General features: G+C 70.9%; 48 protein-coding genes (1 of these 48 only partly in view). 19 read left to right on the top strand and 29 right to left on the bottom strand.

Annotated elements, in window-relative coordinates; all coding sequences use genetic code 11:
* A protein-coding gene (locus ACLJQF_RS44215; RefSeq protein WP_410616310.1) for an SEFIR domain-containing protein crosses the window boundary here: on the top strand, nt 1-1,005 show its 3' portion. The gene continues 780 nt to the left of window position 1, outside the view; the window shows 1,005 of its 1,785 coding nt (coding positions 781-1,785); its start codon lies beyond the left edge, outside the window; it ends in the stop codon at nt 1,003-1,005.
* 1 nt (nt 1,006) lies between these two features.
* Here ACLJQF_RS44215 and paaE read toward each other — a convergent pair whose 3' ends face one another.
* From paaE to paaZ, 6 genes are all read right to left on the bottom strand, one after another.
* Nucleotides 1,007-2,059 (bottom strand): 1,2-phenylacetyl-CoA epoxidase subunit PaaE, encoded by a 1,053-nt coding sequence (paaE, locus tag ACLJQF_RS44210; RefSeq protein ID WP_410616309.1) that lies wholly within the window; start codon nt 2,057-2,059, stop codon nt 1,007-1,009.
* A gap of 1 nt (nt 2,060) precedes the next feature.
* Nucleotides 2,061-2,549 (bottom strand): 1,2-phenylacetyl-CoA epoxidase subunit PaaD, encoded by a 489-nt coding sequence (gene paaD, locus ACLJQF_RS44205; RefSeq protein ID WP_410616308.1) that lies wholly within the window; start codon nt 2,547-2,549, stop codon nt 2,061-2,063.
* Entirely contained in the window at nt 2,543-3,400 is an 858-nt protein-coding gene (gene paaC / locus ACLJQF_RS44200; RefSeq protein ID WP_410616307.1) for a 1,2-phenylacetyl-CoA epoxidase subunit PaaC, read from the bottom strand. The genes paaD and paaC overlap by 7 nt, the downstream gene beginning before the upstream one ends.
* Nucleotides 3,397-3,681 carry a 1,2-phenylacetyl-CoA epoxidase subunit PaaB gene (gene paaB / locus ACLJQF_RS44195; RefSeq protein ID WP_410616336.1) on the bottom strand — a complete coding sequence of 95 codons (285 nt, stop codon included), beginning with the start codon at nt 3,679-3,681 and terminating at the stop codon, nt 3,397-3,399. The genes paaC and paaB overlap by 4 nt, the downstream gene beginning before the upstream one ends.
* A 68-nt stretch (nt 3,682-3,749) precedes the next feature.
* Entirely contained in the window at nt 3,750-4,694 is a 945-nt protein-coding gene (paaA, locus tag ACLJQF_RS44190) for a 1,2-phenylacetyl-CoA epoxidase subunit PaaA (RefSeq protein WP_410616306.1), read from the bottom strand.
* Entirely contained in the window at nt 4,691-6,721 is a 2,031-nt protein-coding gene (paaZ, locus tag ACLJQF_RS44185) for a phenylacetic acid degradation bifunctional protein PaaZ (RefSeq protein ID WP_410616305.1), read from the bottom strand. The genes paaA and paaZ overlap by 4 nt, the downstream gene beginning before the upstream one ends.
* 170 nt (nt 6,722-6,891) lie before the next feature.
* On the opposite strand from paaZ, the gene paaI reads away from it, so the two are divergent.
* Genes paaI through ACLJQF_RS44170 form a run of 3 tightly spaced genes read left to right on the top strand, consistent with a single transcriptional unit; the run spans nt 6,892 to nt 9,172 of the window.
* Nucleotides 6,892-7,308 (top strand): hydroxyphenylacetyl-CoA thioesterase PaaI, encoded by a 417-nt coding sequence (gene paaI / locus ACLJQF_RS44180; protein ID WP_410616304.1) that lies wholly within the window; start codon nt 6,892-6,894, stop codon nt 7,306-7,308.
* Nucleotides 7,305-8,582, top strand: a complete 1,278-nt coding sequence (paaK, locus tag ACLJQF_RS44175; RefSeq protein WP_410616303.1) for a phenylacetate--CoA ligase PaaK — start codon at nt 7,305-7,307, stop codon at nt 8,580-8,582. The genes paaI and paaK overlap by 4 nt, the downstream gene beginning before the upstream one ends.
* Complete coding sequence (locus ACLJQF_RS44170) at nt 8,579-9,172, top strand: TetR/AcrR family transcriptional regulator (RefSeq protein ID WP_410616302.1); 594 nt, start codon at nt 8,579-8,581, stop codon at nt 9,170-9,172. Before paaK ends, ACLJQF_RS44170 begins: the two co-directional genes overlap by 4 nt.
* Nucleotides 9,173-9,409: 237 nt before the next feature.
* On the opposite strand, the gene ACLJQF_RS44165 is transcribed toward ACLJQF_RS44170, so the two are convergent.
* Complete coding sequence (locus ACLJQF_RS44165; protein ID WP_410616301.1) at nt 9,410-9,721, bottom strand: hypothetical protein; 312 nt, start codon at nt 9,719-9,721, stop codon at nt 9,410-9,412.
* A gap of 195 nt (nt 9,722-9,916) precedes the next feature.
* On the opposite strand from ACLJQF_RS44165, the gene ACLJQF_RS44160 reads away from it, so the two are divergent.
* Entirely contained in the window at nt 9,917-10,588 is a 672-nt protein-coding gene (locus ACLJQF_RS44160) for a TetR/AcrR family transcriptional regulator (RefSeq protein WP_410616300.1), read from the top strand.
* Here the strand turns inward: ACLJQF_RS44160 and ACLJQF_RS44155 are convergent.
* Nucleotides 10,509-11,564: an AraC family transcriptional regulator gene (locus ACLJQF_RS44155; RefSeq protein ID WP_410616299.1), complete on the bottom strand. Its 1,056-nt coding sequence runs from the start codon at nt 11,562-11,564 to the stop codon at nt 10,509-10,511. The genes ACLJQF_RS44160 and ACLJQF_RS44155 overlap by 80 nt on opposite strands.
* 80 nt (nt 11,565-11,644) lie before the next feature.
* On the opposite strand from ACLJQF_RS44155, the gene ACLJQF_RS44150 reads away from it, so the two are divergent.
* The 3 genes from ACLJQF_RS44150 to ACLJQF_RS44140 all read left to right on the top strand — a co-directional run bounded on the left by ACLJQF_RS44150 (nt 11,645) and on the right by ACLJQF_RS44140 (nt 15,936).
* Entirely contained in the window at nt 11,645-12,739 is a 1,095-nt protein-coding gene (locus ACLJQF_RS44150) for a winged helix DNA-binding domain-containing protein (protein WP_410616298.1), read from the top strand.
* Nucleotides 12,740-12,814: 75 nt separating this feature from the next.
* Nucleotides 12,815-14,278, top strand: a complete 1,464-nt coding sequence (locus tag ACLJQF_RS44145; RefSeq protein ID WP_410616297.1) for a flavin-containing monooxygenase — start codon at nt 12,815-12,817, stop codon at nt 14,276-14,278.
* Nucleotides 14,278-15,936 carry a GMC oxidoreductase gene (locus ACLJQF_RS44140; RefSeq protein WP_410616296.1) on the top strand — a complete coding sequence of 553 codons (1,659 nt, stop codon included), beginning with the start codon at nt 14,278-14,280 and terminating at the stop codon, nt 15,934-15,936. Before ACLJQF_RS44145 ends, ACLJQF_RS44140 begins: the two co-directional genes overlap by 1 nt.
* A 47-nt stretch (nt 15,937-15,983) precedes the next feature.
* Here the strand turns inward: ACLJQF_RS44140 and ACLJQF_RS44135 are convergent, their stop codons facing one another.
* Nucleotides 15,984-17,456, bottom strand: coding sequence for a chitinase (locus ACLJQF_RS44135; protein ID WP_410616295.1), 1,473 nt, complete (start codon nt 17,454-17,456; stop codon nt 15,984-15,986).
* Between the two features lie 156 nt (nt 17,457-17,612).
* On the opposite strand from ACLJQF_RS44135, the gene ACLJQF_RS44130 reads away from it, so the two are divergent.
* Complete coding sequence (locus tag ACLJQF_RS44130) at nt 17,613-20,009, top strand: Tex family protein (RefSeq protein WP_410616294.1); 2,397 nt, start codon at nt 17,613-17,615, stop codon at nt 20,007-20,009.
* Nucleotides 20,010-20,080: 71 nt separating this feature from the next.
* On the opposite strand, the gene ACLJQF_RS44125 is transcribed toward ACLJQF_RS44130, so the two are convergent.
* From ACLJQF_RS44125 to ACLJQF_RS44110, 4 genes are read right to left on the bottom strand one after another with little or no spacing between them, the layout of a single operon-like run.
* A complete protein-coding gene (locus ACLJQF_RS44125; protein WP_410616293.1) occupies nt 20,081-20,494 on the bottom strand; it encodes a hypothetical protein in 414 nt (137 codons plus the stop codon).
* Nucleotides 20,495-20,498: 4 nt separating this feature from the next.
* Nucleotides 20,499-21,269, bottom strand: a complete 771-nt coding sequence (locus tag ACLJQF_RS44120; protein ID WP_410616292.1) for a 2-keto-4-pentenoate hydratase — start codon at nt 21,267-21,269, stop codon at nt 20,499-20,501.
* Entirely contained in the window at nt 21,266-21,712 is a 447-nt protein-coding gene (locus tag ACLJQF_RS44115) for a nitroreductase family deazaflavin-dependent oxidoreductase (protein WP_410616291.1), read from the bottom strand. The genes ACLJQF_RS44120 and ACLJQF_RS44115 overlap by 4 nt, the downstream gene beginning before the upstream one ends.
* Nucleotides 21,712-23,418: an acyl-CoA dehydrogenase gene (locus ACLJQF_RS44110; RefSeq protein ID WP_410616290.1), complete on the bottom strand. Its 1,707-nt coding sequence runs from the start codon at nt 23,416-23,418 to the stop codon at nt 21,712-21,714. Before ACLJQF_RS44110 ends, ACLJQF_RS44115 begins: the two co-directional genes overlap by 1 nt.
* 236 nt (nt 23,419-23,654) lie before the next feature.
* Between ACLJQF_RS44110 and ACLJQF_RS44105 the strand changes: the two genes are divergently transcribed.
* A complete protein-coding gene (locus tag ACLJQF_RS44105; protein WP_410616289.1) occupies nt 23,655-25,160 on the top strand; it encodes a DEAD/DEAH box helicase in 1,506 nt (501 codons plus the stop codon).
* Between the two features lie 167 nt (nt 25,161-25,327).
* Here ACLJQF_RS44105 and ACLJQF_RS44100 read toward each other — a convergent pair whose 3' ends face one another.
* From ACLJQF_RS44100 to ACLJQF_RS44090, 3 genes are read right to left on the bottom strand one after another with little or no spacing between them, the layout of a single operon-like run.
* Nucleotides 25,328-26,212 carry an ABC transporter permease gene (locus ACLJQF_RS44100; protein WP_410616288.1) on the bottom strand — a complete coding sequence of 295 codons (885 nt, stop codon included), beginning with the start codon at nt 26,210-26,212 and terminating at the stop codon, nt 25,328-25,330.
* Entirely contained in the window at nt 26,199-26,990 is a 792-nt protein-coding gene (locus ACLJQF_RS44095) for an ABC transporter ATP-binding protein (protein WP_410616287.1), read from the bottom strand. Before ACLJQF_RS44095 ends, ACLJQF_RS44100 begins: the two co-directional genes overlap by 14 nt.
* Before the next feature lie 13 nt (nt 26,991-27,003).
* Nucleotides 27,004-28,056 (bottom strand): ABC transporter substrate-binding protein, encoded by a 1,053-nt coding sequence (locus ACLJQF_RS44090; RefSeq protein ID WP_410616286.1) that lies wholly within the window; start codon nt 28,054-28,056, stop codon nt 27,004-27,006.
* Nucleotides 28,057-28,264: 208 nt separating this feature from the next.
* On the opposite strand from ACLJQF_RS44090, the gene ACLJQF_RS44085 reads away from it, so the two are divergent.
* Nucleotides 28,265-28,645, top strand: a complete 381-nt coding sequence (locus ACLJQF_RS44085; protein WP_410616285.1) for a hypothetical protein — start codon at nt 28,265-28,267, stop codon at nt 28,643-28,645.
* A 134-nt stretch (nt 28,646-28,779) separates the two neighbouring features.
* Here the strand turns inward: ACLJQF_RS44085 and ACLJQF_RS44080 are convergent, their stop codons facing one another.
* From ACLJQF_RS44080 to ACLJQF_RS44070, 3 genes are read right to left on the bottom strand one after another with little or no spacing between them, the layout of a single operon-like run.
* Nucleotides 28,780-29,787, bottom strand: a complete 1,008-nt coding sequence (locus ACLJQF_RS44080; protein WP_410616284.1) for an S-adenosylmethionine:tRNA ribosyltransferase-isomerase — start codon at nt 29,785-29,787, stop codon at nt 28,780-28,782.
* Nucleotides 29,784-30,455 (bottom strand): SDR family NAD(P)-dependent oxidoreductase, encoded by a 672-nt coding sequence (locus ACLJQF_RS44075; RefSeq protein ID WP_410616283.1) that lies wholly within the window; start codon nt 30,453-30,455, stop codon nt 29,784-29,786. Before ACLJQF_RS44075 ends, ACLJQF_RS44080 begins: the two co-directional genes overlap by 4 nt.
* A 44-nt stretch (nt 30,456-30,499) precedes the next feature.
* Entirely contained in the window at nt 30,500-31,873 is a 1,374-nt protein-coding gene (locus ACLJQF_RS44070; RefSeq protein ID WP_410616282.1) for a purine-cytosine permease family protein, read from the bottom strand.
* A gap of 134 nt (nt 31,874-32,007) precedes the next feature.
* On the opposite strand from ACLJQF_RS44070, the gene ACLJQF_RS44065 reads away from it, so the two are divergent.
* Entirely contained in the window at nt 32,008-33,552 is a 1,545-nt protein-coding gene (locus ACLJQF_RS44065) for a sensor histidine kinase (protein ID WP_410616281.1), read from the top strand.
* Between the two features lie 51 nt (nt 33,553-33,603).
* On the opposite strand, the gene ACLJQF_RS44060 is transcribed toward ACLJQF_RS44065, so the two are convergent.
* Entirely contained in the window at nt 33,604-35,538 is a 1,935-nt protein-coding gene (locus ACLJQF_RS44060; protein WP_410616280.1) for a protease pro-enzyme activation domain-containing protein, read from the bottom strand.
* Between the two features lie 303 nt (nt 35,539-35,841).
* Complete coding sequence (locus ACLJQF_RS44055) at nt 35,842-36,978, bottom strand: ROK family protein (RefSeq protein ID WP_410616279.1); 1,137 nt, start codon at nt 36,976-36,978, stop codon at nt 35,842-35,844.
* 59 nt (nt 36,979-37,037) lie between these two features.
* Between ACLJQF_RS44055 and ACLJQF_RS44050 the strand changes: the two genes are divergently transcribed.
* Entirely contained in the window at nt 37,038-38,273 is a 1,236-nt protein-coding gene (locus ACLJQF_RS44050) for an MGH1-like glycoside hydrolase domain-containing protein (protein ID WP_410616278.1), read from the top strand.
* A 49-nt stretch (nt 38,274-38,322) separates the two neighbouring features.
* Here the strand turns inward: ACLJQF_RS44050 and ACLJQF_RS44045 are convergent, their stop codons facing one another.
* Nucleotides 38,323-40,095: an alpha-L-fucosidase gene (locus ACLJQF_RS44045; protein WP_410616277.1), complete on the bottom strand. Its 1,773-nt coding sequence runs from the start codon at nt 40,093-40,095 to the stop codon at nt 38,323-38,325.
* Between the two features lie 348 nt (nt 40,096-40,443).
* On the opposite strand from ACLJQF_RS44045, the gene ACLJQF_RS44040 reads away from it, so the two are divergent.
* Nucleotides 40,444-41,631: a glycoside hydrolase family 105 protein gene (locus tag ACLJQF_RS44040; RefSeq protein ID WP_410616276.1), complete on the top strand. Its 1,188-nt coding sequence runs from the start codon at nt 40,444-40,446 to the stop codon at nt 41,629-41,631.
* Nucleotides 41,632-41,877: 246 nt separating this feature from the next.
* On the opposite strand, the gene ACLJQF_RS44035 is transcribed toward ACLJQF_RS44040, so the two are convergent.
* From ACLJQF_RS44035 to ACLJQF_RS44020, 4 genes are all read right to left on the bottom strand, one after another.
* Complete coding sequence (locus tag ACLJQF_RS44035; protein WP_410616275.1) at nt 41,878-43,362, bottom strand: glycoside hydrolase family 28 protein; 1,485 nt, start codon at nt 43,360-43,362, stop codon at nt 41,878-41,880.
* 238 nt (nt 43,363-43,600) lie between these two features.
* On the bottom strand, nt 43,601-44,227 hold the full coding sequence (locus ACLJQF_RS44030) for a TetR family transcriptional regulator (protein ID WP_410616274.1): 627 nt from the start codon (nt 44,225-44,227) through the stop codon (nt 43,601-43,603).
* 16 nt (nt 44,228-44,243) lie between these two features.
* On the bottom strand, nt 44,244-45,815 hold the full coding sequence (locus ACLJQF_RS44025; protein WP_410616273.1) for an alkaline phosphatase D family protein: 1,572 nt from the start codon (nt 45,813-45,815) through the stop codon (nt 44,244-44,246).
* A 30-nt stretch (nt 45,816-45,845) separates the two neighbouring features.
* Nucleotides 45,846-46,502 carry an SH3 domain-containing protein gene (locus ACLJQF_RS44020; protein WP_410616272.1) on the bottom strand — a complete coding sequence of 219 codons (657 nt, stop codon included), beginning with the start codon at nt 46,500-46,502 and terminating at the stop codon, nt 45,846-45,848.
* Between the two features lie 114 nt (nt 46,503-46,616).
* On the opposite strand from ACLJQF_RS44020, the gene ACLJQF_RS44015 reads away from it, so the two are divergent.
* The 3 genes from ACLJQF_RS44015 to ACLJQF_RS44005 all read left to right on the top strand — a co-directional run bounded on the left by ACLJQF_RS44015 (nt 46,617) and on the right by ACLJQF_RS44005 (nt 52,320).
* On the top strand, nt 46,617-49,550 hold the full coding sequence (locus tag ACLJQF_RS44015) for an AfsR/SARP family transcriptional regulator (RefSeq protein ID WP_410616271.1): 2,934 nt from the start codon (nt 46,617-46,619) through the stop codon (nt 49,548-49,550).
* Nucleotides 49,551-49,637: 87 nt separating this feature from the next.
* Nucleotides 49,638-50,861 (top strand): hypothetical protein, encoded by a 1,224-nt coding sequence (locus ACLJQF_RS44010; RefSeq protein ID WP_410616270.1) that lies wholly within the window; start codon nt 49,638-49,640, stop codon nt 50,859-50,861.
* A gap of 211 nt (nt 50,862-51,072) precedes the next feature.
* The gene (locus ACLJQF_RS44005; RefSeq protein ID WP_410616269.1) at nt 51,073-52,320 is read left to right on the top strand and encodes a glucuronyl hydrolase; all 1,248 of its coding nucleotides are present in this window, start codon (nt 51,073-51,075) and stop codon (nt 52,318-52,320) included.
* 39 nt (nt 52,321-52,359) lie between these two features.
* Here ACLJQF_RS44005 and ACLJQF_RS44000 read toward each other — a convergent pair whose 3' ends face one another.
* Nucleotides 52,360-52,800 (bottom strand): DUF4396 domain-containing protein, encoded by a 441-nt coding sequence (locus ACLJQF_RS44000; RefSeq protein ID WP_410616268.1) that lies wholly within the window; start codon nt 52,798-52,800, stop codon nt 52,360-52,362.
* 325 nt (nt 52,801-53,125) lie between these two features.
* Between ACLJQF_RS44000 and ACLJQF_RS43995 the strand changes: the two genes are divergently transcribed.
* Nucleotides 53,126-54,142, top strand: coding sequence for an autoinducer 2 ABC transporter substrate-binding protein (locus ACLJQF_RS43995; RefSeq protein ID WP_410616267.1), 1,017 nt, complete (start codon nt 53,126-53,128; stop codon nt 54,140-54,142).
* A gap of 6 nt (nt 54,143-54,148) precedes the next feature.
* Here the strand turns inward: ACLJQF_RS43995 and ACLJQF_RS43990 are convergent, their stop codons facing one another.
* Complete coding sequence (locus ACLJQF_RS43990) at nt 54,149-55,507, bottom strand: DUF6923 family protein (protein WP_410616266.1); 1,359 nt, start codon at nt 55,505-55,507, stop codon at nt 54,149-54,151.
* Complete coding sequence (locus tag ACLJQF_RS43985; RefSeq protein ID WP_410616265.1) at nt 55,504-56,271, bottom strand: hypothetical protein; 768 nt, start codon at nt 56,269-56,271, stop codon at nt 55,504-55,506. Before ACLJQF_RS43985 ends, ACLJQF_RS43990 begins: the two co-directional genes overlap by 4 nt.
* Before the next feature lie 473 nt (nt 56,272-56,744).
* Here ACLJQF_RS43985 and ACLJQF_RS43980 point away from each other — a divergent pair.
* A partial coding sequence (locus ACLJQF_RS43980; protein ID WP_410616264.1) for a cyclic nucleotide-binding domain-containing protein occupies nt 56,745-57,243 on the top strand: 499 nt, incomplete at its 3' end.

Raw genomic sequence — 57,243 nt, 5'->3', positions numbered from 1 at the left:
AACGGCGCCGTGATCTGCGCCGTCGCCGGCAAGCCGGCGTCGGTGGTCGCCGGGCCCGTGTGGGACGACCTTTCGGCCCTGCCGGGCTTCCCGGACGGACTCGGGTTTCCCACCTCGGGCCGGCCCGATGCCGCCGCCCGCGTGGTCGGCCTCGACGGTGGTGCCTGGCAGGGGGGCGTCCTGCACCGCGACCCCGCGACGCGGTCGGCGTGGTGGCAACCCGAACCCCGGCTGGGCAAGAACACCCAGGAAACCGTCCGGCTCCCGGTGGCCGGGCCGGCGGATCTGACCGTGCGCGCCGTCGCCACCCTGCCCTGGCAGCTCGGCGACGACCTCGAGCTCACCCGGCAGACCCACGACCTCATCGAAGCGGCGCTCCCCGAGGCCCCGATCAGCACGCTTCTCCCGTCCTTGTCCCTGCTGCGGCGGGCCCGGACCGCGCCGGCCCGGTGGGAGCGGGCGACCCAGACCGGACGAGCCACCCGGTACCTCTACCCGATGTGCAGCCCGGCCGACGGGAGCACGGCCGTCCGCGCGGTCGTGCGCATCATGCTTCCCGGCAGCCGGACATCGGCGGTCACGGTTTCCGTCGAGTTCCAGGCGAACTTCGCGGCGTGGGCATCGGCGCGGCCGGACCGGAGCACCTCCGGGCTCCGGGTCACGGCGAACGAGATCGTCGAACTGTGGACGGCGGCGTGGCACACCGCGACCGGCGTGGTGCCTGGTGCGCTCGTCCCCGATCCCGAGCGCGCCGCGCTGCTGGCGCCCCCGACCGTAGGACTGCAGATCAGCACGGACGGCAACCTGCCGGCCGTGGCCGACCTCTCGGCGTTCGGGACGCCGGCGGGGCAGCCGGGTCCGCGGGGTTCGGTGACCGTGGTGGCCCCGATCGGGCTCGGCCGCACCGAACGGCGCGACTGGGCCGCCCGCGCGTTGACCCGCCTGGCCCGCGAATGGGGTTTCGCGGACGCCGGCGAGGGCGACGCCGACGAGGGGATCCGGTAGCTCAGGCGTCGAAGTCGACCGTCAGCGTCTCCGAGACCGGGTACGACTGGCACGTCAGCACGAAGCCCGCCTCGACCTCCGCCTCCTCCAGCGCGAAGTTGCGCCGCAGGTCCACCTTCCCCTCCGTCACGCGGGCTCGGCACGTCCCGCACACCCCGCCCTTGCAGGCGAACGGCAGGTCCGGCCGGAACTTCTGCGCGCCGTCGAGCACCGACGACGAACGCGGCAGGGTCATCGGCGTCGAACGGCCGTCCAGAACCACCGAAACTTCCGAGGACTCCCCCGCCACCGCCGGGTCGAGGTGCTCCACCGGTGCGGGCGGGGTGTCCACGTAGAACAGCTCCTGGTGGATCCGCTCCCGCGGCACGGCCAGCGACGCCAGCAGTTCCTGCGCTCCTGACACCATCTCGAACGGGCCGCACAGCCACCAGTGGTCCACCGAATCCACGGGCACCAGTGACGAGAACAGCGTGCGCAGCTTCGGGACGTCCAGGCGGCCGGTGAACAGCTCCGCCTCGCGGGGCTCGCGCGACAGCACGTGGATCAGCTCCAGCCGCGACGGCGCGCTGTCCTTGAGGTCCGCCAGCTCGTCCGCGAACATCACCGTGTCCGTGCGGCGGTTTCCGTACAGCACTGTCACCGTCGCCGTCGACGACTGCAGCAGTGAGGACACGATCGACAGCACCGGCGTGATGCCCGAGCCCGCCGCGATCAGGACGTGGTGGCCGCCCGCCGAGAGGTCCGGGGTGAACGAACCCGTGGGCGGGGCCACCTCGATGGTGTCGCCGGGGCGGACTTCGTTCACCAGCCACGACGAGAAGAACCCGTCCGGCACCAGCCGCACGCCGACCCGGGGCGGGGCTCCCGCCGGGGCGCAGATCGAGTACGACCGGCGCTCGTCGCGGCCGTCGATCGCGCGCCGCAACGTCAGCGACTGGCCCGCTTTGAACGCGTACTCGGACGCCAGCGACGAGGGCACGTCGAACGTCACCGCGACCGCGTCGTCACAGAGCCGCTCGACTCCGGCGACCGTCAACTCGTGGAACCGCGCCACTTCAGATCTCCTTGACGTGCTCGAACGGCTCCAGGCACGCGCGGCAGCGCCGCAGCGCCTTGCACGCCGTCGCGCCGAACCGGGACTGCTCTTCGGTGTCCGCGGAGCCACAGCGCGGGCAGAGGACCCGCGACGCCGGCGCCGACAGCGTCAGCGGGATCGGGCCCGATCGCCGCGGTGCCGCGCCCGGGGGCGCGATCCCGGCCGCGGCCAGTTTTTGGCGCCCCGACGGGGAAATCCAGTCCGACGTCCAGGCCGGCGACAGCTGCGTCCGGATCTCGACATCCGGGTAGCCCGCCGACACCAGGGCGTGCTCCAGGTCGTCGCGCATGGTGTCCATCGCCGGGCAGCCCGTGTACGTCGGCGTGATCGCGACGACCACGCGTCCCTCGGACTCGGACACCGAACGCAGCACGCCGAGGTCCGCCAGCGTCAGCATCGGCAGCTCGGGGTCGGTGACCGTGGCGGCCACTGCCGCGGCGGTCACCATCGAGCGTCCGGCATCGCCCGGGCCACGCTCTGCAGCTCCGCCAGCAGGTACCCGAACGACTCGGTGTGGACGCCGTCGCGGCCCGTCCGGCCCGACACGCCGGCGCGCTCGCCCGAAGCCGGTCGCGCCAGGGTCGCCGCCGCAAGAGCCTGGTCCAGCACCGCATCGAACTCGGGGCGCAGCGAAGCCGCGTCCACGAATTCCGTGGGGTGGGTGCGGAACAGCTCCCCCACGTACGGCCAGACCTCGTCCAAGCCCTCCTGCATCCGCGAGTGCGACAGCGGAGTCCCGTCGCCGAGGCGGACCAGCCACTGCGCCGCGTAGTCGCGGTGGTAGGTCAGCTCCTTGACGCCCTTGTCCGCGATCGCCGCCAGCACCGGGTCCACCGACGTTCCCAGCCGCTGGAACAGCGCCAGCCGCCACGTCGAGAACACGAACAGGCGCGCGATCAGGTGCCCGAAGTGCCCGCCGCCGAGCTCCGCGAGCCGGACGTTGCGGAACTCGTTCTCCGGGCGCAGGAACGCGAACGAGTCCTCCGTGCGCGACGAGCCGTCGGCCTTGCCGGCGCGGGCGAGCAGCAGCCGCGCCTGTCCCAGCAGGTCGAGGGCGATGTTGGCGATCGCGACCTCGTCCTCCAGCTCGGGTGCGTTGGTGCACCACTCCTGGAGCCGGTGGGAGAAGATCAGCGCGTCGTCGCCCAGCATCAGGCAGTACGCGGCCAGCTGCCCGGCGTCCACCCCGGACGGCACCGACGTGTCCATTCCGGACAGCGGGTCTTCGAAGCCGGTGCCGAACGCCCAGCGGGCGTCGTTCTCCTCGGTGATGGCCTCGTACACGTTGTCGAAACTCATATGTGCGGCACCTCCTCGGGAATGTCGTAGAACGTCGGGTGCCGGTAGACCTTGTCGCCGCTGGGCGCGAAGAACGGGTCCTTCTCGTCCGGCGACGACGCCGTGATGTCCGTCGCGCGCACGACCCAGATCGACACGCCTTCGTTGCGGCGCGTGTAGAGGTCGCGGGCGTGGTGGAGCGCCATCTGGTCGTCGGCCGCGTGCAGCGACCCGACGTGCACGTGGTTCAGCCCGCGCTTGCCGCGGACGAACACCTCGTACAGCGGCCAGTCGTGCTTGATCGGGCCCGGCGCGGCGGGGACGCCGTCCAGGGGAACGGCGCCGTGGCCGCCTTCGGCCGTCAGGTCGCTCACTTGCGCTCCTCGTTCTTCTTCGCGGCGTGGGCGACGGCGGCTTCCCGCACCCACGCGCCGTCTTCGTGGGCGCGACGCCGGTGTGCGATCCGCGAAGCATTGCAGGGCCCGTTGCCCTTCAGCACGTTCTTGAACTCGTCCCAGTCCACGGCGCCGAAGTCGTAGTGCCCGCGCTCGGCGTTCCACTTCAGATCGGGATCCGGGAACGTGACGCCGAGGGCTTCGGCCTGCGGCACCGACATGTCCACGAACCGCTGCCGCAGCTCGTCGTTGGTGTGGCGCTTGACCTTCCACGCCATCGACTGCGCGGTGTTCGGCGAGTCGGCGTCCGGCGGCCCGAACATCATCAGCGACGGCCACCACCAGCGGTTGACGGCCTCCTGGACCATCTCCCCCTGCTGCGAAGTCCCCTTCATCATCGTCATCAGCAGCTCGTAGCCCTGCCGCTGGTGGAACGACTCCTCCTTGCAGATCCGGATCATCGCCCGCGCGTACGGCCCGTAGGACGACCGGCACAGCGGCACCTGGTTACAGATCGCCGCGCCGTCGACCAGCCAGCCGATCACGCCGACGTCGGCGAAGGTCAGCGTCGGGTAGTTGAAGATCGACGAGTACTTCTGCCGTCCGGTGATCAGCTTGTCGGTCAGGTCCGCCCGGTCCGCGCCCAGCGTCGCCGCCGCGGAGTACAGGTAGAGCCCGTGGCCGGCTTCGTCCTGGACCTTGGCCAGCAGGATCGCCTTGCGCCGCAGCGACGGCGCCCGGGTGATCCAGTTGCCTTCGGGCTGCATGCCGATGATCTCCGAGTGCGCGTGCTGCGCGATCTGCCGGATCATCGTCTTGCGGTAGCCGTCGGGCACCCAGTCGCGGGGCTCGATCCGCTGGTCGCGCTCGATGGTGTGCTCGAACTGCTCTTCGAGCGCGGATTCTGCTACCGCGGTCACGGCTGCTCCTTCGAAACCAGCGTCAGGACGTCGTACTTGGCCACGGACTCACCCTCGGCGTTGGTGACGTCGGCGTCCCAGCGGACCTCGCCGTACTCCTGGTCGATCCGCGGGGTGAGCTGCTTCGCGGTCAGCGTCACCGTGAGCGAGTCGCCGACCTTGACCGGGGTGAGGAAGCGCAGGTTCTCCAGGCCGTAGTTGGCCAGCACCGGGCCCGGCTCGGGCGAGACGAACAACCCTGCCGCGAACGAGACGACCAGGTAGCCGTGCGCGACGATCCCGCCGAACAGCGGGTTCGCCGCCGCCGCTTCGGGGTCGGTGTGGGCGTAGAACGTGTCGCCGGTGAACTCGGCGAAGTGGTCGATGTCCGCCTGCGTCACCGTGCGCGGCCCGGCGACGACGGAGTCGCCGATCTTCAGCTCGGCCAGGGACTTCCGGAAGGGGTGCACGTCGCTTTCGGTGCGCGGCGCGCCGGTGACCCAGCGGCCGGTGACGGCCGACAGCACCGCGGGCGAACCCTGCACGGCGGTGCGCTGCATGTGGTGCAGGACCCCGCGGATCCCGCCCATCTCCTCGCCGCCGCCCGCGCGGCCCGGGCCGCCGTGGACCAGCTGCGGCATCGGCGAGCCGTGCCCGGTGGACTCCTTCGCGTCCTCGGCGTCCAGCACCAGCAGCCGTCCGTGGAACGGCGCCGCGCCCAGGACGACCTCGCGCACGAACTCCTTGTCCGCCGAGACGACGGACCCGGCCAGGCTGCCGCCACCCCGCGCCGCGAAGTCGACGACCTGCTCGGTGGACGTGTAGGGCATCAGCGTCGAGACCGGGCCGAACGCCTCGACCTCGTGCGGCTCGGAGCGTTCGGGGTCGGCCTTGAGCAGCACCGGCGAGATGAAGGCGCCGCGCTCGGCATCGGCGTCGACCACCTCGACGTTTTCGGGGTCGCCGAAGACGACGCTCCCGGCGTCCAGCAGCGCCTTCAGCGACCGCCGGACCTCCTCGCGCTGCTCCAGGCTGGCCAGCGCGCCCATCCGGACGCCCTCGGACGCCGGGTTGCCGACGGTCACCTTCGCGAGCCGCTCGGACGCGGCCGCGGCGACGTCGTCCAGCAGCTCGGCCGGGACGAACGCGCGGCGGATGGCGGTGCACTTCTGGCCCGCCTTGACCGTCATCTCGGTGACGAGCTGCTTGACGAACAGGTCGAACTCGGTGGTCCCGCGCACCGCGTCCGGGCCGAGGATCGAGCAGTTCAGCGAGTCGGCCTCGGCGTTGAAGCGCACGGAGTTCCGCACGACCGCCGGGTGCGCCCGCAGCTTCTGGGCCGTCGACGCCGAGCCGGTGAACGACACCAGGTCCTGCGCGGTGACGTGGTCGAGGAGGTCGCCGGCGCTGCCGGCGACGAACTGCAGCGAGCCCTCGGGCAGGATCCCGGACTCGATGATCAGCTCGACCACCCGCGCGGTCAGGTACGCCGTCGAACTCGCCGGCTTGACCAGGCTCGGGACGCCGGCCAGGAACGCGGGCGCGAACTTCTCCAGCGGACCCCACACCGGGAAGTTGAACGCGTTGATCTGGACGGCGACGCCCCGCAGCGGCGTCGCGATGTGCTGGGCGACGAACGTGCCCCCGCGGCTCAGCGGCTCCACCGCGCCTTCGACGTAGACGGTGTCGTTCGGCAGCTCGCGCTTGCCCTTGGAGGCGTAGCTGAACAGCACGCCGATGCCGCCGTCGATGTCGAACTTCGAGTCACCGAGGGTGGCGCCGGTCTTCGCGGAGAGTGCGTACAGCTCGTCGCGGTGCTCACGCAGGTGGGAGGCCAGGGCCTTGAGCAGGGCCGCACGCTGGTGGAACGTCAGCTCCCGCAGCGCCGGGCCGCCGACCGTGCGGCCGTAGGAGAGGGCGGCCGCGAAGTCGACGCCCGCCGACGAGATCCGGGCGACCTCTTCGCCGGTGGCCGCGTCGTGCAGCGGGACCCCCTCGCCGGTCGCCGTGTGCCACCCGCCCGAGACGTAGCTGCGCAGCAATGCCATCAGGTCCGACCCTCTCGCCGAATTACCTACCGTACGTTCAGTTAATCGCATGGTAGCCGTCGAGCCCGAAGATCGGAAGGCCCGGGCGCTTGACACCGGCCCGGACCACTGCCTTTACTGAGCGGCACCGCGAGGTGACCGTCCATTCGGTCAGTGGGGACGGAGGGTGCATGACCAACGCCGCGCACACCATGTTCGCCGCCGACGAAGCCTCCCGCGCGCTGGGCATCGAGCTCGTCGAAGCGGGCGACGGCCAGGCCGTCGCGACCATGACGATCACCCGCGCGATGGTCAACGGCCACGACATCGCCCACGGCGGGTACGTCTTCCTCCTGGCCGACACGGCCTTCGCCTGCGCCTGCAACACCCACGGCCCGGCGACGGTCGCCGCGGGCGCCGAAATCTCGTTCGTCGCGGCCGGCCGGCTCGGCGACCACCTCGTCGCGACGGCCGGCGAGCGCACCCGCTACGGCCGCAACGGCATCTACGACGTCACGGTGCACCGGGAGACCCCCGCCGGCCCCGAGGTCGTCGCCGAATTCCGCGGCCGCAGCCGCGTCCTCTCCGCGAAACGGGGCGAAGCATGATCGAGACGGACATCGGCACGGACGAGCTGGCCGCCCTCCAGCTGGAACGTCTGCAGTGGACACTCCGGCACGCCTACGCCAACGTGCCCGCCTACACGCGGAAGTTCGACGCGGCCGGCGTCCACCCGGACGACTGCAAGGAACTGGCCGACCTGGCGAAGTTCCCGTTCACCACCAAGCAGGACCTGCGCGAGAACTACCCGTTCGGGATGTTCGCCGTGCCGCAGGAGGAGGTGCGGCGCATCCACGCCTCCAGCGGCACCACCGGCAAGGCCACCGTCGTCGGCTACACCGAGCAGGACATCGACACCTGGGCGACGGTGATGGCCCGGTCGATCCACGCCGCGGGCGGGCGGCCGGGGCACAAGGTGCACGTCGCCTACGGCTACGGGCTGTTCACCGGCGGGCTCGGCGCGCACTACGGCGCCGAGAAGCTGGGCTGCACGGTGATCCCGGCGTCGGGCGGGATGACCGCGCGGCAGGTGCAGCTGATCACCGACTTCCGGCCCGAGATCATCATGGTGACGCCGTCGTACATGCTGACGCTGCTCGACGAGTTCGAGCGGCAGGGCGTCGACCCGCGGGCGAGTTCCCTGAAGGTGGGCATCTTCGGCGCCGAGCCGTGGACCGAGCAGATGCGCGCCGAGATCGAGGAGCGGTTCGCGCTCGACGCCGTCGACATCTACGGGCTGTCGGAGGTGATGGGCCCGGGCGTCGCGCAGGAGTGCGTCGAGACGAAGGACGGCCTGCACATCTGGGAGGACCACTTTTACCCCGAGGTGATCGACCCGTACTCCGAGGATGTGCTGGGCAGCGGCGAGACGGGTGAGCTGGTGTTCACCTCGCTGACCAAGCAGGCGCTGCCGATCATCCGCTACCGCACCCGCGACCTGACCGAGCTGAACCCGGGGACCGCGCGCCCGGCGTTCCGGCGGATGGCCAAGGTGACCGGGCGCACCGACGACCTGATCATCCTGCGCGGGGTCAACGTCTTCCCGACGCAGATCGAGGAGATCGTGCTGCGGACCGACGCGCTGAGCCCGCACTTCCAGCTCGTCCGGTCCACGCGCGGCCGGCTCGACCACCTCACCGTGCGGGTCGAGGCGCGGCACGACGCCTCTCCGGACGACCGGTCGCGGGCGGCTGACGTACTGGTCAGCGGGGTGAAGGACGGCGTCGGCGTGACGGTGTCGGTGGACGTCGTCGACCCGGACACCCTGGAGCGGTCCATGGGCAAGATGCGGCGAGTCGTCGACCAGCGGGACAAGCCGTGACGACCCCGCGCCGCGGGCGGCCCGGCTACGACCTCGAATCACTGCTGCAGGTGGCGGTGAAGCTGTTCAACGAGCGCGGCTACGACGGCACGAGCATGGAGGACCTCTCCCGCAAGCTCGGCATCACGAAGTCGGCGATCTACCACCACGTCCCCAGCAAGGAGGAACTGCTGCGGCTGTCGGTGGACCGGGCCCTGGACGGGCTGTTCGAGGTGGCGTCGGAGACGGCGCAGCTCGACGGGCGCGCGATCGACCGGCTGGAGCACCTGGTCCGCGGCAGCGTGCTGGTGCTGGCGGACCGGCTGCCGTTCGTGACGCTGCTGCTGCGCGTGCGCGGCAACACGAAGGTGGAGCGGGCGGCGCTGGCCCGCCGCCGCGAGTTCGACCGGCTGGTGACGGACCTGGTGAAGCAGGCCGAAGCGGAGGGCGACGTCCGCCCGGACGTCGACCCGGCGGTGACCGCGCGGCTGGTGTTCGGCATGGTGAACTCGCTGATCGAGTGGTACCGGCCGCGCCGGGGCTCGGCGGCGGCGGAGCTGGCGGACGCGGTGTGCAAGGTGGCCTTCGAGGGGCTGCGCACGTCGTCGTGAGTGGTAAGTCGGGTTAGAACCCTCATTACCACTCACGACAAGCCGCGGCAGGGGTCAGTCCTCGGCGGTCTGCGGCGGCCAACTCACCAACGGGAACGGCCAACTCACCCGCGGGAACGACCAACTCACCCACACCCCGGCGAGTTGGCCGTTCCGGTGCACGAGTTGGCCGTTCCGGGCGGTGAGTTGGCCGTTCCTGCCCCGACTGACTTACCACTCAAGACAGCCGCGGCAGGGTCAGTCCTCGGCGGTCTGCGGCGGCCGGCCCGCCTGCCACAGCAGTGCCTCCCGCAGCTGGCCGATCAACCGCTCGTCGTCCGCTTCGGACGGGTCGATCCCCAGCGGGATCCAGCGCTCGGACACCTTCGCGCCCCGGTCGTAACTGGAAATCACGATGCCCGAGTACGACAGGGACGCTTCGTCCGCACAGTCGCCGTCCGGCAGCGGTTCGTCCGCTTCGAAGCCTTCGTCGAAGCTGACGTGGCGATGCTGCAGGCGGACGCTCACCCAGCGCCCGGCCGGCCGGATCGGCGCGCCTTCTTCGTTCATCTACTCTTACCCCCGGTCCGGGCCCCCATGCCGTCTCGTCGCATCCGGGCGCCGAGTAGTTACCGGCGAGTTGTTCCGGTTGCGTAACGACAACGGTTGGCGCGAAACACCGCCGGGCCGCCACCGGAATCACTCTTTTGACGATGGGTCAACTACTTTGTTGACAGGGTGCCGATCCCCCGCGAGGCTGAGCGGATGACCAGTGGGACCCGGCCCCGGCGCCGCCGGCTCGAACCGGCCGAACGGCGTGCGGAGATCCTCGCCGCCGCCCGGCACCTGTTCGGCGCGGGCAGCTACGCCTCGGTGTCCACTTCGGACATCGCCGAGGCCGCCGGGGTGGCGCGTCCGCTGATCAACCACTACTTCGGCGGGAAGCGCGAGCTGTACCTGGAAGTGGTGCGGCAGATGATGATCGTGCCCGCGCCGGTCACCGAAGCGCTGCCGGACACCACGATGGAGCAGCGGCTGTCGATCGGCGTCGAACGGTGGATCGAGGTCGTGGACCGCAACCGCGACGCCTGGCTGACCGTGATCGGGCCGGAGGCGGCCGGGCGCGACCCGGAGATCGAGCGGATCATGCTGGAGGCCGACGAGATCGCCGCCGACCGGGTGCTGGAGGCCGCGCTGATGACCGGCGTGACCGAAGGCCGCGAAGAGCTGCGCGCGATGATCCGGTCGTTCGGCGGGATGCTGCGCGCGGCGTCGCGGGAGTGGCTGATCCGCGGCACGCTGGACCGCGCGGCCCTGCGCACCTTCCTCACCGATTCGATCCTCAACCTGCTGAAGATCACCTACCCGGCGGTCCTCGCCGAGCGGCGCGGAAGCGACGCGCGAACGCCGCCGGTGTCATCCCGGTCCAGCGCTTGAACGCGTGGATGAAGCTCGACGCCTCGGCGTACCCGAGCCGGTAGGCGACGTCCTCGACCGACAGCACGCCGGTGTCCAGGAGCTCTTCGGCGAGCGCCTGGCGGACCTCGTCCACCAGCGCCCGGTAGCTCGTGCCGGCTTCGGTCAGGCGGCGGCGCAGGGTGCGCGTGCTGAGCGTCAGCTGCCGGGCGATCTCGTCCATCCCGGCGTCGACGCCGCCGAGCCGGACCAGGCGTTCCCGCACCAGCTGGGCAATGCCCGAACGCTGCCGCCGTCGCGCGACGAGCGTCTCGCACTGCGCGGCGCACAGGGCGACGGTCTGGTCGTTGGCCTGCGGCAGCGGCCGGCTCAGCAGCGCCGGGTCGAGCGTCGCGCGGCAGGCGTCGGCGCCGAAGCGCGGGAGTACGCCGAACGCGGCCCGGTACTCCTCCGGCGTGGCCGTTTCGTGCCGGAAGGTCAGCTCGTCCAGCGCGATCTCGGGCAGGAGGTCGCGCATGACGGCGAAGATCGCGGCCAGGTCGCGCAGGACGAGGAAGCGGGCGACATCGGCTGGCACCCGGCTGTCGTCGAGCTCCAGGGTCAGCCGGTCGGCGCCGAGCACGACGTGCGGGATGCAGAACGCGAAGCTCAGGTCGAAGTAGCGCAGGGCGAACAGCATCGCGTCGCGCAACGTCGGGCTGCTGATGCAGGCGAAGCCGAAGATACCGAAGGTGGTCACGCGGTAGCGGCGCCCCAGCTCCAGCGCCGCCGCGTCCGAGCCGTCCAGGCCGGCCAGCGCCCGGACGACGGCCAACTCCTGGCGCGCGTCGATCTGGACGGCCGGGTCGGCGAGCAGTTCCGGCGTCAGCGTGGTCGCGGCGAGCAGCCGGCCCGCGGCGAGGCCACGCTCGGCGGCGAACCGCGTCATCAGCTCGATGCTCGCGGTGCCGCGGGGGAAGTCCCAGTCCCCGACGGCGGGCGCGGCGAGCTCGGCCATGGCCGGAATTCTGGATCACGCCGGGAGAACGTGTCCAATCGAGGACCGGATCTGTCCTGAGTGGTCGTTAGGGTGACGAGGTGAAGACGTTGAGCCGACGGGCCCTGAACCGCGCCACGCTGGAGCGGCAGCTGCTGCTGCGCCGGGCGAAGATGTCCGCCTTCGACGCGGTCGAGCACCTGGCCGGGCTCCAGGCGCAGGCGCCGTTCCCGCCGTACTACGGGCTGTGGTCGCGGCTGGAGGGGTTCCAGCCGTCGGAGCTGGCGGACCTGCTCGAAAGCCGGCGCGTGGTGCGGATCGCGCTGATGCGCGGCACGGTCCACCTCGTGACGGCGGCGGACGCGCTGGCGTGGCGGCCGGTCGTCCAGGTGCTGTACGACCGCGACCTGAAGCAGAACGCCTTGCACGCGCGGGCGCTGGCCGGCCTCGACCACTCCGCGGTCGCCTCGGCGGCCCGGGAGCTGCTGACCGCTTCGGCGTTGTCCAGCACGGCGCTGGGTGCCGAACTGGCGCGGCACTGGGACGTCCCGGCCGCGTCCTTGACCCACCTGGCCCGAGGCCGGCTGCCCCTGGTCCAGGTGCCGCCGCGGGCGATCTGGGGCAAGGCCGGGCAGACGACGTACGCGTGCCTGGACGAATGGGTGGGCGCGCCCCTGCCGCCGCCTTCGCCCGCGGAGCTGATCTCGCGGTACCTGCGCGCGTTCGGCCCGGCCACGGTGGCGGACGTGCAGACGTGGGCGGGCATCACGCGCCTCGGCGAGGTGGCTTCGTCGATGGACCTGCGGCGTTACCGCGACCCGGACGGCCGCGAGCTGCTGGACCTGCCGGAGCTGACGGTGCCCGACGAGGACGTCCCGGCGCCGCCGCGGCTGCTCGGGCCGTTCGACCAGATGATCCTGTCCTTCGCGGACCGGACGCGGGTCATCTCGGACGCTTACCGCAAGCGGGTGATCTCGGCGAACGGCCTGGTCAAGGGCACGCTGCTGGTGGGCGGTCAGGTGTGCGGCTTCTGGGAGATCAAGGCGTCCCGCAAGGCGGCGGCGATCGAGCTGTCGCCGTTCGAGAAGCTGACGAAGCGGGACTTGGGGGTGGTGGAGGCCTCGGCGGGAGAACTGGTGAAGTGGGCGGAGGCGGCCGCGGAGACGTACGAGGTGCGCGTCCGCCCGCTGGCGTGAGGCTGGCCGGAAATCTCGATTGAGTGACCGCTGCAGGCCTGTTGTCACAGCCGTCCGGTGCGTAGCTTTTCCGGCATGACTGGTTCGGCGAAGGGGCCGTCGGTGCTGATCGCGGGTACCGGGTTCGGCGGCATCGGGACGGCGATCGAGCTCAAGCGCGCCGGGTTCGGCGACTTCACGATCCTGGAGAGCGCCGCCGAGCCCGGCGGCGTCTGGCGGGACAACACCTACCCGGGCGCCGCGTGCGACATCCCGTCGCCGCTGTACTCCTTCTCCTTCGAGCCCAACCCGCGGTGGCCGAAGCGGTTCTCGCACCAGCCCGACATCCTCGCCTACCTGCGGCGCGTCATCGCGAAGTACGGGCTCGAGCCGCACATCCGGTACCGGACCGAGGTCACCGGGGCTGCCTTCGACGAAGAGCGCGGCCTCTGGCGCGTCGAAACCAGCACCGGCGGGACGTTCGAGGCGAACGTCTTCGTCCCCGCCGTCGGGCAGCTGTCGCGGCCCGCGCTGCCGGACATCCCGAACCGGGAGAGCTTCGCCGGCGACGCCTTCCACTCCGCCCGGTGGGACCACGACGTCGACCTGACCGGCAAGCGCGTCGCCGTGATCGGGACCGGGGCCAGCGCCGTGCAGTTCGTGCCCGAGCTGCGCAAGCGCGCGCGGCACGTCACCGTCTTCCAGCGCACGCCGCCGTACGTGATGGCGAAGTCCGATCCGAGCTACCGGCGGTGGCAGCACTGGCTGTTCGAGCACCTGCCGCCCACCCAGCTGCTCGGCCGGCTGCGGATCTTCCTACTGGCCGAGTACGCCACGTACGCGATGACGCGCCACCCGGTGCTGGCGAAGATGTTCGAGCTGCGGACCGCGCAGCTGCGGCGCCGCCATCTCAAGGACCCGGAGCTGCGGGCGAAGCTGACGCCGGCGTACCCGCTGGGCTGCAAGCGGATCCTCTTCACCAACGACTACCTGCCCGCGCTCGCCCAGCCGGACGTCGACGTCGAGACGCGCCGGATCCTCGAAATCACCGAGAAGGGCGTGCGGGTCGAGGGCGGGACCGAGATCGAGGCGGACGTCCTGATCTACGGCACCGGCTTCACCGCGACCGACTTCCTCGGCCGGATGCAGGTGCGCGGCCTCGGCGGGCGGTCCCTGGCCGACGAGTGGTCCGGCGGCGCGCGGGCCTACCTCGGCATGACCGTGCCCGGCTTCCCCAACCTGTTCTGCGTCTACGGGCCCAACACGAACCTCGGCGCCGGGTCCATCATCTACATGATCGAACGGCAGGCGCGCTACATCCGCCAGGCGGTGGAACGCCTCGCCCGGCCCGGCGTGTCCTATGTGGACGTTCGACCGGAGGTCGAAGAGCGGTACGACCGCGAGGTGCAGCGGCGGCTGGGCCGGAGTGTGTGGAGCGCCTGCACGAGCTGGTACCGGCAGGCCGACGGCCGGGTGACGACCAACTGGCCGGGCCTGGTCACCGAGTACGACCGCCGGACGCGGCGCTTCGACGTCGCCGACTACCGGGTGGCGGGCTGATGGACTACGACGTGCTGGTGATCGGCTCGGGGTTCGGCGGCAGCGTCACGGCGCTGCGGCTGACCGAGAAGGGCTACCGCGTCGGCGTGCTGGAAACCGGCCGCCGGTTCGCCGACGACGAGTTCGCGAAGACGTCGTGGCGGGTGCGGAAGTACCTGTGGGCACCCGCGCTGGGCTGCTTCGGCATCCAGCGGCTCACCTTGCTGAAGAACACGTTCGTGATGAGCGGTTCCGGCGTCGGCGGGGGTTCGCTGGTGTACGCGAACACGCTGTACGAACCCCCGGACGGCTTCTACGCCGACCCCCAGTGGGCGCACATCACCGACTGGAAGGCCGAGCTGGCGCCGTACTACGACCAGGCGAAGCGGATGCTCGGCGTGGTCGAGAACCCGGCGACGACGGCCGCGGACCGGGTGCTTCACGAGGTGGCCGACGACATGGGCGTCGGCCACACGTACCGGCGCACGCCCGTCGGCGTCTACTTCGGACAGTCCGGGGTGGACCCGTTCTTCGGCGGCGCCGGTCCCCTGCGTTCCTCCTGCACGCTGTGCGGCGAGTGCATGACCGGGTGCCGGGTCGGGGCGAAGAACACGACGGTGAAGAACTACCTGTACCTGGCCGAGCAGGCGGGTGCCGTGGTGCACCCGCTGACCACCGCGGTGACGGTCCGGCCGATCGACGGCGGGTACGCGGTGGACACGCGGCGCACCGGCGGTCGTTCTCGCAGGACGTTCACCGCCGAGCAGGTGGTCTTCTCCGCGGCGGCGCTGGGCACGCAACGGCTGCTGCACCGGATGCGCGACACGGGGACGTTGCCTCTCGTGTCCCCGCGGCTCGGGCTCCTGGCTCGCACGAACTCCGAAGCGGTGCTGGCGGCCCGGTCGCTGCGGACGGACACGGACTACTCGCGGGGCGTCGCGATCACGTCGTCGATCCACCCGGACGCGGTGACGCACGTCGAGCCGGTGCGGTACGGGCGCGGCAGCAACCTGCTGGGCCTGCTGGCGACGGTGCTGGTGGACGCGGTCCCGGGGCGCCGGCGCTGGGTGCTCGGGCTGCGGGAGCTGTGGCGCACCCGCCGCGACCTGCTGCGGATCCACAACCCGCGGCACTGGTCGGAGCGGATGATCGGGCTGCTGGTGATGCAGACGCTGGACAACTCCGTGACGACGTACACCAAGCGCGGGCTGTTCGGCCGCCGGATGACCACGCGCCAGGGTGCGGGAGCGCCGTCGCCGGACTGGATCCCGGCCGGGCACGAGGTGACGCGCCGGGTGGCGGAGAAGATCGGCGGGCTGCCCCAGGGCGCCTGGACGGACCTGGCGAACATCCCGATCACGGGCCACTTCATCGGCGGCTGTGCGATCGGGGACTCCCCTTCTTCTGGGGTGGTGGATCCGTACCAGCGGCTGTACGGGCATCCGGGCCTGCACGTGGTGGACGGCTCGGCGATCTCGGCGAACCTGGGGGTCAATCCCTCGCTGACGATCACCGCCCAAGCCGAGCGGGCGATGGCGTTCTGGCCGAACCGCGGGGAGCCGGATCCGCGGCCGCCGCTGGGCTCGCCGTACCAGCGGGTGGCGGCGGTGGCCCCTCGGCGTCCGGTCGTCCCGTCGGAAGCGCCGGGAGCCCTGCGACTGCCGCTGACACCCCGCTGAAGAGGCCCTCCCGGACCGCGCCGCCGGGAGGGCCGCTCAGCGCACGGTTACGGCAGGCCCGCGAGCCCGGCCGACACCGTGTTGGCGAACGCGTACCCCTGCGACGCGTCCCAGTTGATCGACCACGTCATCGCGCCGCGGATCGACGGGTAGGTCGCCGACGGCTTGAAGCTGCCGCACGAGGTTCCGCGGGCCAGGCAGTTCAGCGCCGACACCGTGTTGGCCGGGGCCTGGTAGCCGCCGCCCGCCGCCTGCGGGGAGGCCGGGAGACCGAGGCCGACCTGGTCCGCGCGCAGGCCGCCCTGCAGCTGGATGCAGGCCAGCGCCGTCAGGAAGTCGACCGTGCCCTGCGAGTAGACGTTGCCGTTGCAGCCGTTCATCGAACCGGAGTTGTAGTACTGCATGTTGACGATCGTCAGGATGTCCTTGATGTTCAGCGCCAGCTGGAAGTAGCCACCGGCCGTGGACTGCATGTCGATCGTCTGCGGCGCCATCGTGATGACCTTGCCGCCGCCGTTGTAGATGCTCCGCAGCGCCTGGCCCATATACGTGGCGTTGATGCCGTTCTCGAGGTCGATGTCGACGCCGTCGAAGCCGTAGTTCGCGATCAGCGTCTTGATGCTGTTCGCGAAGTTGGTGGCCGAGTTCGAGTCGCTGACGCTGATCGTGCCGTTCTGGCCGCCGACCGAGATGATGACCCGCTGGCCGCGTGCCTGCACCGTCTTGACGTCGGCCTTGAACTGGGCGTCCGTGTAGCCGCCCAGCTGCGAAGACAGGCCCGAGTCGAGCGTGAAACTCACCGCGCCGGGCGTGCCGGTCGCGTCCGCGAAGGACACCGCGATGATGTTGTACTTCGCCGGGACGTCGGCGAGCTTCAGCGCCTTGGCGCCGTTGTAGAAGTTCTGCCAGTAGCCCGTCAGGACGTGCTTCGGCAGGTCACCCTGCGTGGGCGGCGTCGTGGTCGTCGTCGGCGGGGTGGTCGTCGGCGGCGTGGTCGGGGTGGTGGGCGTGGTCGGCGGCGTCGTGGGCGGGGTGCCGGGGCCGTCGAGGCTGACGTCGTCGGCGTAGTACGCCGGCTGGCCGTACCAGCCGTGCAGGTACACCGTCAGCGACGTGCTCGCGCCGGTCGTGAAGCTCAGCGACAGCTGCTGGTAGCCGCTGGTGCCGGGCGTCCAGGTGCTGGTCGTCGCCGAGCCGGAGACGCCCAGGTAGACATAGCTGCCCTGGACCCAGGCGGACAGCTTGTACGCCGTGTTCGCCGAGACGGTGAGCGTCTGCGAGCACTGGGCGTTGTCCGACGACGACGGCGTCGCGTTCAGGGCCCGGCTGCCGCTGTGCACCGGCGAGCTCACCGCGGCCGACGCGCCGGTGCACGTCCAGCCCGTGGTGCCGGCCTCGAAGCCGGGGTTGGCCAGGATGTTCGCCGCCGAAGCGCTGCCGGCGAGCACGAAGGTCACGCCGAGACACAGCGTCACCACGGAAAGTAAGGAAAGCAGAGCGAGACGAACCTTGGGGACCACGGGCGACCTCCGCGACACTGGTGAGGCAGGTCACCACAAAATGGACTAGACCAATACGGTTGTCAAGGACGCCGATGTCAGCCCCATCCGAAAGTCGGGGTGGCGGAAACGGCAGAATGAGACGATCGGAACCAGGCGAAGCAGGAGCGTGTAGCAGTGAGCGTGTCGGTCGAGCAGAAGATCGCCGAAGAACTGGGCGTGCGCGAAGGACAGGTCAAGGCCGCCGTCGACCTGCTCGACGGCGGGTCGACCGTGCCGTTCATCGCCCGCTACCGCAAGGAAGTCACCGGCATGCTCGACGACGCGCAGCTGCGCACGCTCGAAGAGCGGCTGCGCTACCTGCGGGAACTCGACGAGCGCCGGCTCGCCGTGCTCGAGTCCATCCGCAGCCAGGGCAAGCTCGACGAGGCCCTGGAGGCGTCGATCCTCGCCGCCGACACGAAGTCGCGGCTCGAGGACATCTATCTCCCGTACAAGCCGAAGCGCCGCACGAAGGCGATGATCGCGCGCGAAGCGGGCCTCGAGCCGCTGGCCGACGGCCTGCTGAACGACCCGAACACCGATCCGCAGGCCGCCGCCGCGGTGTTCGTCGACGCCGACAAGGGCGTCGCGGACGCGCAAGCCGCCCTCGACGGCGCCCGCGCGATCCTCGTCGAGCGCTTCGCCGAGGACGCCGACCTGATCGGCGACCTGCGCGAGAAGATGTGGGGCCAGGGGCACCTCGTCGCCAAGGTCCGCTCCGGCAAGGAGGAGGACGGCGCCAAGTTCTCGGACTACTTCGACTTCTCCGAGCCCTACACCAAGCTCCCCTCGCACCGCATCCTCGCGATGCTGCGCGGCGAGAAGGAGGAGGTCCTCGACCTCACGATGTCGCCGGACGAGCCCACCGACGAGCCGCAGGTCGGCCCGACCGAGTACGAGTCGCGCATCGCGGCGAAGTTCGGCATCACCCAGCAGGGCCGGCCGGGCGACAAGTGGCTCGGCGACACCGTGCGCTGGGCGTGGCGCACCAAGATCCTCCTGCACCTGGGCATCGACCTGCGGATGCGGCTGCGCCAGGCGGCCGAGGACGACGCCGTGCGCGTGTTCGCGGCCAACCTGCGCGACCTGCTCCTCGCCGCGCCGGCCGGCACCCGCGCCACCATGGGCCTCGACCCGGGCTTCCGGACCGGCGTCAAGGTGGCGGTCGTGGACGCCACCGGCAAGGTCGTCGACACCCACGTCATCTACCCGCACCAGCCGGCGAACAAGTGGGACCAGTCGATCGCGGAGCTCGCGGTGCTGTGCGCCCGGCACCAGGTCGACCTGATCTCCATCGGCAACGGCACGGCGTCGCGCGAGACGGACAAGCTCGCGCAGGAACTGATCAAGAAGCACCCGGAGCTGAAGCTGACGAAGGCCGTGGTGTCCGAGGCGGGCGCTTCGGTGTACTCGGCGTCGGCGTTCGCTTCGGCGGAACTGCCGAACATGGACGTCTCGCTGCGCGGCGCGGTCTCGATCGCCCGGCGGCTGCAGGACCCCCTGGCCGAGCTGGTGAAGATCGACCCGAAGTCGATCGGCGTCGGGCAGTACCAGCACGACCTGTCCGAGGTTTCGCTGTCGCGCTCGCTCGACGCGGTGGTCGAGGACTGCGTGAACGCGGTCGGCGTGGACGTCAACACGGCGTCGGCGCCGCTGCTGACCCGGGTTTCGGGCATCACGACGGGCCTGGCGGAGAACATCGTGGCCCACCGCGACACGAACGGGCCGTTCCGCTCCCGGACGGCGCTGAAGGAGGTCGCGCGGCTCGGCCCGAAGGCGTTCGAGCAGTGCGCGGGCTTCCTCCGGATCCCGGACGGCGACGACCCGCTCGACTCGTCGGCGGTGCACCCGGAGGCGTACCCGGTGGTCCGGCGGATCCTGTCGAAGACGGGCACCGATCTGCGCGGGCTGATCGGCAACACGCGCACGCTGTCGTCGCTGCGGCCGAATGAATTCGTCGACGACACGTTCGGCCTCCCGACGGTGACGGACATCCTGTCGGAGCTGGACAAGCCGGGCCGCGACCCCCGCCCGGCCTTCAAGACGGCGACGTTCGCCGAGGGCGTGGAGAAGATCGGCGACCTCAAGCCGGGCATGCGACTGGAGGGCGTGGTGACGAACGTGGCGGCGTTCGGCGCGTTCATCGACGTGGGCGTGCACCAGGACGGGCTCGCCCACGTTTCGGCGCTGTCGAAGAACTTCGTGAAGGACCCGCGCGAGGTCGTGAAGCCCGGGGACATCGTGAAGGTGAAGGTGCTGGAAGTCGACGTGCCGCGCAAGCGGATCTCGCTGACCCTGCGGCTGGACGACGAGCCGGGCGCTCCGACCTCGCGCGGCGGCGCTGGCGGGGAGCGCCGGGACCGCGGTCAGGGCGGTCAGGGCGGCGGCGGCGGTCAGCGCCGTGGCGGCAGCGGTGGCGGTGGCGGTGGCCAGCGCGGCGGTGGCGGCGGTGGCGGCGGCCGGGGCGGGAGCTCCGGCGGCAGCAGCGGCTCGATGGCGGACGCGCTCCGGCGGGCCGGGTTCGGCAAGTAGGGCCCTTTGTTCGTGAAGGCCACCTTGAGGAACTTGAAGTTCCTCAAGGTGGCCTTCACGAACTTTCGGAGTCAGCGCAGCGCGAACAAGCCCACCGCGAACAGCGCCACCGGAACCACGGCAGCAGCCGCGCTGATCAGCCACATCCCGCCGCGCCACCCCACCGGCGACGCGTCCAGAACCAGCCGCCGCACCAGGGCCGCCTCCACCACCGCCGTCAGCAAAAATCCCAGCCCCACGCTGAAGATCGCCGTCGCGCCGACGAACAGCAAGCCCGACGTCGAGGCTGCTCCCAGCGGTGCCGCCACTTCCCAGCGCACCACGCCCGCGGCCGCCGCCAGCAACGCCAGCAGCAGCACGAACGCCACCAGGAAGCCGGTTCGCGCCGTCATCGGGCGGGAGCCGTGGGCGAAGCCCCAGAAGCCTGCGTCGAGCCCGGCCACGACCACCGCCAGCACGACGAAACCCGCACGGAACGTCAGCACCCGATCACTCTAGCGACGGGAACCTCGCCTCCACACTGCCCAGCGCGCCGAAGTCCGCCACCACGTGGCCGCCCGCGCGGATCGGGCACGGCGGGGTTGCCGTTCCCGTCGTCACGATGTCGCCCGGGCGCAACGCGCGGCCGTGGCGGGGCAGCTCCATCGCCAGCCAGTGCAGCGCCAGCCGGGGGTCGCCCAGGACGAGGCTGCCGCTGCCGCGGGAGAACTCCTCGCCGTTCGCGTGGAGGACCACCGGGGTGCGGGGCAGGTCGAGCTCGCGCCAGCCCGGCACCGGGCGGCCCTCGACGAACCGGCCCGAGCACGCCGCGTCGGCGAGCAGCTGCGGGCCGCCCGCGTGGCGGTGGTCGGTGTAGCGGCTGTCCGGCAGCTCGATCGCCAGGAACATCGTGTCGACCGCGTCGAGCACCGCGGCCGGCGACGGCGACCGGCCCGGGGCGGCCTTGAGCCGGAAGGCGAACTCCGGTTCGGCCACTCCCATGGTCATCGTGTCCGCTGGGATCGGCGAACCCTCGACGTGGTGGAACCGCTCGAACATCGCGCCCGGCAGCGGCCCGGGGACACCGAGGTACTGCCGGGCGTACCCGGTGGTCGCGCCGATCTTCCAGCCGGACACCGGCCCGGCCAGCTCGGCGAGCGCCGCCTGCGCAGCCATGCCTTCGGCGAAGTCACCCGGACGGGCTTCGTCCGGGAGGCCCTCCAGCCGCTTGCCGGTCAGCCACGCGTCCCAGATCAGCTCCGCCGCCCGCTCTCGGTTCACGCCCGCGATCTTGCCAACCGGAACACCGGGTGTCGATCGGCTTCCGCGGCGAAGTCCTCGGGCGAGCCGGTCAGCTTCGCGTCGAAGAACGGCGCCGTCACCGGGATCTTGCGGACGTACGCGCGCAGCACCGGGCCCGCCGCGGCGGCGTCGGCCTCCTCGACCTCCCACGTCTCGCGCCGCCGGCCGCGCCACAGCCGGGCGGTGGGGTCGGCGCGCAGGTTGTACACCCAGCCGACCAGCCCGTACGGCGACACGAGCCAGCGGTCGCCGCCGACCTCGAGGACGTTGACCGGGGTGGTCCGGTCCTCGCCGCTCCTGCGCCCGCGCGTCGTCAGCAGGAACCCCGTGCCGCCGTTGACCGGGATCCCGCGCTCCAGCAACGCCCGCACGACCACGTTCGCGGCTTTCCGCGTCACGCCCAGCCGGTACTTTCGCGCCATCACGGGTGCATGGCGTAGACGCCGGAAAGGTCGCGCACCCGCGCCCAGACGTTCTCGAATCGCGCGGCGTCCACCACCGGCTTGCGCAGCGCGGCCAGCGCGATGGCCTGCTGGGCCTCGGTCGAGCTCGCCTTGCCGTTGAGGTCCACCGCCGCGACGCTGAAGTCCTGCACCAGCACCGCGAAGATCTGGTCGACGACCTCGTCGGCCAGGCCGGTGATGCGGGCCTGCTCCAGGATGAGCTGGCCGTAGACGATCAGCGTGAACAGCTCGGTCAGCGCGAGCCCGAAGTCGAGGTCGGCCTGCTGCGCCTCGTCCGGTGCCGCCTCGGTGAGCAGCTTGACCAGGGAGCCGGCCTGCTCGGTGAACAGCGCGACGTTCGGGATGTGCGTGGCTTCGGCGTAGGCGGTCTTCCAGTCGTGGAACCGCACCTTCGACAGGCCACGCGCCGGGCCCTGGCGGAAGAGGAACTCGTCGTCCGCGGCGTCGGTGCGGGTCGGCACCGGCGCGTACTCCTGGGGCGCGAAGAGGTAGTTCGGCATGAACTTCGCGATCAGCGCCAGGTTGACGGCCACCGTGCCCTCGAGCTTCGGCAGGCCGTCGATGTCGTTCTTGGACATCGCCAGGTAGGTGTCGGCCTCGAACCCCTTGGCCGCCACGACGTCGGCGACCAGGCCGATCACCTTCTGCGCCTCGGTGGTCACCTTCATCTTGGTGATCGGGTTGAACAGCAGGTAGCGGCGGTCTTCGGCGTTGGCGCTGCGGAAGTAGTCGACGGCGCGGTCGGAGAACAGCTTCATCGCGGTCAGCCGCGCGTAGGCCTCGACGAACTCGCGGCGGACGTGCGGGAAGTTCGTGACCGGCTTGCCGTAGAGGACGCGGTTGTGCGCGTGCGTGATGGCCTCGTACAGCGAGTGCGTCGCCATGCCGATGCCGCCGAAGCAGAGGTTGAACTTGCCGATGTTGACGGTGTTCAGCGCGGCGCTGAAGGCCTCGGCGCCGACGTGCAGGATGTCCTCGGCCTGCACGGGGTAGTCCTCGAGCCGGAACTCGGCGACGTACATCTGCGACGGCACGACGTTCTTCACGACGTGGTAGTTCGGGTGCTCGGCGTCGGCGTAGAAGAAGACGTACTGGTCCGGGCCTTCGACGCCATCGATGCGGCCGAAGACCGACACCGTGCGCGCGCAGTTGCCGTTGCCGATGTAGTACTTGGAGCCGGTCGCGCGGTAGCCGTCGCCGTCCTTGGTGAGCACCATGTCGGACGAGTAGATGTCGGCCCCGTGATCCTTTTCGGACAGTCCGAAGGCCCCGACGCCGCCGGCGTCCAGCGCGTCGGCCGCGCGCTTGCGGGCGACGTCGTTGCCGCTCTGCCACACCGGGCCGAGGCCGAGGATGGTGACCTGCCACGGGTACCAGTAGTTGAGGCCGTAGAACCCGAGGATTTCCGACAGCGCGGCGACGCGGCTGGTGTCCCAGCGCTTGTCCGGGTGGCCGCCGGCGTTCGCGGCCGGGGTCAGGAAGGTCGAGAACAGGCCTTCCTTGCCCGCGAACTCGATGAAGTCCGCGTAGAAGGTGCGGTTGTGGTAGTCCTCGGTCAGCTTCGCCTTGCCACGCTGTTCGAACCAGTCGATGGTGGCGCGCAGCAGGCGCCGGGTCTCGGCGTCGAAGTGCGCCGGGTCGTACTCGCGCGGGTTCAGCAGCATGGTGGTCCTCCTTGATTACCGACCGGTAACTTAGCAAGGCCGCGCGAGTGCGGGCAATCTCACTGGGGATACGTCACCCTCTCCCGCTATACTGATCATGCGGGCCGCTCAGTTCTGCCTCGGCCCGCTGCTGTTGTCGACTACCACGCGCCGCGGCCGTTGACCGGTCTGCGCCGGGCAGGACAACCCTTCTCAGATGATGGAGACCAGGGCGTCGAGAGCGCCCGCATGCACTTATGAGCACTTTCGCTGAACTCGGCTTGCCCACTCCCCTCGTGGCCGCACTGGCCACCCAGGGCGTCACCGAGCCGTTCCCGATCCAGGCGGCGACCCTGCCGCACACCCTCGCCGGACGCGACGTCCTCGGCCGCGGCCGCACCGGCTCCGGCAAGACCTACGGCTTCGTGCTGCCCTTGCTGGCCCGCCTCGCCGCGGGTCCGACGCGCCGCAAGCCGGGCCGTCCCCGCGCGCTGATCCTGGCGCCGACGCGCGAGCTCGCGACGCAGATCGAGGCGTCCATCCTGCCGCTGGCCAAGCCGCTTGGCCTCAAGGCGACGACCATCTTCGGCGGCGTGAGCGCGAACCCGCAGATCACGCGGCTGCGCGACGGTGTCGACATCGTCGTCGCCTGCCCCGGCCGGCTCGCCGACCACATGCGCTCCGGGCACGTCAAGCTCGACGCCATCGAGATCACCGTGCTCGACGAAGCCGACCACATGGCCGACCTGGGCTTCCTGCCCGAGGTGCGCCGGATCATGGACGCCACGCCGTCGCGCGGGCAGCGGATGCTGTTCTCCGCGACGCTGGACAACGGCGTCGACGTGCTGGTCAAGCGCTTCATGAACGACCCGATCACGCACAGCGTCGACTCGGCGCAGTCGCCGGTGTCGACGATGGAGCACCACGTCCTGCACCTGGAGGAGACCCACCGGCTGCCGGTGCTGGTCGACCTGACGGCGGCGCCCGGGCGCACGCTGGTGTTCACGCGGACGAAGAGCCGCGCGAAGGCGCTGACCCGCAAGCTCAACGCGTCGGGTGTCCCGGCGGTGGAGCTGCACGGCAACCTGGGCCAGAACGCGCGCACGCGCAACCTCGAGGCGTTCTCGTCCGGCACGGCCCGCACCCTGGTGGCGACGGACATCGCGGCGCGCGGCATCCACGTCGACGACGTCCGGCTGGTCATCCACGCCGACCCGCCGGTGGAGCACAAGGCGTACCTGCACCGCTCGGGCCGCACGGCACGCGCGGGGGCGTCGGGCACGGTGGTGACGCTGATGACGGACGAGCAGGTCCGCGACGTCCGCGACCTGACGCGCAAGGCCGGCATCAAGCCGACGACGACCCAGCTGGGTCCGGGCCACCCGCTGCTGGCGGAGCTGGCCCCGGGCGAGCGCACGTTCTCGAAGGCCCCGGCGGTGGACAACCGGCCGAAGAAGGTTTCGGCCACGGGCGCGGCACCGGGTGCCGGTGGCCGCGGCCGCCGGAGTGCGGCGCCGAAGGAGAACCGCGGCGGCCAGCGTTCCCGGGCGAACGGCCAGGAGCAGCAGCGTTCGGCCGGATCCGGTTCGCGCCGCTCGGACGGCGCGGCCGCCGCGGGCGGTTCCGCCCGCCGGTCGGGCGCCGCGGGCAAGCCGAGCGGCACCGGCCGCTCGGGCGCCCCGGCCGCGGGCAACCGTCGTTCGAGCGGCGGAGCTGCGGCCTTCTCGTCCGGAACCCGTGCCGGTGGACGCCGGTCTCGATAGGCATCACGCGTGATCAGACGGTCATCTCGCGTGATTGGAAGGTCATCACGCGTGATTGGACGGTCATCAGCGTGATGACCCTCCAGACACGTGTGATGACCCTCCAGACACGTGTGATGACCCTCCAGACACGTGTGATGACCCTCCAGACACGTGTGATGCCCCTTTCACAGGGATGAAGTCAGCCCGCGCGCCCGCAGTACCGCGCGCTCCAGCGGGCGGAACACCAGCAGCTCGATCCCCACGCCGACCAGCAGGATCAGGAAGATCGCCGCGATCACCGTCTCCATGCTGTTGAACGACGAGCCCTGGTTCAGGTACGCGCCGAGGCCGATGCCCAGCTGCGGGGACAGCGCGATCAGCTCCGCCGCCATCAGCGAGCGCCACGAGAACGCCCAGCCCTGCTTCAGCCCGGCGAGGAAGCCCGGCAGCGCCGCCGGCAGCAGGATGTGGCGGGCCGAGGACAGCCGGTTCGCGCCCATCACCTGGCCGACCCGCGGGAGGATCGGGGGGATCTGGTCGATGCCCGACACCAGGCCGTTCGCGATCGACGGGACCGAGCCGAGCAGCACCACGAAGTAGATCGCCGCGTCGTTGATCCCGAACCACAGGATCGCCGCCGGGACCCAGGCCACCGACGGAAGGCTCTGCAGCCCCGTCAGCAGCGGGCCGATCGCCGCGCGCACCACGCGGACCTTCGCCACGACCAGGCCGAGCGGCGTTCCGATGAGCACCCCGGCGAAGAACCCGAGTGCGGCGCGGTGCACCGACGTCCAGACGAAGCCGAACACCTGGCCGTCGACGACGATGCTCCAGAACTCGCCCCACACCGCCGCCGGTGACGGCAGCTGCGACTCCGGCCAGAAGGCTGCGGCCCAGAGGGTCTGCCAGACGACGACCAGCAGCACGAGCGCGCCCAGCGGCGGCAGGAAACCCCAGGCGAACCGCTTCCAGAAGCTGGGGCGGCGTTCACCGACGGGGGCATCGAGCGAATCCAGTCCGGCGCCGACCGCGTCGAGGTCAGGCTCGGCGGACCGGTCAAGCTGCGGCATGGGTGCTGATCACCTCGCGCAGGTGCCCGGTGATTTCCTCGGTCAGCTCCTCGGGGTCGGCCAGCGGCACGTCCGACCACTCGCGCACGACCCGGCCGGGCCGCGACGACAGCAGCACCACGCGCTGGCCGAGGCGGACCGCCTCGCGCACGTCGTGCGTCACGAACAGCACGGACGTGCCCGTGCTGCGGTAGACGCGCAGCAGCTCGCCCTGCAGGACGTCGCGGGTGATGGCGTCGAGCGCGGCGAACGGCTCGTCCATCAGCAGCAGCGACTGCTCCGGGTCGCCGCCGACGCGCAGGGTCGCGGCCAAGGCACGGGCCAGCGCGACGCGCTGCCGCATCCCGCCGGACAGCTCGTGCGGCCGCTTGCCGCCCGCGCCGTTCAGCCGGACCAGGTCCAGCAGCTCGGCGGCCTTTTCGCGGCGCTCGGTCCGGCCGAAGCCGGCCAGCCGCAGCGGCAGCTCGACGTTGCGGGCCGCGGTCAGCCACGGCATCAGCGCGGCTTCCTGGAACATCACCGCGGGCCGCGAGGTGTTCAGCGTGATCTCGCCCGCGGACGGCGCGTCCAGCCCGGCGACCAGGTTCAGCAGGGTGCTCTTGCCGCAGCCGGACGCGCCGAGCAGGCAGACGAACTCGCCGGGCGCGACCGTCAGGTCCACCCCGTCCAGCGCGACGACAGCGCGGCCGGCGGTGCCGAAGGTCTTGCGCACGCCGTCGAGACGCACCGCGGTCGCGCCGGTGTAACTGGCGCGGCCGCTCGGGAGGGTGGTGGTCATCGCTGGCTGCCTCTCACTTGGTCAGATCGGGAGCAACGACGGCGGGCAGGTTCTGTGCCTTCAGCACCTCGTTCAGCGGGCCGAAGTCGGCGAAGCCCTTCAGCGCCACCGCCGACTTCACCACGCCGGCCGTCACCGAGTCCTGCGCGAGCTGCGGGAATTCGGCGGCGATGGGGTCGGTGGTCAGCTCGATGCCGGAGAAGGCGCGGTCCAGGACCGCTGCGCTCAGGGTACTGCCGGCCAGCTCCTTGAGGGCGCCGTTGACCACGGTCTTCGCGTCCGCCGGGTTGGCCTTGGCCCAGTCGATGGCGGCGAGCTCGCCCTTGAGGAGCGCGCGGACGGTGTCCGGGTGCTGCTGGAGGAACTCGCTGCGCACGATGACGACGGTGCTCGGGAAGCGGCCGCCCGGCCACAGCGTCTTCTCGTCGACCAGCACCTTCGCGCCGGCGTCGAGGACCAGCCGGGACGCCCACGGCTCGGGCAGCCAGCCGCCGTCGACCTCGCCCTTCTTGAACGCGTCGAGCGTCTTCGGGTTGTCGAGGTTGGTGATCTTGACCTGGCCGGTCAGCTGCTTGCCGGCGAGGAACTTCTTGAGCGCGACGTCCTGGGTGTTGGCCAGCTGCGGCGTCGCGATGTTCTTGCCCTTGAGCTGATCGACGCTGGTGATGTCCGGTTTGACGACCAGCTGCGCGCCGCCCGAGACGGCGCCGGAGATCAGCTGGATGGCGCCCTTGGACTTGGTGAAGGCGTTGATCGCCGGGCCGGAGCCGATGAAGGCGACGTCGAGGGAGCCGCCGAGCAGGGCGTTGACCTCTTCGGGGCCGGCGTTGAAGGTCTGGGTGGTGAGCTTGGTGGAGCCGAGCTCGTTCTTGAAGAAGTCCTTCTTGACGCCGATCAGCGCGGGCGCGTGCGTGACGTTCGGGAAGAAACCGATCCGCACCTCGCCGGCGGTGCCCTGGTTGGCGGCGGGAGCGGCGCTGCTGTCGGCGCGCGAGCAGCCCGCAAGCACGCCCACGACGGTCAGGGCGGCCAGCGCCGAGGCCAGGATTCTTCGAGGGGTGCGCACGTCAGCATCGCCTTTCGTCGGTGTTCGGGGGAGGTTCGCACGGTCACCCACTCAGGCGCATAGCCATCCGCATCCCGGGACATCCGGTGAGATTTCTTGACATCGGCGGCCGCGGCGTTTACAGGTTCCGGAGAAAGTCGTCATTACGGGCAACCGCTCGCGTCACCCGGACGTGGTATCTGATGACCACGGATTTCGGGAGGAAGACATGACGAGCAGCGGCCAGGGAGCCGCCGGCGTCCGCGTGGCGCTGGTCGTGCTGTTCATCGGGCTGGGCCAGGCGTCGTTCGAGTGGCTCAGGTCACTCGGGATGGACGCGCTGACGAGCTCGGTGGTGTGGGCGATCCCGGTCGTCACGGCCGCGGCCGTGACGCTGGTGCTGTGGGTCGCGTCGGACCGGGCGTTCACGCTGCGCACCTGGCTGCCGGTGGCGATCTCCATCCCGGTGTACCTGGGCGGCGCGTTCGGCCTGGCGACGGGGACGGCGAGTTTGGTGGCGTCGATCGTCAGCGGGGTCGGCCTGGGCATCGCGGCGGTGGTGATCGCCGGGCTGATCCGGTCACGGCGGCGGGTCGAGGCTGGTCAGTAGGGTTTGCCGAGGTTGTCCGTGGCAGGCGGCCCACGGTGCTGCGACGTCTTGAATGACTCATTCAAGACCTCCGACGCCAGGAATGAGTCATTCAAGACACCCGCGGGGCCGCCGGAGGACGAGACCCAACCCGGTCAGCGGCGCAGCAGGAGCGACACGTCGCCGAACTCGTGCCACAGGTACCGCTCCGCCACGGCCGCGTCGTACGCCCGCTGGACCACCTCTGCTCCCGCGACCGCCTCCAGCAGCACCACGTGCGATGCCTCCGGGGCGTGCAGGCCCGTGACGATCCCGTCCACGACCCGCGCCGGCCGGTCCGGCCCGAGCATCAGCTCCGTCCAGCCCTCGGCCGCGTGCACGGCACCGCCCGAGGCCGCCGACTCCAGCGCGCGGGCCGCCGTGGTGCCCACCGCGATCACCCGGCCTCCACGAGCCCGGACCCACGAGGCCAGCGCCGCCGTCGTCGGGGGTACGCGGTACCTCTCCGCCTGGGGTGGCTCGGCCGCCTCCGGGGAGGACACCCCGGTGTGCAGCAGCAGCGGGGCGAACAACACCCCGTCCGTCACCAGCCGCGTCACCAGCTCCGGCGTGAACGGCCGGGCCGCCGACGGCATCTCCGCGCTGCCCGGCTCGCGGGCGAACACCGTCTGGTAGTCCGACAGCGGCCACGGCCGCGGGACGTACCCGTAGCGGATCGGCCGGCCGGCCGCCGCCAGCAACGACGGCACCTCCACCGACACCGCCACCCGCCACAACCTCGCCGTGCCCGGGACCATCGGGGCCAGCAGGGTCAGCGACGCGTCCCCGGCCAGCGCCAGGCGCTCCCCCGGCCGGCCGTCGAGCAGGGGACCTCCCGGCGCGCGCAACTCCACGACCCAGGCGCCGTCGTCGAGCGAGGTCGCGAAGTGGACCACGATCGGGCGGCCCGCCCGGTGCGCGTCGACCGCCGCCGGGAGGGTTCCGGAGGTGTTGACCACCAGGAGGTCGCCCGGCCGGAGGTGGTCACCGAGCGAGCCGAACACGGTGTGGTGGACACCCGACGGCGACGCGACCAGCAGGCGGACGTCGTCGCGGGACAGGCCGCGGGCCTCCGGTGGGGCCGATGCCGACAGCTCCGCCGGGAGGTCGAACCGGATGTTCATGCCGGCACCACGAGGTCGGCCGCGCGGTAGCGGCCGCTCGGCGGACGCTCGTCGAGCACCTTCAGGAACGCCGGGACCGCGGACGACGGCAGCGGCCGGTCCGAGATGTCCTCGCCCGGGAACGCGCGCTGGTGCATCGCCGTGCGCAGGTCACCCGGGTCGATCGCGTACACGGACAGGTCCGGGTGTTCCGCGCCCAGGACGGCGGTCAGCTGATCGAGCGCGGCCTTCGCCGAGCCGTAGCCGCCCCAGCCTTCGTAAGCCTCGACGGCGGCGTCGGAACTGACGTCGATCACGACGCCGCGCGCCGCGGTCAGGGCGGGCAGCAGGAGCTGCGTCAGGGCGAGCGGCGCGAAGACGTTGACGCGGTAGACGTCTTCCAGGGCCGCCACGGGGTAGCGGGCCAGCGGCGGCAGCGGGCTGACGCCGAGCGAACTGGCGTTGTTGACCAGGAGGTCGAGCGAAGGACAGGCGTCGGCGAGGGCGGCGCGGTGGGCCGGGTCGGTGACGTCGCCGGGGACGGCCGTGAAGCCGGTTTCCCGGGCGGCGGCGGAAAGCGCGGCCGCGTCGCGGCCGTCACCGATGACTGTCCACTTGCGACGCACCAGGGCGGCCGCGAGCGCGCGGCCCAGCCCGGCGGATGCGCCGGTGACGAGTGCGGTGGGCATGGTTCCTCCTTCGAGGGGTACCACACCATCGTGAAACCTCTAGATTACTTGAGGTCAACCGGAGCGCGGCCGCGAAGCAGGAAATACGCTGCCAGCGAAACGACCAGACCCACGTAGTACGCGAGGTCCGCGCCGTGCAGCGCCGCCGCGACCGGTCCGGTGTAGAGGGAGGTGTTCATGAACGGCACCGCGGCGCCGAACCCGGCGGCGAACGCCACCACCGCCGCCCACGGGCGCTTCGGAACCGACGTCAGGACGTCCACGCGCCGACCGCCGCGGGTGCGGGCCAGCCAGTCCGGGACGACCACGCCGAGGAACGGCGGGATCCAGTAGGACACGAACAGCAGCACGTTCTCGAACTTCGCCGAGAGGTCGCCGCTGTGCATCCAGAGGATCAGCGCGAACGCCAGCACCGTGACGACCACCGCCGACACCGGGCGCCGCAGCCGGACGCCGACCGTCTGCAGCGCGAGCGAGCCGCTGTAGTCGTTCATCGCGTTCGACGACACCGCCGCCAGCGCGATCACCGCCAGCGCCAGCGCGCCCAGGAACCCGCCGCCGAGCAGCCGGGCGATCCCGGACGCCGTGTGGTCGCCGAGCGACGACCCCAGCGCGAGCCCGAGGCCTTCGCCGATCGCGTACGACACGACGAGGCCGAGCAGCGTCGCCCGGAAGACGCTGCGGGACGACGTCGAAGCGGGCAGGTAGCGGCTGAAGTCCGACGCGTAGGGCGCCCAGGAGATCGCCAGTGACAACGTGATCGTCGTGAACAGGACGACGCCACCCGCCAGGTCGGCGCCCGCAGCGGTGTCGGCGACGGCGATCGGGTGTCCGGAAAGGACCTTCGCGGTGAGCGCGGCGAACGCGAGCACCAGCAGCACGCTCATCACCGCCTGCACGCGGTGGATCAGCGCGTAGCCGAACACGCCGAGGGCGCACTGCAGCACCAGCACGATCAGCACCGCCGCCCAGAACGGCAGCCCGGTCAGCTCGGCCAGCGCCTCGCCGCCGAACAGGCCGACCAGCGCGTCCCAGGCGATCGAGCCGAGCCACTGCACCAGGCCGGGCAGCACGACGCCGCCGCCGAACGCCAGCCGGGCGAGCGGCAGCTGGCCGGTGCCGGTGCGCGGGCCCCACGTCGACAGGTACGCCACCGGCAGCGAGCCGAGCACGGTGCCGGCGAGCATCGCGGCCAGCCCCGTCCAGAACCCGAGGCCAAGCGACGCCGCCAGGGTGCCGGTGAACACCGCCGTCATCGTCAGGTTCGGCGCGAACCACACGCTGAACAGCCGCCACGGGCGCCCGAACCGGTTGCCTTCCGGCACCGGCGCGATGCCGTGGGTTTCGATCGCCAGGTCGCGCCCCCCGGCAGGCATCCGCCCGCCGAAGACCTCGGCGCCCAGACCGCGTCCGCTCATGTCCCCGCCTCCTGTCACGATCACCCTAAAGCGCGGCCGCGTGGTGTAACGCGACGGCCCGAACGGACGAATCACGGTTAGCCGTTGCCGGACTGCTTCACCCAGCCGCCAAGACCCACCGGGAGGGTCGCGAAGTGCAGCACCCGCGGACGTCGGCGATGACCGGACTGCTGGCCGCCGGGTGCGCGCTCGGCGTGGTCGCGCTGACGCTCAAAGCCGGCGAAGGCACCCACTCGGCGCTCGACACCGCGCTCAGCACCACGACCGGGTTCCTCTTCCTGCTCGCGGGCGCGGTCGCGCACGTGCGGCGGCCGGCCAACCCGATCGGCGTGCTCATCGCGCTGGCCGGCGTCGCCCTGTTCCTCGAAGACCTGCAGTTCGCGCACAACCCGGTTTTGTACACGATCGCCGTGCCCTTGCGCGCCGCGTCGAGTCCGGTGATCGCGCACCTGGTGCTCGCCTTCCCGCACGGCCGGCTCCGCTCGCGGTGGGAGCGGCTGCTGGTGGCCGCGGCCTACCTGGTGGTGCTCGGCTCGGGCGTGGTCGGGCTGCTGGCCGACGACGACCCGCGCGACCTGCTGGCGCGGTGGCCGGGCAGCGGCGCCTTCGCCGACCGCGCCCTGGAGCTGGCCGCGACGGCGATCAGCGCCGGCGTGGTCGTCGTGCTGCTCTACCGGTGGCTGTCCGGGCGGCTGCCGCAGCGGCGGCTGCTGTCGCCGGTGGTGGTCATCGCCCTGGCCGGCGCGCTGACGTCCGGGGCGGGCACGGCGCTCGGCGACGCGCACCCGCTGTCCCACCCGCTGCTGCAGGCGTACCGGATCCTGTTCTGCCTGTGGCCGCTGGCGTTCCTGGCCGGGGTGATGCGGGCCCGGGTCGGCAACGCCGAGATGATCCGGCTGCTGCTGGAGCGCGACGGCACCGGGCTGGCCGCGCTCGTGCAGGACGACGAGGTGTGGAAGGACAGCCGGTCGATCGACGCGCTCAACGCGGCCGCCGGGCTGGTGCTGGACAACCAGCGGCTCACCACCGAGCTGGAGCAGCGGCTGGCCGAGGTGCGGGCGTCGCGGGCGCGGCTGGTCGCGGCCGGGGACGAGGAGCGCCGCCGGCTCGAGCGGGACCTGCACGACGGCGCCCAGCAGCGGCTGGTCAGCGTCGTGCTGCTGCTGCGGATGGCCGCCCGCCGCTCCGGCGCCGAGCTGCCGCCGGACATCCGCGCCCTGCTCACCGGCGCCGTCGACGAGCTGCAGACGGCGATCACCGAGCTGCGGGAGCTGGCCCGCGGCATCCGCCCGGCGATCCTGACCGAAGCGGGCCTGGTCGCGGCGGTCCGGTCGCTGGCCGACCGGATCCCGATGGAGGTGGCGCTGACGGTCGGCACGGTGCCGCGCCTGGACGCGGCGGTGGAGGCGACTGCCTACTTCGTGACGTCGGAGGCGCTGACGAACGCGCTGAAGCACGCGCGGACCGACCGCGCCGACGTCCGGATCGAGGTGGCGGGCGCGGAGCTGCGGGTGGAGGTCAAGGACGCGGGCGTCGGCGGCGCGGACGCCGAGGGCGGGACGGGGCTGGCCGGGCTGCGTGACCGGGTGCAGGCGCTGGGCGGCGAACTCGACGTCACCACCGGCCCCACGGGCACCGCAGTCACCGCGGTCATCCCCCTGGACGCCGAAAAGCCGTGAAGGCCACCTTCAGGAACTTGAAGTTCCTCAAGGTGGCCTTCACGAACTTGGTCAGACGAGCAGCAGGAACAGCAGGCCGTTGGGCGTGCCGAGGCCGGTCACGTCGTCGTAGCCCGGGGCGGTGTGGATGGTCAGGCCCTGGTAGTCCAGGTTCCGCGCCGAGCGGATCAGGCCGCCCGAGGCGTCGACCGAGTTCGCGTAGTCGACGCGGGCCACCGCCTGCCCGTCCACGTGCTTCACGTCGGAGATCGCCGGCGTGCGGGACGTCAGCTTGTAGATCACCGGGTTGATGAAGCCGTGGTGGAAGTGGTCGAAGCTGTCGGCCACCGCCATGATGCCGGCGAACACCGGCGACGCGAGGCTCGTGCCGCCGATCCGGTACTGGTCGTAGTGCGCACCCTCCGGGAAGGTCTGCGTCTGGCCGACCAGGAAGCCGGTGTTCGGGTCGCCGACCGCGGAGATGTCCGGGACGACGCGGCCCTTGTTGTTGCCGGTCTGGTTCTTCTTCGCCAGCGCGTCCGGGACGACGCCCTTCTGGTAGAAGGGCTGCGCGAACAGGCGGCTCGTGCCGCCGCCGGAACCGCTGGTGTAGGCGGCCGGGCCGTAGACACCGTTGGTCAGCACCGACTTGCTGGTCTCCCAGCCGGTCTCGAAGATCTTCTTGCCGTCCTTGCCGATGGCGATGGACGTGCCGCCGACCGCGGTGATCCACGGCGCCGAGGCGGAGAAGTCCGGCGACGGCGTGCCGAGGCGCGCGACCTCGTCACCGTTGTCGCCCGAGGAGAAGTACACGCCGATGCCCTCGAGGACCGCCTGCAGCGAGATCTGGTTGAACACCTTGACCTCGTCGGCCGGGATGTCCTCGCCGGTGTCGCCGTAGGAGTTCGACACGATGTCGGCCTTGTGGCCGGCGACGACGTAGTTCAGCGCCACGTCGAGGGCGTTGTCCTCGCAGGACTCCCCGCCGACGTACAGGATGTCGGCGCCCGGCGCGAGACCGTGGGCGGCCTCGACGTCGAGGGTCTCCTCGCCGTACCAGCCCGCCGCGTCGCACTGGTCCGGCGGCTCGAGGACCGGGTTCGCCGGGAAGACGTGCTGCTTGAACTGGCTCTGCTTCAGCGGGTGCGCCGGGTCGTTCTTCTTGGCGTACGTGCTGGCGTCGGCGTAGATGGTCGGCGAGGCGAACGCGTCCACGATGGCGATCGTGGTGCCCTTGCCGTCGGCGCCGACCTTGTCGATGCCGTAGGCCGACCGCAGCTGCGCCGGGGTGTAGCCGCAGGGGGCGTACGGCAACTGCTTGCCGTTGTAGGCGGGATCGGTGGTGTCGATCTTCTCGCCGTAGTAGGCGCTGCACGGCCGCGCGTTGCGGAACCCGGGGCCGGGCGCGACGTCCGACGGCGTGCCGGAGCCGGTCGAGTGGTCCGGCTTGAACAGGTTGGTCGCCTGGTCGACGCCGACGACGCCGAGCACGTCAGCGGCCAGGTTCGCCGGCACCGACAGGTTCTTGTCGGCGGCGCGCAGCGTCTGGCCCTTGACCTGGTACTTGCCGAGGTCGACGGCGAACGCGTTCTCCGTCTGGGCCGCGGTGCCGGTGGCTTCGACGTAGGCGCGGTTCGACGGGATGTCGCCGACGCTGAAACCGCTGCCGGTCAGCCACGACTTGACGGCGTTGACGGTCGCGTCACTGGCCGCGAAGCGGTCGCGCACCTGGTCGGGGCTCAGGTACTGGCGGTAGGTCCCGCTGTCCGGGTCGGACACGGCCTGGGCCAGCGCCTCGGCGCCGGCGTTGTCGCGCTGGTTCAGGTAGACCCGGAAGCTCAGCTTCGCGGCGGGCGCCGTGTCGGCGACCTTCGCCTGCGCATTCGCCCACAACGGGTGGGACTGCGGGATGTCCTGACGCCCCTGCGCGGACGCCGTCGCCGGCAGGGTGCCGGTCAGGCCACCCACCACCGCGAGCGAAAGGAGCAGGGTGGAGCTTCTTCGCACAGAAATCTCCCTCTTCGAAAGCGGCCCCCAGAAATGGGCCTTGGAACACCGGGTGAGACTAGATCGGTGTTCCACTCGCGGGGAAGTGCTTGCGGAACCGTTATCTGGCCGGGAATTCGCGAGCTGTGAAGCGTGGTACGGAAATCCGATTTGTCGCCGCGAAAACGCGAGGAATGCTATTGGATGCGTGATTGGTCCGGTTCGTGCCGGTATCGCGGACCACGCGAAACCGGCGGGCGCCACCTACTAAAGTCGGTCGCTCCGTCCACTCGGGACAGTCCGGCGGTGGCGGTAGTTCGGCCGTCAGGCCAGCCGCCGGTCGACCTCGGCGGGGGCGAACACCGCGTCGACCACCATCGCCACCGCGCCGGCCACCGCCATTCCCTCGCCGCGGCCGCCGATTTCCACGCGCAGGTTCTGCGTCGCCCGTGGCAGCGCCCGCCGGTAGAGCACCTCCCGGACACCGGCCACGAAGTGCGGCTCGGCGAGGTCTCCGGCGATCACCACCACGCCGGGGTTGACCACGCACACCAGCGTCGCCAGCACCTCGCCCACCTGGCGGCCGGCCACCTCGGCGAGCCGGACCGCGGCCGGGTCGCCCGCCGTGATCCGGTCGCGGACGCCCGAGCCCGACGCCGTCGGCAGGCCCAGCTCCGTCAACCTCGCCGCCAGCGCCCCTCCGCCCGCGACGGCGGCCAGACAGCCGCGGGAACCGCACAGGCACTGCGCCTCCGGGTGCTCCGGCAGCCGGATGTGGCCGATGTCGCCCGCGCCGCCGTCGATGCCGCGGTACACCTCGCCGCCGAGGACCAGGCCCGCGCCGATTCCGGTGGACACCTTCACCACGACCAGTGCCGCCGTGTCCGGGTACCGGGCGCGGTGCTCGCCCAGCGCCATCAGGTTCGCGTCGTTGTCGACCAGCACCGGGGCGCCGAACCGCGCGCCGAGGTGGGCGTCGATCGGGTAGCCGTCCCAGCCGGGCATGATCGGCGGCTGCGTGACCCGGGCGCGGCCGGGCTCCACCGGGCCCGGCACCGAAACGCCGACGCCGCACACCGGGCGGCCCGCCTCGGCCCGCAGCGCCTCGAACCACTCCGCGATCCGGTCGAGCACGGGCTCCGGGCCGTCGGCGACCCGCACCTCGCCCGCGCGGCGCGCCAGGACCCGCCCGGCCAGGTCGGTGACGGCCGCCTCGGCGTGCGTCGTGTCGATGCTCGCGGCGAGGACGACCGCGTGCCGCTCGTCGAAGCGCAGCTGCCGCGCCGGGCGGCCGCCGGTGGAGTCCTCCTGGCCGCCCTCCGCGAGCAGACCCGCCGTCTGGAGCCGGTCCAGGCGCGCGGTCAGCGTCGATCGTGACAGCCCGCTGCGTACTTGCAGGGCCTTCCGCGTGGTCGCCTGACCGGTCCTGACCAGCTGCAACAGCTCGCCGGCGCTCGCCATCCGGCTCCCTTCGCACTTTTGTCCATTGACAAGACATAAGTAGGAGATATGTTGGACATATGAACGTAACATGGGGGCGCGCGGGCGAGGTCCTCGCGGGCAACTGGCTCGGCTCGTCGACCGTGCCCTCACGCGGGCTCTACCCGCACCAGTGGAGCTGGGACTCCGCCTTCATCGCGTTCGGCCTCCGCCACCTGTCGCCGACGCGGGCCCGGCGCGAGCTGCTGACGCTGTTCTCCGCGCAGTGGCGCGACGGCCGCGTCCCCCACATCCTGTTCAATCCTGACACCCCGTCCGAGGCCTACTTCCCCGGCCCGGCCTTCTGGCAGGCCGGGCGGACATCGGGGCTGATCCAGCCGCCGATCCACGCCCGGGCGGTGCTGGCGGTGCACGAAGCCGACCCCGATCTCGTGTTCCTCGCCACGCTGTACCCGAAGCTGCGGGCCTGGCACGAGTACCTGCGCACCGGGCGCGACGCGGGCGGCCGCGGCCTCGCGGCGATCGTGCACCCGTGGGAGTCGGGCATGGACAACAGCCCGGCGTGGGACGGCCCGCTCTCGCACGTCACGCCGTCGACCGGGTTCGTCCGCCGCGACCTGGAGCACGGCGCGGCCGCCGACCGGCCGAGCGACGAGGACTACGGCCGGTACGTCCGGCTCGCCACCGACTACCGCGACAGCGGCTACCGGGACTTCGGGGACTTCGTCGTGGAGGACCCCGGCTTCAACGCCCTGCTGGCCGACGCCGAACTGGCGCTGGCCGAGATCGCCGAGATCCTCCGGCTGCCCACGGCCGCCGCCGCCCACCGCGAGGCCGCGGCCCGCGTCACGAAGGCGTTGCAGGACACGTTGTGGGACAGCGCCGCCGGCTGGTTCTTCGCCAGGGACGTCCGCACCGGCGCGCCGGCCCCCGAGTACACGTGCGCGGGCCTGCTGCCGCTGCTGCTGCCGGACCTGGCGGTCGCGCCCGCGCTGGTGGCCACCGCGACCGGCCCGCGCTTCCGGCTCGGCCGGGTGCACGGCGTCCCGAGCTACGACCTGACCGCGCCGGGCTTCGACCCGGGCCGGTACTGGCGCGGACCGTCGTGGTTCAACGTCGGCTGGCTGGTCCGGCAGGGGCTGCTGCGCCACGGCGAGCACGTGCTCGCCGCCCGGCTGCGCGAGGACCTCGTCGAGACCGCGGCCGCAACCGGCTTCGCCGAGTACGTCGACCCGCTGACCGGCGCCGGGCACGGCACCCGCTCCTTCAGCTGGACCGCGGCGCTGACCGTGGACCTGCTGGCCGAGCGGCACTGAGGAACGGGCCGCCCAGCCGCGTTCGGGGGCGGCTGGGCGGTCCGGCCGCTCAGCCCGCCGCGGTCGCGTAGTCCGAGCCCAGCCAGGTCTCGTCGATCCTCAGCCGCTTGTAGCGCGAACTGTCGCTCGACGCCGCGTACGTGCTCGTCACCTGGAGCCGCACGTACCTGGACGTCACCGCCGAGAGATCGACGAACTGGACGCCGCGGTGGCTCGGCAGCGTCCCGGACTTCACCGCGCTGCCCCAGTCCTTGCCGTCGCTCGACACGAACACCTTGTACGCCTTGATCCGCGCCGACTGCTCGGAATCCGACCGGGCGTAGCTGACCGAGTCCTCCCGCTGGTTGATCCCGACGTACTGCACCTTCTTCGCCGCCCCGAGGTCGTAGTCGAGGTTGACCGGCAGCGTCTTGTTGCTGTCGAAGTAGGTGAGGTAGTCACCGTCGCTCGCGGACTGTCCACTGTGGCCGCTGGCCGACGCGCTCGCCTTGAGCGTCACGGTCTTCGGGTCGTAGGTGCCGGTGCGGCCCGCCGTCTCGACCTTGAACACCGTGTCGTAGGTGTCCCAGCCGGACAGTCCGGTCAGCGTCAGGCTGCCACCGCCCTGGCTGAAGGAGATCGCCGCGCCGGTGCGCAGGTTCGTGACGCGGCGGACGCGGTAGCCGTTGTCGCGGATCTTCAACGTCGACGTCGACGGCTTGGTCAGGACGTGCACGTACTGCGCGTCGCCCTTGATGGTGATGACGCCGTGGGCGCCGTCGTTCCAAAAGCCCGGCTGCATGCCGCCGTACATGTACCCGGCGCCTTGGGTGCCGCCGAGGGACTCCCAGATCGCGTCCAGGTAGGTCTTGGCGAAGTTGTTGAACGCCTCCTGGTTCGACGGGAACTTCCCGTTCACCATCGCCGTCTCCGCCATCAGCGACTTGATCGACGAGCCCGAGTTGGTGATGTACCGGCCGACGTTGAGCATCTTGTTGACCGCCGAGTTCGACCCGCCGTACCACCACGAGCCGGTGTCGGGGAGCTTGAAGCACGCCTCGGTGAGCCGCGGCATCGCCGTGTACGTCGCCTGCGGGTAGTCGTACGACGGCGTCATGCCGGTCTTCTGCTCGTTGCTGATCGTGTCCATGATCGGCGTGTCTTCGTTGTTGTTGCTGATCAGGTAGTCCGGGCGCTGCTGGTAGATCTGCTGGTAGAGGTCGTGCGATTCCCAGTACGCGTTGTCGTTGTCGATCCAGAAGCCGCCGAGGTCCGGGTAGTTCTTCATGACCTCGAAGAAGTTGTCGTAGCTGAACTGGCCGAAGCCGGCCTGGCTGTCGAGATCGACGTCCTTGCCCTTGTACTTCGAGTAGCCGGCGGAGTCGAGCCACTCGTGGCCGCCTTCGTCGTGCCACTGGGCGTCGTTGGTCATGTAGAGGATGACCTTGAGCCCGTGGGATTTCGCCGCGGTGATCAGCTCGCCGAGGAAGTCCCGCTTGGTGGTGCAGCTGCCCGGGATCTTCGACGGCCAGGCCCGCGAATAGCCGAGCCGGCTGTGGAAGGACGCGAGCACGAGGTACGACGCGTGCAGCTTCTCGGCCTCGGTGACCCAGTAGGCGGGATTCCACCCGCCGTCGGTGATCGCCTTTTCCCAGGCGCTGCAACTGGTGTAGCCGGGCGACGTGCGCATGCCCCAGTGCAGGAACAGCCCGGCTTGACTGTCACGCAGCCACTGCTGCGACGGCTTCTGCAGGTCGGCCGAAGCCGGCGCGGCGAGGAGCCCGGACACCGCCAGCATCGCCGCACACGCGACGAGTACCCGGCGGAGGAACCTGTCTGCCATGAACGACCTCCAGTGGTCTGGTCCATCCGGTGTGTACTCCTGGCGACGACGGGCGGTCAAGGTTTAGATCTGACCTTTCCGCGAAGTCTCGCTGGCCGGTACACATCCGTTGCGGCCGTTCGAGTTAAATATCTGATATATGACGCAAGAGATCCGATCTCTCTTGACGGCACGTCCGGGAGGCGGGTAGATGTTTCCCCGAGAGCGCTTTCGCTCCCAGACCATCGCTCCGGCGACACGGGCAGCACGCCGCGCCCCCCAGAGCTGGTCGGGATGCCGACGGACGGCGGATCGGCATCCCGGCCACCCTTTCACCGCGTCGCGGGGCCAGCGTACGAAAGGACGACGATGTCCGAACACCCCCTTCGCCCGACCCGGCGCGCGGTCCTGGCCGGCACCCTCGGCGCCCTGGGCGCGCTCGCCGCGGCGGGCCCCCTGGCCCGGGCGGCGGACCAGCTCCCCCCGATCGGCGGCGCGGCGCCGCCCCCGGACTGGTCCCGCGCGGTGATCGATTCGACGATGAAGCGCTACACGCCCGACAAGATCGGCGGCTGGGGCTACACCCTCGGGCTGTACCTCTACGGGCAGTACCTGTTCTACAAGCGCACCGGCGAGAAGAAGTACCTCGACTACATCGTCGCGTGGTACGACCGGTTCATCACCGACAGCGGCATCTCGAACAGCTTCAACAACCTCGATTCGATGCGCTCGTGCCAGATGCTGCCGCTGCTGTACGCGGAAACCGGCCGCAAGAAGTACAAGACGGCGGCCGACCAGCTGCGCAAGCGCTTCCCGTCCTACCCCCGGACGTCCGACGGCGGCATGTTCCACGCCACCAGCAAGGTCGGCCAGCTGTGGGGCGACGGCGTCTACATGGCCCAGCCGTTCCTCGCGCTGTACGGCGCGGCCTTCGGCGACGGTGACTATTGCTTCGAAGAGGCGGCGAAGAACATCGTCGTGTACTTCAGCCACCTGCGCGAACCGGCGAAGGGCCTGCTGTACCACGCCTACGACGAGGACGGTTCCGAGTCGTGGGCGTCCGGGTCCGGGCACCACTCGAAGTACCACTGGGCGCGCGCGATCGGCTGGTTCGGCATGGCCACCATCGACATCCTCGAGGTCCTCCCGGCGAACCACCCGCGGCGGGCCGCACTGATCGACGTCGTGAAGTTCCTGGCCGCCGGTTACCAGCGATACCAGGACGCGTCGACCGGCCGGTGGTACCAGGTCGTCGACCGCGGCGGCGACTCGAAGAACTGGCTGGAGACGTCGGCGTCGTCGATGTACACGTTCACGATGGCCCGCGGCGTCCAGCGCGGCTACCTGCCGGCGTCCTACCAAGCGGTGGCGGACAAGGGCTACGCCGGCGTGCTGAAGAAGGTGTCGCTCGGCTCGGACGGCCTCACGAACATCACCGACATCTGCGAAGGCACCAACGTCGGCGACCTCTCCTACTACTACGCCCGCGCCCGCAAGACCAACGACTTCCACGGCCTCGGCGCGTTCCTCATCATGAACGAGCAGTACTCGCACTGACCTCCGCGACGCCGCAGAAGGGGCCCCGGCCAACCACCCGGGGCCCCTTCCTCACGTGCGCAAAGGGTCGACACGCGTGATTGGAGGGTCAACTCGCGTGATTGGAGGGTCGACACGAGGATGCGCCTCGCCAGGCAGTGTCGACCCTTCAATCACGCGTGTCGACTGCTCAATCACGCGTGTCGACCCTTCGATCACAGCCCGAGGCCCTCTTCCCTGGCGGGGAAGGGGGCCTCGTGGCGTGGGTCAGCAGGTTGAGGTGGAACCTGTGGTGTTGAGGCGGAGGGCGGAGCCCGACGTGGTCGCCGAGTCCTTGACGCAGTAGCCCGTCACCGACTGGAAGCCGATGTCGAACGGGCTCTTCGAGCCCTTCTCCGCCGTGAAGTGGTCGAACGTGATGTCCGAGCTGTTGTTGACGATGCTGGCCGGACGGCCGTCGTCCTTGGCGAACTCGACCGAGCTGTCCACGAACCGGATGCCGTTCGCGTAGTGCAGGTACCAGCCGTACGACGGGCGGGTGCCGATGCTCTTCGGGTTGTAGTCCGTCGCCGTGTTGCTCGGGACGCCGGTGCCCATGGTGCCGTTGCCGCCGGGCACGTTCAGCTTGACGCCGGTGAACGTGACGTCGGAGACGCGGTGGCTGCTGTCCGCGCCCCAGATCGTCGGGCTGAAGTTGCTGCCCGTGTGCGTTCCGGTGACGTTGTCCAGCGTGATGTTGCTGATCGAGCCGACGCCCGGGTTGTTGCCGCACCGCTTCCGGGTGCCGATCTTCATCATGATCGGCGAATACGTCCCGGACATCGTGATGTTGCGGTAGTGCACGTCGGAAATCTTCGCGCCGTCCATCGAAACGATCCCGATGCCCGATTTGTGCGCACTGGTGATCGTGATGTCCGAGAACTGGTAGCCGGTGAAGTCACCGCACGTCTCGGACCCGAACATCAGCGCGTTGCAGCACTGTGCCGACAGCTTCGCGTTGTTCACCGTCACGTTCCCGTTCGGCAGTTTCGCACCGAGGGCGTAGTCGCTCTTGAACACCAGCGCGTCGTCGTTCGCGGCGATCGAAGCGTTTGTGATCGTGACGTTGGTCGTGCTGATGATGTTCCAGCCGTCGCGGTCGCTCGCCGTGTCGATGGTCAGGTGGTCGGAGACGACGTTCGTGCAGCCGTTGATCAGCGCCGCGAAGTGGCCGCCGCGGCGCAGTTTGACGCCGGACAGCGTCAGGCCGTCACACCGGGTGAGCGACAGGATCTTGTCGGCTTCGCCGGACTTCGGGTTGCCGGTGATGAGGTTGCCGCCGCCGTCGATCGTGCCCGCGCCGGTGAAGCCGATGTTCGTCAGCTTGTCGCCGTAGAACATCGCGTTGTGGAAGTGGCTGTGGCCGTAGTCCTGGTAGTCGTCCCACTGGTTCGACTCGGGCTTGTCGTAGGTGTCCGCACTGGACCCGGTGATCGTGGCGCCCGCGTCGAGCTGGATCGTGACGTTGCTCTTGAGGTGAACGGTGTTCGCCGACTTGTAGGTGCCGGAGGTGAACCGGACGGTGCCGCCGCCCGCCGCGTTGGCCGCGGTGATCGCCTTGTCGATGGCGGCGGAATCGTTGGCCGACCCGTTTCCCTTGGCGCCGTAGTCCTTCACGTCGTAGACGCCGCCGGGTGCGGCGGCGGAGACACCGGCGCCGGCCACCACCAGCCCCGCCACCGCGAAGGAGACCAGCAAGAATTTCTTCACCATAGACCGCCTTGTCATGGAATCGAAAATTCGGCATGACGGCGGAGCACTCAGATTACGAGTGACACCAACGGAATGTCAAGATCGCGGGGGGTGGGGACCCGCGCCACCCCCAGTCGGGCGCGGGTCCCCGTGATCGGTGGTTCGGTCCATTCAGGATTCTCGGAGTCTACCTTCGCCGGACCCGGATGCCCCGTGCGTTTTTCATGGTCGACAACGTGAATCCGGCATGATCGGCGAGTCAGGCGAACCCTACGCCGGACAACAGCAGCGTGAACGCCCGTTCGGCCGCCGCGAGAGCATCCGGGAGACGCTCCCGCGCGGGCACGCCGGCCGCGATCGCCGCCATGTTCGCCGTGGCCAGCGTCCGCCGGACCGCCGTGATCTGCGCCGCGGCCAGGCTCGCGTCCGGTGCGGGCACGCCGGCTCCGGCGAGCGCGGCGGTCAGCGCCACCTCCCCCGCCGAGGTGAATTCCACCAGCCGTGCCACGAGCGCCGGCGTGCCGGTGACCAGCCGGAACACCGCGGCGACCGCCGGGAGGTCGCACAGCCCGGTCACCGGCTCCCCCGCCTCGAGCCCCCGCAGGAATGCCTCCCGCAACGCGGCCAGGGGGCCCTGGTCCGGGCGGCGGGCGCGGACGACGTCCGCCGCGTCGGTCTCGTGGTCGGCGAACCGGTGCAGCACGAGGTCTTCCTTGGCCGGGAAGTAGGCGAAGAGCGTCCGCTTGGACACCTCGGCCGCCCGCGCCACCTCGGCGACCCCGACGGCGTCGAACCCGCGCTCGAGAAAGAGCTCGATCGCCGCCGCCGAGATCGCCGCCCGCGTGCGGAGCTTCTTGCGCTCCCGCAGGCCCAGTTCGTCGTTCACGTCACGCAGCGTAGCCTCACGGCTTCTGGAGGCCGGGCTTCCCGGCCTGCACCACGAAGCTGACGTCGTTCTTGATCACGACCGACGCCGGGTCGTAGACGCTGGTGTCGGACGTCGTCATGAAGTCCGCCCGCATCTCCGACGGCGTGGTCGTGACGCGGACGTACCCGCGCTCGCCGTTGCAGTACTTGACGTGCGGGTTGTTCGCGTTCCAGGTCGCGCTGGGCGCCGAGGCGTTGTCGCTGTTGCTCGTGACCGACGTCGTGACCAGCTCCGAGCCGATGACCGGGGAGCTGTGGTTGAAGTAGTCCAGCCGGAGGTCGGCGGCCCAGTGCCGGTGGACGTCGCCGGTCAGCACCACCGGGTTGGCGACCTTGCGGTCGACCCAGCCCTGCTGGATCCGGTTCCGGGAGGCCTCGTAGCCCTGCCAGGAGTCGTTGCCCTCGCAGGTGGCCTTGTTGCCGTCGGCGTCCCGCGTGGCGAAGAAGACCTGCTGGCCGAGGAAGTCCCAGGTCGCCGGGTGCGACTCGAACTGCTTGAGCAGCCACGCCTCCTCCGTGGCGCCGAGGATGCTGCGGGAGGTGCTGCGCATGTCGGTGCAAGAGGGACCGGCGTCGCCGGAAGGGTCGGCCACCTGGGCGCTGCGGTACTGACGGGTGTCGAGCATGTGGAACCGGGCCAGGTTGCCCCACATCAGCTGCCGGTACAGCTGGATCGACGCGCCGTTGGGCTTGGCCGTCGAGCGGATCGGGGTGTTCTCGTAGAAGGCCTGGAAGCCGGCGGCCTTGCGCGCGGCCGGCGCCGGCGAGGTGGTGCCGTTCCAGTTGTTCATCACCTCGTGGTCGTCGAAGACCACGATCCAGGGCGCGATCGCGTGCGCGGCCTGCAGGTCGGCGTCGGTCTTGTGCTGGGCGTGGCGGGCGCGGTACTGCGCGAGGGTGGTGACGTCCTCGGTGAAGGCCAGGCTGCGCGGGTTGCGCTCCTGCGCGGCCCGGCCCGACTTCTTCTCGTAGATGTAGTCGCCGAGGAACAGCACCAGGTCCGGGTCGTCGGCCACGATGCCCTTGTACGCGTGGTAGTAGCCCTCCTCCCAGTGCTGGCAGGAGCTGAAGCAGTACTTGAGCTGGTTGACGGCGGCACCGGCGGCGGGCGCGGTGCGTGTCCGGCCGACCGGCGAGAGGTAGCCGGAACTCTTGAACCGGTAGAAGTACTCGCGCGCCGGCTGCAGCCCGGTCGGTTCGATGTGGACGCTGTGCCCGGACGCGCTGACGGCGCTCACCGAGCCGCGCTGCACGACCGAGCTGAACGCCTCGTCGTTCGCGATCTCCCAGTCGACCGCGTAGGTGGCGTCCGGCATGCCGCCGAAGCCGTCCGGGTTGAGCGGCGAGGGGGCGAGTCTCGTCCACAGCACCACGCTGTCGGGAAGCGGATCGCCGGAGGCGATGCCGAGCTGGAAGGGATCGCGGATGGGGGGAGCGGCGGCCGTCGTGCGGGCGTTCGCCCACGACGGCAGCGCCGCCGAAGCCGCGGTGGCGGTGACCGCGGCGAGCCCGCCGAGGAGCACCTTGCGCCGGTTGACCTGACCCATGGGAAAGCCCTTTCTCGTGGTGAACGGGCCTCAGGCCGCGTAGTCGGTGATGCCGTCGCTGCAGGACTTCAGATCCGGCTTGGCGGTCGTGTAGTTGGCGACGCACACCTTGTAGAAGAGCCAGGTGCCGTGCGGGACTCCGGCGGCCTTGTCGACCTTCGTGCCCTCGCCGCCGGAGTTCCAGACGTAGAACGGCCCGGCGCCGCCCTTGAGCCAGTAGGCGACCACGGCCGAGTAGCCGTCGGAACTCGTGTCGTAGACCAGGAAGTGGGAGTCGGACGAGCGGTACTGCCCCTCGCCCGCGCAGGCGTCGGCGCACTGGGCGCTGCCGGTGCCGACGCCGCAGTCGGGCGCGATCCGCGTGTCGGAGTTCGTGAACACGTAGGTGTCCGAGATGTACCCGCCGAGCGCGGGCACGTAGTCCCACAACGTGCTCGTGCCGTACGTGCCGGTCACCGATGTGCCGTTGAGCTGGCAGTCGATGGTGACGGTGGCGCCGTTGGCGACGGTCTTGACGGCCGTGGCGCTCGCCGTGGGTGCCCGCCGGACGTTGAGCGGATCACCTGCGGTTTTCACGGTCCCGCTCGCCGCCGCGGACGCTTCGACCGCACCGCCGGCGAGGAACGCGCCGACCGCGGCCAGTACCAGGCCGGAACCGGCGATACGCCGGAGTTTCGATCGCTTCATGGCCGCAGCGTCGCTCCGCGCCGTACACATTCCGTACAAAGGCCCCGCACGTGTGCGCACAGACACTCCGAATGGATCTAGCCCCTGCGCCGGACGGGTCCTAGAGTCCGGGACATGGGGGAACTCATCGGGCAGGTTGAGACCACCTCGCTGACCATCCGCGTCCTCGGTCCGCTGGAGGTCACCGCCGCCGGGCGGGTGATCGCCCTCGGCGGCCCGAAGCCCCGGCTGCTGCTGGCCGCGCTGGCCCTGCAGCCGAACGTCGTCGTCTCGACCGACGTGCTGGTGGAAGTGCTGTGGCCACAGGCGGCACCGCGGTCGGCCGCGGCGAACATCCGCACGTACGTCCATTCGCTGCGAAGACGCTTCGCGGAGATCCACCCCGACCTGGGCGAGCGGATCAGCAGCCGGGCCTCCGGCTACCTGCTGACCGCGTCGCCGGAAGAACTGGACCACCTCGCCTTCGCCGCCTTGGCCGGCGAAGCCCAGGAAGCCCTCGACGGCGGCGAAGCCGAAAGCGCCCTCAAACTCCTCGACAAGGCCGACGCGTTGTGGCGCGGCGAAGTCCTCGAAGGCCTGCCGCACGATCACAGCTGGGGCGCGACCGTCGCCCGGCTCGCCGAACTGCGGCTGTCGGTGCAGGAACAGCGCCTTCGCGCGCGGATCGGCCTCGGCCGCTCCGGCGAGGCCATCGCCGAGCTGCGCGGGCTGGTCACCGAGCACCCGCTGCGCGAGGAGCTCTGGGCACAGCTGATCGTCGCGCTGCGCGCCGCGAGCCGGACCGGCGACGCGATCGAGGCGTACGAGTCGGCCGAGCGGGTCCTGCGCGACGAACTCGACGCCGAACCGGGCGCCCGGCTGCGCGAGCTGCGCGCGACCCTGGTGCCGGAAAACGTCCTCTCCCCGCGCCTCGCCGACGTCGCCCCGGTCTGCCAGCTGCCCCTCGACCTGCCGGACTTCACCGGCCGCGACGCGCTGATCCACGACGTCGTCACCCTGCTGCAGGAGCGTGCGGACTCCGGCACGCCCGCCGTGATCGTGCTCTCGGGCGCGCCCGGCGTCGGCAAGTCGGCAGTCGCCGTCCGGGTCGCGCACGCGCTGCGCGAGGAGTTTCCCGACGGCCAGCTGCACGTCGACCTGGCCGGCACGTCGTCGTCGCCGCGGGCGCCGATGAGCGTGCTCGCCGAGCTGCTGCGCACGCTGGGCATCCCCGACGCCGGCCTGCCGCGCGAGCTGGCCGAGCGGTCGGCGCTGCTGCGGTCGCGGCTGGCCGGGCGGCGGATGTGCGTCGTGCTCGACGACGCCGGCAGCGAGGCCCAGGTCCGGCCGCTGCTGCCCGGGGCCGGGGCCTGCGCGGTGCTGCTGACCAGCCGGATCCGGCTGCCCGGGCTCGCCGGCGCGAAGCCGGTGGACGTCGACCTGCTGCCCGAGGCCGAGGCCGCGCGGCTGCTGCAAGGCATCGTCGGCGCGGAGCGCGTGGCCGCCGAGCCGGAGAGCGCCGCGGCGATCCTGCGCCAGTGCGGGCACCTGCCGCTGGCGATCCGGGTGGCGGGCGCGAAGCTGACGCACCGGCCGGGCTGGACGCTGCGGCTGCTGGCCGACCGGCTGGGTGACGAGCGCCGCCGGCTCGACGAGCTGCGCGTCGGCGACCTCGCCGTCCGCGCGAGCGTGACCCTGTCCTACGACCTGCTGCCGATGTCGGCGGCGACGGCGTTCCGCGGGCTGGGCCTGCTCGGGCCGGTGCAGTTCCCGGCGTGGACGGTGGCGGCGGTGCTGGGCCGCCGGGACGCCGAGGACGTCCTCGACGTGCTGGTCGACGGCCACCTCGTCGAGCTCGTCGGCTCCGATTCGGCCGGGCAGCCGCGTTACCGGCTCCACGACCTGCTGCGCGTGTACGCGGTGGAGCTGGCCGAGCGGAGTGACGCGGCGAAGACCCGGGCCGGCCTGCGGCGGGCCCTGGAAGGCTACCTGGGGCTGGCGCTCGAGGCGGCGCGCCGGATGCCGCTGCACTTCTTCGGCATGTACTGCGACGACGAGCTGCCGCGCCCCGGCGTGCCCGCAGGTGTGCTGCCCGACGACCCGGCGGTGTGGTTCGCGGCCGAGCGGCACACGACCGTCGCGGCGGTTTCGCTGGCCGCCCAGCACGGATTCGACGATCTGGCGTGGCAGCTGGCTTCGGCGCTGACCCCGTACTTCGACCTCCGCGGGCCGCAGGACGACTGGCACAGCACGCACCTGGTCGCGCTGGCGGCGAGCCGCCGGACCGGTTCGGCGCGGGCCGAGGCGATCGTCCAGCGCAACCTCGGGCAGTACCTGCTGTACCAGGACGAGTACGCCGAGGCGCGGGTGGCGTTCGAGGAGTCGAAGAGGCTGTTCGACGAGGTCGGCGACATCCAGGGGGTCGCCGTCGCGCTCACCGGGCTCTCGACGATCCTGCGCATCGAAGGCGAGGACGATCTGGCCCTCGACCACTGCCACGAGGCACTGAAGCTGTTCGCGGAGGCCGACGACCCCAACGGCGAAGCGGTGGCCCGCCTCGGTGCCGGCGCGGTGTGGATGGCCCGGGGCTGTTACGCGGCGGCGAAGCGCTGGATCACCGACGCCCTGGAGCTGTCGGCCTCGATCGGCGACCGCCACCGCGAAGCCCACGCGCTCAAGCGGCTGGGCCTGCTGTTCCAGCACCAGGGCAACCTGGCGGCGGCGCGCGAGCACGTCGACCGCGCGATCGCGATCTTCACCGACCTCGGTGACGACCATTGTGTGGGGTACGCGAACCAGAACCTGGGTGAGCTGTGCCTGCACAGCGGGGATTTCGCACACGCGCAGCTGTTGCTGGTGAACTCGCTGGCGGTGCACCGCCGCAACGGCGACCGGCGGTCGGAGGCCGAGGTTTCGCAGCTGCTCGGCGAGTTGCACCGCGCGCTTTCGCAGCCGGAGCGGTCGCGGGACTACTCGGAGCGGGCGCTGGCGATCTGGCATGAGCTGTCCACCCGGCCGAAGGAGCAGCCGGTTGTCATGGCGGAGCGCCCGCACATAGCGTCCGCCTGACGCACAATCTGGTTGTACGGATCATGTACGCCGCCCCGTCAGTCTTTCGCCACCTACGAACGAACAGGTGCGAGAGGAGAACCGGGGATGATCCGGATCATGAAGGCCGGCCGCGTGACCGCGGCGGTTCTGGCCGCCGGGGCGGTGACGGCACTGGCCGGAGCCCCCGCGCAGGCCGCCACGGCGCCCGCCAACACCGACTGGACCGCCGATCTGTCCACTGTGGACAGCAATGACGTCAACGTCACCGGCGCGGGTGGCACGCTCACCCTGGCCGACGCCGCCTGGCACAGAACCGCCCGCGTGTTCGCCGGCAGTGAGGGCAGCCTCATCACCGCCGGGCACCAGCTCGGCTCGGCGGCCAACCGCGTCAGCGCCGAACTGACCGCCGACACCCCCAAGGGCACGTCGATCGACGTCGACGTCCGCGGCCGGACCGGCGTGAACGACTGGACCGAGTGGACTCCCGCCGGCACCACGCTGAAGAGCGCGGTGCAGGAGGTGCAGGTGCGGATCAGCCTGCACAGCACCACCGACGGCGTGCGGCCGTCCGTCACGAACGTCGCGCTCAGCGCCGACAGCGCCCCGCAGGCCAACGCCCTGACCGCCGGGACCGAACTGACCTACAAGGTGTACGGCACCCGGGAAGGCCTGATCGGCGGGAAGACCGCCAACGGCCACATCATCACCAGCCGCGACCACTTCGTCGCGCTGCCGTCCGGCAAGGGCCTGGCCCCCAAGGGCACCGGTGACTACACCGTCCGCGTCTGCCGCACCGACGGCAGCAAGTGCGAGTACGCGCCGGTGTGGGACGTCGGCCCGTGGAACGAGCAGGACGACTACTGGAACCCGTCGTCGGTGCGGACCAAGTTCAAGGACCTGCCGCAGGGCCAGCCCGAAGCGTATGCCGCGTACACCAACGGCTACAACGGCGGCAAGAGCGGCCTCGGCTACAAGGTGCAGAACCCGGCCGGCATCGACCTCGCCGACGGCGTCTTCTGGGACGGCCTCGGCATGTCCGACAACGGCAACGTGAACGTCAGCTACCTGTGGACCGGCTCCGGCCCGACCGGTGTCGTCAGCACGGCCGGCGACCCGATGAACGTCCGGGCGAGCGCAAGCACCACGGCCGCGGTCAAGGGCCTCGCGGCGAACTACGCCCGGGTCAACATCGAGTGCTACGTCGAGGGTGACACCGTCACCGGCAAGTTCGGCACCGGCAACATCTGGGACCGGATCGGCCCCGGGCACTACGTGTCGGACACCTACCTGCAGACGGGTTCCGACCAGCCGGTCGCCCCGCACTGCTGAAAATCGTCGCGAGGTCGACTGCCCTCACCCCGCGATAACGGCGAAGGCCCGGTGTCCCCCGCCGGGCCTTCGCCCATTTCCGCGCAATTCCGCTCAGCGGCACACCTTTCACAAACGTGAACGAACTTCCGCCGGGTGTACAACGGGCCGTCGATCGTGCAAAAATTCCGGGCACTCTCCTCCCCACGGAATCACGGAATGGCGGGTACCTGTGAGCGTTTCCCGGAGAACCCTGCTGACCAGCGCGGCCGGTGCCGCGGTGGCGGTGGGCGCCAGCACTTCCACGGCCACCGCCGCAGTCACAGTCGCGGCCGGCCTCGAAACCACCGACACGGCCTCGGCCACCCGGACGCTCCGCCAAGCGGCCGATTATGCGGTGGCCAAACTCCGCGCGGTGGCCCCCGGCGTCACCGCGTTTCCGGTCGGCACGAAGTTCGAGAAATGGACCTATTCGCAGAACGGCGACTGGGTCGGCGGATTCTGGCCCGGCCAGTTGTGGCTGGCCTGGCTGCACAGCGGTGAGGAACAATTCAAGACCCTCGCGCTGGCTTCCGCCGAAAAACTCGCGCCGCGCCAGAACGACACGGGCACGCACGACCTCGGCTTCCTCTTCTACCCCTCGTGGGTGACGGCCTGGCGGCTCACCGGCGACGAGAAGTGGAAGGCGGGCGCGCTGCAGGCCGCGTCATCGCTGATCAAGCGCTACAACCCGGCGGGGAAGTTCATCCGCGCCTGGGGCGCGCTCGACGACCCGAAGAACGCCGGCCGCGTCATCATGGACACGATGATGAACCTCGACCTGCTCGCGTTCGCCAGTGCGCAGACGCAGGATCCGCGGTACCTCGAAATCGCCGTCGCGCACGCGAAAACAGCGCAGCGGAACTTCCTGCGCCCCGACGGGTCGACGCCGCACGTGTTCGACTTCGACCCGATCACCGGCGCGCCGATCGGACCGAACACGGTGCAGGGCTACAGCCCTGCGTCGTGCTGGTCGCGCGGGCAGGCCTGGGGGGTCTACGGGTTCACGACCATCCACCGGCGCACCGGGGACCCGGAGTTCCTGACCACGGCCCGGCGGCTCGCGGACTTCGCGCTGTCCCGGCTGACGCCCGACCACGTGCCGGTGTGGGACTACCTGGCGCCGCAGGCACCCGACGACGTCAAGGACGCGTCCGCCGGCGTGATCATGGCGTGCGGCCTGCTGGACCTGGCGGAACTCACGCACCGCCCGCAGTACCGCGAAAGCGCGCTGCGGATCCTCACTGCGGTGTCGCGGACGTGCTTGACGACGAAGTCCACGCGCGCCGAGGCGAGCGTCGCGCGCTGCACCCGCAACCGGCCGAACGAGGACGGCGTCGAGGTGTCGCTGCCCTACGCCGACTACTACCTGCTGGAAGGCATCCTGCGGGTGCTCGACCGGCGCAAGGTGGACCGCGCGATCGACCTTTCGCGCGGATAGCGACGTCCGAGGAGGCCGCCACCTCTCCGGACGCGCTCCTCAGTGGTGGTGCGCGTGCACCTTGGCGTGGCCGAGGCCGCGCCCGATCATCCACTTGTTGACCGGCACCGTGACGACGAACGCGACCACCAGCGAGAGCGCCAGTGCCAGCCAGAAGAGCAGGCTGGCCAGCCCGGCGTCCATCGCGCCCGGAATCGCCACGACGACGGTGTTGTCGATCAGCTCCATCACGGCGATCGACACGGTGTCCGCGGCCAGCGCGACCTTGAACGCCGTCTGGAGGTCCACCCCCGACTTCAGCACCCCCCGCATGGTCAGGGCGTACCCGAAGGCGAAGGCCAGCGCGATCGACAGAACCACGGTCGCCGCGTTGTGCAGGCCGAACGCCGTGCCCAGCACCTCACCGATGGCGCAGCCGGTCAGGCAGTGCAGAGTCGCCTGGATCGCTGTCGCCCACGAAGCTCCGTGCTGTTCGCTCATGAACCGGACTATACCCCCCAGGGGTAACTAGCGCACGTCCTCGCCTCGCCCCCAAGCGCCCCAATGTGGCCTTCGGTGCGTCAGACGCACCGAAGGCCGCCTTGGGTGCGCCAGACGCAACCAAGGCCGCCTTGGGGCGCTCGGGGTCGTCGCTCAGCGTAGTCGAAGCGGCCGACCAGGGGATTTCCGCAGGAGCAGAACTCACTTCCGTAACCCTTTGCGCACATCCCGTTGACCACAGTTACCCGGGGCCCTACGTTCGCCCTTGGTCTCCACCATGCGCAGACCCATCGAACTGATCGAATTTCCTGAGGAACGGGTGGAGATGCGAGGGCCGACGAAGACCTTCCGGCTGGTCGCGACGGTGACAGTGGTCGCGACGCTCGTCCTCGGGGGCTGCTCGGACCAGCTGGGCAGCGCACCCGCGCCGTCGCCGACCCGGATCGAGTTCGTGCCCAAGGTCCGCGACATCCCGTACTTCGAGGCGATGGACAACGGCGGCCTGGAAGCGGCGAAACAGCTGGGCGTGACGTGGCACTCGACCGGCCCGGCGACCGTCGACCCGGCCGCGCAGGTGACGATCCTGCGCGACCTGATCGCGAAGAAGGTCGACGTCATCGTCGTGGCCCCGAACGACCCGGCCGCGCTCGCGGGCGTGATCGCCGAGGCGAGAGCGAAGGGCATCCACGTGCTCACCTCGGACACCGACGCGCCGGGCTCGCAGCGCGAGGTGTTCGTCAACCAGGCCACCGCGCAGGGCATCGGCACCGCGCTCGTCGACGCGCTGATGGCGAAGACCGGCGGCACCGGCCAGTACGCCATCGTCTCCTGCGGCCCGGCCGCGGCGAACCTCAACTCGTGGATCGCGGTCCAGAAGGAGTACGCGGCCGCGCACTACCCGAAGGCCGAGCTCGTCGACACCGTGTACGCGGGCGAAGACGAGGCCGCCGCAACGGCCATCGCCAAGCAGCTCATGACCAGCCACCCCGGCCTGACCGGGCTGATCGGCGAGTGCACGACGTCCGCGCCCGGCGTCGCGAAGGCCGTCGACGACGAGCAGAAGATCGGCCGGGTGTTCACCGTCGGTGTCGGGACGCCGCAGGCCATCAAGCCGTTCCTGCTCAAGGGCTCGTGCTCGCAGTCGGTGCTGTGGAACGTCGAGTCGCTGGGCTACCTGACCGCGTGGACGGCGAAGCAGATCGTCGACGGCAAGCCGCTCCAGGCCGTCAACAAGGTGAGCCTGGAGCTGCCGGCGGTGAAGTACGACGCTGCCTCGAAGACCGTCCTGCTGGGCGATCCCCTGCTCATCACCGCCGACAACGTCGACCAGTTCAAGTACTGACCCGCCTCACCGGTGCCGGCGCACGTGGGCGACCGCCGCGCCACCGCCGAGCACGAGGATCAGCGCCGTCAGTCCCCACCGCCGCTTCTCCTCGGTTCGGTGCGCGGTGTCCTGGGCCACCGGCTGGACCTCCTTCTCCGGACGCGCGTGGCGTGTCGTCGGCGGCGGAGGTGACGGGGCCGGAGTGGACGGCGTGGGTGTGACCACCGGCGCGGGCGTGGGCGCCGGGACGGGGGCCGGCGGCAGGGCGACGGGCTGCTCCACCGGCGGCGGCGGTGGCGACTCCGGCGGCGGTGGCGGCTCCGGTGGCGGTGGCGGCTCCGGTGGCGGTGGCGGCTCCGGCGACCGGGTGGACGGCGGTGGCTCGGTCCGCGGCGGCGGCTCCGGTGACTGCTCGGTTTGCGGGGGCGACTGCTCGGTCGGTGGAGGTGACTGCTCGGTCGGCGGAGGGGACTGCCCCGTCGGTGGAGGCGGCGGGGGCGGCTGGGGCGGCTCCGCGAAGCACCCGGCCGCGTCGCCGCTCACCAGCGGCGGCCCGGCCGAGACCTCGGTGGCCGGGCCCGAACCGGTACGCGGCAGGCGGAACGTGGCGCTGCGCTGCCCGTCGTGGTTGGCCGTGGCGTAGATCGCGCCGGGGGCGAGCACGACCGACCCGTACGCGCCGCCGTCGGGGAACCGGAGCCCCGGCACCACCGCGACCTTGCCGCTCGACGGGTCGACGGTGACCACCGAGCTGTCCCCGCGAGAGGTCGCCGAGACGCCGTAGAGGAGCCCGTCCGCCGGGTCGAAGGCGAAGTCGTCGATGCCGACGGCGAGGGACACCGGACGCAGCGCCGTCCGGTGCACCACCCGCACGTAGTCCGCGGCCCCCGGGTCGATGTCCACCGTGTACAGATCGCTGCCCTGTCGCACGTACCACCGGTTGCCGTCGACGGCGCCCGCGGTGGCGCCGGTGACCGGGCTCCACACCGGCTGCCGCGCGCCGGCCCGGCCGAGCACGCCCAGGTCGGTGACCACGCCGGCGGCGTCGATCCGCACCGCGTGCGCGCCGTGGTAGCGGCCGGCGCGGGTGCCGTCGGCGACGCCGTAGACGACGTCCTGCGCGGCGGCGTAACCCATCGCGTTGATCCAGTACCCGGCCCGGCTCACCCGCTGGGTCACCCCGCCGGGCAGCGACAGCAGCCGCAACGTTGTCGGCGCGCCGCTGCGTTCGTTCTCCGCCTGCAGGATCGTGCAGCCGCCCGGTTCCCGCGCCACCGCGAGACGGGACGCCGGGGGTGCGAGCCAGCCCGTCGCCGCCAGCAGCGCCGAGACGGCCGCGGCGGCACCGAGCGCCGCCGCCCAGCGGATCCGCGTGCCGGTCAAGCCAGCCTGGCCAGCGCCGAGGTGAACGCCTCGGGCGGCACGCTCACCCCACCGCTGAACGGGTTCTGCAGCTGGTGGATCGCGAACAGCAGCAACGTGATCGTGCCGGCCAGGGTGGACACGATGATGATGTGCGCGGCCAGCCGCGTGCCGCCGAAGAGGTTGGGCAGCAGGATCGCGGTGATCAGGCTGCCGAGGATGAGCGCGAACCAGACGACCGAGCCGACCCCGCCGGCACCGGAGTGGCTCAGCCGCTGCTGCCGGGCCTGGTAGACCGACCAGAGCTGGTTGCTCGCCTCGGTCTTGCGGTCCAGCTGCCAGTCGCCGTCGGCCGGGGCCTGCGCCACCGCCAGGCGCAGCTGGTCCAGCTGGGTCGCGCCCGTGCCGGGCACCTCGCCGCCGTCGGCCAGGCGCGGCCACTCCTGCTCCTCGACCGTGCGCGCGTAGGCCGCGGCGAGCCGGTGGACGCGGTCCTTCGTCTCCTCCGGCAGCGCGTCGGCCGCCCACGTGGCCGCGACGAGGCTGTCGGCCTCGGTCTGCGCGTTCTGGCTCACGGTGCTCACCTCGTCGAAGAGCGAGATGAGGACGAAGGCGACCAGGACCGCGTGCAGCCCGCCGACGATGGTGAACACCTGGCCTGCCGCGTCGTTGTTGCCGGGCCTGCCTTCGTCGTCCCGGCCGAACCGGCGGACCAGGTAGGCGATCAGGCCGCCGGCGCAGGCCGCACCGGCCACCCAGAGACTGCCGGCCACGAAGATGTTCATCCGGGTCCTTTCGCCCGCGGAGCGCGGGAAGCACTGCCCGCCGCATTCCGCGCCCGGGACCGCCTCAAGTTAGTCATCCATTTCCGGTCGGACAACAGAAAGGGCCGAATTCATCCGGCTGGCCGCACGGGGTCGCGAAAGTCGCCGATTCGGCGCAGTTGACGCGGGGTACCGCCGGTCTTGCCGTACCACTGGGCAACCGCAAATCGCGCTGCCGAACAGGGATTCTCACGACCGAGTGACGCCCGCAAACAGGCCGTGACCACGGTCGTCGAACATCATCGAAAAATGATCAAGGAGCAGGCCGGACATTAACCCGGTGACCCGATCGTGTCATTGTGCGGGCAGGCGCGGTTGCTATGTTGATTTCGCGGCGCCACGAAACCGCGCGCATATCAGGAAATAGCAGGTCATGACCGGCGTGCCGGCTGGGCGGGCACGTACCGAACGCGAATGATTGGGTGGTCCTCGTTGTGACTGTCACCGACCCGGTGGAATCCGAGCAGGCACCGTCAAGCCTGGGACGAGCGGCGGCCCGCACCCTGGCCACCACCACCAAATCCGTCCCCCAGATGCAAGGCATCTCCTCCCGCTGGCTGCTCAAACTCCTGCCCTGGGTCGAAGTCTCCGGCGGAGCCTACCGAGTCAACCGCCGCCTCTCCTACGCCGTCGGCGACGGCCGCGTCACCTTCACCACCACCGGCACCCACGTCCGCGTCATCCCCCCCGAACTCGGCGAACTCGCCCCCCTACGCGGCTACGACGACGACGACATCCTCACCGAACTCGCCGACCGCTTCACCCAACACGAATACGCCCCCGGCGACACCCTCGTCGAATTCGGCTCCCCCGCCGAAGAAGTGTTCCTCCTCGCCCACGGCAAGATCACCAAAATCGGCACCGGCGCCTACGGCGACCAAGTCATCCTCGCCACCCTCGCCGACGGCGACCACTTCGGCGAAACCACCCTCC

Origin of the sequence: Amycolatopsis sp. lyj-109 (assembly GCF_046548995.1) — a bacterium.
Lineage (GTDB): Bacteria > Actinomycetota > Actinomycetes > Mycobacteriales > Pseudonocardiaceae > Amycolatopsis.
Note: the sequence above shows the minus strand (reverse complement) of the source record. Positions and strands in the feature narration are given on the sequence as shown.

Excerpts from the sequence above, each read along its gene's own strand:
- ACLJQF_RS44015 (WP_410616271.1), top strand. The coding sequence starts at position 46,617 with ATGGGGGAACTCATCGGGCAGGTTGAGACCACCTCGCTGACCATCCGC.
- paaD (WP_410616308.1), bottom strand. The coding sequence starts at position 2,549 with ATGGTGACCGCCGCGGCAGTGGCCGCCACGGTCACCGACCCCGAGCTG.
- paaI (WP_410616304.1), top strand. The coding sequence starts at position 6,892 with ATGACCAACGCCGCGCACACCATGTTCGCCGCCGACGAAGCCTCCCGC.
- ACLJQF_RS44080 (WP_410616284.1), bottom strand. The coding sequence starts at position 29,787 with ATGAACATCCGGTTCGACCTCCCGGCGGAGCTGTCGGCATCGGCCCCA.
- ACLJQF_RS44055 (WP_410616279.1), bottom strand. The coding sequence starts at position 36,978 with ATGGCGAGCGCCGGCGAGCTGTTGCAGCTGGTCAGGACCGGTCAGGCG.
- paaZ (WP_410616305.1), bottom strand. The coding sequence starts at position 6,721 with ATGGCATTGCTGCGCAGCTACGTCTCGGGCGGGTGGCACACGGCGACC.
- ACLJQF_RS44010 (WP_410616270.1), top strand. The coding sequence starts at position 49,638 with ATGATCCGGATCATGAAGGCCGGCCGCGTGACCGCGGCGGTTCTGGCC.
- paaK (WP_410616303.1), top strand. The coding sequence starts at position 7,305 with ATGATCGAGACGGACATCGGCACGGACGAGCTGGCCGCCCTCCAGCTG.
- ACLJQF_RS44115 (WP_410616291.1), bottom strand. The coding sequence starts at position 21,712 with ATGGCGCGAAAGTACCGGCTGGGCGTGACGCGGAAAGCCGCGAACGTG.
- ACLJQF_RS44165 (WP_410616301.1), bottom strand. The coding sequence starts at position 9,721 with ATGAACGAAGAAGGCGCGCCGATCCGGCCGGCCGGGCGCTGGGTGAGC.
- ACLJQF_RS44100 (WP_410616288.1), bottom strand. The coding sequence starts at position 26,212 with ATGCCGCAGCTTGACCGGTCCGCCGAGCCTGACCTCGACGCGGTCGGC.
- ACLJQF_RS44075 (WP_410616283.1), bottom strand. The coding sequence starts at position 30,455 with ATGCCCACCGCACTCGTCACCGGCGCATCCGCCGGGCTGGGCCGCGCG.
- ACLJQF_RS43995 (WP_410616267.1), top strand. The coding sequence starts at position 53,126 with ATGCGAGGGCCGACGAAGACCTTCCGGCTGGTCGCGACGGTGACAGTG.
- ACLJQF_RS44035 (WP_410616275.1), bottom strand. The coding sequence starts at position 43,362 with ATGGTGAAGAAATTCTTGCTGGTCTCCTTCGCGGTGGCGGGGCTGGTG.
- ACLJQF_RS44025 (WP_410616273.1), bottom strand. The coding sequence starts at position 45,815 with ATGGGTCAGGTCAACCGGCGCAAGGTGCTCCTCGGCGGGCTCGCCGCG.
- ACLJQF_RS44140 (WP_410616296.1), top strand. The coding sequence starts at position 14,278 with ATGGACTACGACGTGCTGGTGATCGGCTCGGGGTTCGGCGGCAGCGTC.
- ACLJQF_RS44050 (WP_410616278.1), top strand. The coding sequence starts at position 37,038 with ATGAACGTAACATGGGGGCGCGCGGGCGAGGTCCTCGCGGGCAACTGG.
- paaC (WP_410616307.1), bottom strand. The coding sequence starts at position 3,400 with ATGAGTTTCGACAACGTGTACGAGGCCATCACCGAGGAGAACGACGCC.
- ACLJQF_RS44110 (WP_410616290.1), bottom strand. The coding sequence starts at position 23,418 with ATGCTGCTGAACCCGCGCGAGTACGACCCGGCGCACTTCGACGCCGAG.
- ACLJQF_RS44095 (WP_410616287.1), bottom strand. The coding sequence starts at position 26,990 with ATGACCACCACCCTCCCGAGCGGCCGCGCCAGTTACACCGGCGCGACC.
- ACLJQF_RS44085 (WP_410616285.1), top strand. The coding sequence starts at position 28,265 with ATGACGAGCAGCGGCCAGGGAGCCGCCGGCGTCCGCGTGGCGCTGGTC.
- ACLJQF_RS44020 (WP_410616272.1), bottom strand. The coding sequence starts at position 46,502 with ATGAAGCGATCGAAACTCCGGCGTATCGCCGGTTCCGGCCTGGTACTG.
- ACLJQF_RS44105 (WP_410616289.1), top strand. The coding sequence starts at position 23,655 with ATGAGCACTTTCGCTGAACTCGGCTTGCCCACTCCCCTCGTGGCCGCA.
- ACLJQF_RS44160 (WP_410616300.1), top strand. The coding sequence starts at position 9,917 with ATGACCAGTGGGACCCGGCCCCGGCGCCGCCGGCTCGAACCGGCCGAA.
- ACLJQF_RS44045 (WP_410616277.1), bottom strand. The coding sequence starts at position 40,095 with ATGGCAGACAGGTTCCTCCGCCGGGTACTCGTCGCGTGTGCGGCGATG.
- ACLJQF_RS44145 (WP_410616297.1), top strand. The coding sequence starts at position 12,815 with ATGACTGGTTCGGCGAAGGGGCCGTCGGTGCTGATCGCGGGTACCGGG.
- ACLJQF_RS43985 (WP_410616265.1), bottom strand. The coding sequence starts at position 56,271 with ATGAACATCTTCGTGGCCGGCAGTCTCTGGGTGGCCGGTGCGGCCTGC.
- ACLJQF_RS44070 (WP_410616282.1), bottom strand. The coding sequence starts at position 31,873 with ATGAGCGGACGCGGTCTGGGCGCCGAGGTCTTCGGCGGGCGGATGCCT.
- ACLJQF_RS44040 (WP_410616276.1), top strand. The coding sequence starts at position 40,444 with ATGTCCGAACACCCCCTTCGCCCGACCCGGCGCGCGGTCCTGGCCGGC.
- ACLJQF_RS44155 (WP_410616299.1), bottom strand. The coding sequence starts at position 11,564 with ATGGCCGAGCTCGCCGCGCCCGCCGTCGGGGACTGGGACTTCCCCCGC.
- ACLJQF_RS44000 (WP_410616268.1), bottom strand. The coding sequence starts at position 52,800 with ATGAGCGAACAGCACGGAGCTTCGTGGGCGACAGCGATCCAGGCGACT.